This is a genomic window from Chitinophagaceae bacterium (genome assembly GCA_030053935.1).
Classification (GTDB): Bacteria; Bacteroidota; Bacteroidia; order Cytophagales; family JASGCU01; genus JASGCU01.
In genome coordinates this window covers 6294-47548 of sequence record JASGCU010000009.1, presented here as the reverse complement: position 1 = coordinate 47548, position 41255 = coordinate 6294, and the positions used below count along the sequence as shown (strand labels likewise).

Genomic DNA, 41255 nt, shown 5'->3' with positions numbered 1-41255 from the left:
CATGTATTGATGTTTAAATATATAAAAACTCCTTTAAAATATTTTGTAATTGGGTGAAAAGCACTTAATGAAAGCATGTTTCAAAGTGCTTTTTATTTATCAATACTAGTATATTTGAGAGCAGATACTGAATTTTGTATATCTATTGTATTTTTTTGAAACAAATTATTTCCTTCTTTCTCTATTCTTGTTTTGGCAAGCAAGCAATACTCCTCAGAATTATCTATAAGTATACAATTTCTCATCAAGGATACTGCGGCAACGCCTGTAGTGCCGCTTCCCGAAAAAGGATCTAAGACAGTATTTCCTCTATAAGAGTAAAATTTTATCAATCTTCTCGGCAGTTCCAAAGGAAAAGGTGCGGGATGTCCTATTTTTGTCTTACTTTCTGTTCCCATAGTCCATACGCTTCGGGTAAATTCCATAAATTCTTTTCCGTCTTCTTGCAGGTCACAATTTTTTTTATCTCCTTCTAATTTATAATCTCCTTTTGAAAAGATAATAATATATTCATGCCTCGGCACCAGATGAGGATTAGAGCAACTATTCCAACTGCCCCATGCAGTATGATTTGCAGCACTGTTTTTATTCCATATAATAGTTCCTCTGTAAAGCATATCTCTATCTACACACTGTTGAATAAAAGCAGAATAAGTGGGACAGGTAATATTTTGTCTCTTATTCTCTCCAATATTAATGCATAATCTTCCTCCTTTTACTAACACTTCTTTACATTCTTTCCAAATGTTGCCCATCCATTCTAAATACTGATTATAGGGCATTTCATCATTATGATTATTATAGGCAATATTAAGATTATAGGGTGGGGAGGTTATTATAAGGTGAACAGATTCTTTTGGGAGCTTTTGTAATGTTTCCAAAGCATCCCCACAGTATATTGTATTTTTATGTTCTTTTAATTCCATCTTTAGTATTGTTTTTGTAAAAAATGAATCCATTTATTTGCTGTATCAATGTTATATTCTATTAATAAAGGTTTTCTTTCATTAATGGAATAATGTTTACATCTTTCTATTGCTTCATTTCTTATTCTTTTTCCAATAAGTATTGGTTGAATAATTTCCATATCTCCGTTGCTAATATTTTCATAAGCCCACTTTATATAGGTCTCTAATTCTTTCACAGCATCTATGTTAATATCTCCTTTTTTCAATTCTATAATGGATATCTTATACCGTATTTCTTTATTTTGTATTTTCTTTTTATGATATACTAATATGTCTATATTTCCACCTGCAATATTTATAGGGACATAATTTGCAAAGCATTCTATATCTTGTATATCCCCTAAAAAGACGCTGGTATTTGCTTTCAAATCATCTATATTCTGAACAATCCATCCTTCTAATATCTTTTCATACCTCACCTCCCCTTGTTCATTGGGTTCAATATTAAAAAATATCCTCTGTGATTGTTTTGCTTGGTAAGGATTTATAATAAGCTCTTTTACTCCGTTATTAGCTTTAAATAAAAGTTCTGTTAATAATTTTTCTTCTTCAGGAAAAAGATGTGTATTTGCTTTACCTCTTCCTAATACTTTTTTATAAAAGATAGAACGAAGGTCTGTAGCAGAATTTTTTAACCCAAATGCTCTGCTTTCTTTTAATGGTATAGGTAAATAATATTTAGGTCTTATAAGTGCTTTATAAGGATATATTTCATCCGTATTATCTACAAAAGGTAAACTATGAACTTCATAAATTCCATGAAACCCTACCTGAATCTCATAAAAAAACACAGAATCACCCACTCTTAGACAAGATATATCTGCTAAAATATCCGCTTGTGTTTTTTCCCATAATGGCTTTTCTCTTTCCTCTTTTGGTATTGCTACAAAACCACTATCTCTGCAGAGTGGAAATGTATCAGTGTTTACTATAAATGTATGTGCTCCCATGTTTCTTTACATTACTTTTTGAAATAAAAAAATGTATTCGTGTTTAAATATATAAAAACCTCCTTTTAATGCTCTGTATCTCCACAAAGCTTCTTGTTGTATCTTTCCTCTATTACCCGACATGTTCTTTATGATAGTTGCTTTGAGTATGAGTTCTTTTCTTTTGAGTATTTCTTGCATTGCATAAAAACCTAAAGGAACCCATTGACTTTCTGCATATTTGTCTGCAATAACTAAAGCTATATGACTATTTTTTTCCATCAGCGGAAGGTAATTATCTACTATGTTTCCTAATAAAGAGTTAAAAATATCCAAACTTTTGGCATTGCTCAAATCATTCGCATCCTCACTAAATTTAATAATATCAAAATAGGGAGGGTGTAAAAGAAGAAGTTTTATTTTTTTATTCCATTCTTGTAATTGTTCCCCAACGGTTTTCTTCATTTCCAAAGAAGTAGAGTCCCCACAAAGTATTTTGAGATTCAAAGCTTCTAACTCTTCTCTCTTTTTATCAAAAAAACCATTATTATTTCCTAATATGATATTACCTGCCATCTCGGCTACTTTCTCTTGAAGTTCTATGCCTATTCCGTATCGTTTTTTTTCTCTGCATTCTATGAGAGTAGTTCCGCTTCCTAAAAAAGCATCTAATACCACATCTCCCTCTTCTGTAAATCTTTCTATAAATTGTCGGGGAATCTGTGGAATAAAATTGCCATGATATACATTACTGTGTCCAAATTGCTTATCCCTTTCCCCTAATACCCAAAGAGAATCGGTTAATATATTTTCATCAAATGTTTTCATATGTTGTATGTATGTTTAAGAGTTCAGTAATTTCCATATAGTATCTTTCAGGGTATTGATTCCTTGTTGGGTAATACTGGAAATAAATACATGCTCTATTTCTTGAGGCAGTTGTTGTTTGATGCTGTTCAAAAACTCTTCATCTACCATATCGCATTTGCTTATGGCTAAAAGTCGTTTTTTATCTAAGAGATGAGAGTTATACTTCACTAATTCGTGCAGTAAAATTCTATATTCATTTTGAATATCTGTGGAATCTATGGGAATTATAAAAAGCAGTAGGGTATTTCTTTCTATATGTCGGATAAATTGCAGTCCTAATCCCTTTCCTTCGGCAGCCCCTTCTATAATACCGGGTATATCGGCGGCAATAAAAGATCTGTGTTCTTTATATTTCACTACGCCTATATTGGGTTGTATAGTAGTAAATGGATAAGGAGCTATATGAGGTTTTGCGGCGGAGATGACAGATAAAAGAGTAGATTTGCCTGCATTAGGAAATCCAACAAATCCCACATCTGCCAATATCTTGAGTTCAAACTGTATCCATTTTTCTTGTCCAGGAATTCCTGGTTGGGCATATTGAGGGGCTTGATTGGTAGCAGTTTTAAAATAATCGTTTCCGTATCCTCCTTTTCCTCCTTCTAAGAGGATGAGTTCTTGTTTATCTTCCATTATTTCTAACAGAATTTCTCCTGTTTCGCTGTCTTTTGCTATCGTTCCGAGGGGGACTTCTATAATAATATCCTCTCCTTGGGCTCCGGATGCTCTATTTTTTTCTCCTCCATATCCATTTTCTGCGTTTATATGCTTTCTATATCTCAAGTGCAGGAGAGTCCACATTTGTGAGTTTCCTTTTACGATAATATGTCCACCACGTCCTCCATTTCCTCCATCGGGTCCTCCATTTGGTTTAAACTTCTCTCGCAGAAAATGTCTTGAACCCGCTCCTCCGTTACCTGATTTACAATAGATTTTTATAGAATCTATAAAATTATTTTCTGCCATTGAATGTTCTGTTGTTAATATTTTTTTACCAAGAAAAAATGGGATATTGTTTCATCCAATTGTTTACTTCTGTTTTTACAGAATGTATTTGAGAAGGATTATCTCTCTGTTTGAAAACATTGTCTATAATATCTACTATTCTCAGCATATCGTCTTCTTTGAGTCCTCGTGTGGTGACAGCGGGTGTTCCGATTCTTATACCCGATGTTATAAAAGGTGACTTGTCATCAAAAGGAATCATATTTTTATTGAGAGTTATATCCGCTTTGATAAGAAGATTTTCAGCATCTTTGCCTGATATATTTTTGGAATGAAGGTCTATAAGTAGTAGATGATTATCAGTTCCATCGGAAACAATGGTATATTTTCTGCGTTTGAATTCTTCTGCCATAGCACGAGCATTTTTTTGCACTTGGATGATATATTGTTTATAATTCTCTGTTTGTGCTTCTCGAAAAGCTATCGCTTTTCCTGCTATCACGTGTTGCAGAGGACCTCCCTGCGTTCCAGGGAATACAGCACTATCCAAAAGATTGCTCATCATTTTCACTTCTCCTTTGGGGGTCTGCATTCCAAAAGGGTTGGGAAAGTCCCTTCGCATCATAATAACACCTCCCCTCGTTCCTCGCAATGTCTTATGAGTAGTAGAGGTTACAATATGGCAAAAATCAAAAGGGTCATTCAGTAAATTATGGGCAATTAAGCCCGCAGGATGGGATATATCTGCCAATAAAAGAGCTCCTACTTCGTCTGCCACATGTCTAAATCTTTTATAATCCCAATCTCTACTATAAGCCGATGCACCGCAAATAATCAACTTCGGTTTTTCTTTTTTGGCTACTGCTTCTAATGAATTATAATCTATAATACCGCTTTCTTTTTTTACTTCGTAAAAAACAGCTCTGTATAATTTCCCTGAAGAATTTACAGGCGACCCGTGAGTCAAATGCCCGCCGTGCATAAGGTTAAAACCTAAAATAGTATCTCCCGCATTCAAAAATGATAATAGAACTGCCGCATTTGCCTGCGCTCCGCTATGTGGCTGAACATTTGCCCATTCTAAACGAAACAAACTTTTCAACCTATCAATTGCCAGCTGCTCTATTTCATCCACTACCTCACATCCTCCGTAATATCGCTTCTTGGGAAGTCCTTCCGCATATTTATTTGTCAGAATACTTCCCACTGCTTCTAAAACATTCTCTGAAACATAGTTCTCAGAAGCAATAAGTTCAAGCCCACCTTCTTGTCTCTCTCTTTCTTTTTGTATGAGAGTAAAAATTTCTCTATCTGGTAGCATTTTTAATGTATTATTATGTGTTGTTAATTATTAAGAATCTTTTCAAGTAAAATTACAAAAATGTCTTATAAAGTCCCCTTATATAAAAAAATATAGATACTTATGGTCTTTTGTTTCATAAAAACAAGTATATTAAACTATGGATTCGAATAAATACAAAAAAATGTAATTTTGCAATGCAAATGTTTGAGAAATATATCATAAAATCTCTTTAAATAAATAAAAAGCAAGAATATAAAAGCGAAATATGTAGATCTTTTTACGGACTTCGGGTTTAAAAAAATATTTGGTGAATAAGCAAATAAACCAATGTTAATGGGCTTTTTGAATACTTTATTGCCCAAAAAAGACACAATAGTTAATTTGACTTTCAAGAATAATGAACATCTTGGGCAGGGATTTGTTGACAGAAAAGCAATTTACGATATTTACTGCGAAAATGAGAAGAGCGAGAAATTTATTGTAGAAATACAAAAGCAAAGAAAGATTATTTCAAAGAAAGAACTATTTATTATTTTTCCCATAAGAGAGCAAGCAGAAAAAGGAGAATGGGATTTTCAATTCAAAGCGGTATACTGTATAGGTATCTTGGACTTTACTTTTAACGATTACAAAATAGAATCAGAAAAAAACGAAGTAATGCATACTATTCAATTAAAAAACCAACATGGTAATGCTTTTTATGAGAAGCTTACTTTCATATACTTGGAAGTACTCAATTTCAAAAAGACAGAAGCAGAACTTACAATCCGTTTGGATAAATGGTTATATTTTATTAAATGAAATAGAACGTTTGTAAAAAAGGCAGGGAAAAATCCTTACCTTTTTTCGTGTAATAGTATTGATAATGAGCAATTACTCAATAGGTCGCACTACAAGTGCCACAAAAGTGACTTTTTCAATCAGGTTCATTTTTGTAAAGTTCTTGAATGCAAAGAAAGGCATTCTTCTATTGTTTTACAATCAAAAACGAAACCCATACTCTCTATTTTTTGAGAAGAAGCCCTATTTCCACCCGTAATAATCTGTGCCATCTCTCCATAAATAAGTTTTAATACAAAAGAAGGAACAGCAGGCAAGTATATTTTTTTGTGAAAACACCTTGCAAGAGCGTAGGTGAAGTATTTATTACTTACAGGATTTGGTGAAACTGCATTAAAAATTCCATTCCATTTCTTTTCTTGACTGGCTTGATACAATAACCGCACCAAGTCCTCTCTGTCAATCCAACTTATATATTGATTTCCATTCCCTATAACGGAAATCATACCTTTCTGTAGCAAAAAAAGCATTTTCTGGAGAAATCCGCCGTCCTTGCCCAACACAACTCCCAGACGTAAAATCACCGTTCTTATTCCCAAAAGAGATATTTTTTGTACCTCCGCTTCCCATTCAAAAACCACCTTTGCCAAAAAATCATCTCCACTTTTTGTATTCTCTTCAAGCCAAGTATCTCCTGTATTAGCACCATAATAACCAATAGCAGAAACAGCTATCAAGCACTCGGGAAGTAGTGACTTTTGATTTTTGAGAGTATCATAAAGCATTCGAGTAGTGAGAACCCTGCTCTCCCATATTTCTTTTTTTCTATCCGCTGTCCAATATCTTTCAGCAATTCCCGCACCAGGTAGATGAATCACTATATCTTTATTTTCAGTGGAATGGGTATCTATATAATTTTCTTTTACATTCCAATAAAACAGAGGTTCTGTAGTTTCTCTTTCAATATTTGTAGTTAGAAAAGAAAGAGCATGCCCATTACCCCTGCATAAGTCCGCAATGCGCCTTCCTATAAAACCACTCCCTCCCGTTATTAAAATATTTTTAGATGATGTAGTATGTTCCATACAGTGTAGTGTTCATTATAATTATTATTATTTTATATATACATTTACCCACATAGATACAGAGAAAAAAATATGTTTCTATGCAGTTATCAAAATTTAGGAAATATTGTAAATATATTCTATATACATATTCTTAATTAAGCAAACACCAAGTGTATATGGAGAAACCCCTCTTGAATTATAAGCATAATTTTTTATAAACATTTTTTCCTTTCCATTTTCCATATAATTTATACTAAAAAAACTACTTGTTTATAATAGGTGTTAGATTTTATTTATTTTTACAGGGGTCTGTCCAAGACAAGATAAATACAATTTATTTTTTTCATTATATAATCATATCGTTTTACAATGGTTAAGATATTCGTTCTCTCTTTCTATCTCATTTCTTTTTGTGGAAGGGCTGAAGTGGTAATAGATTCTGTTCAGAGTAATTCTACACACAATACAAAAGGTAAGGTAATTTTTCTATCTGCTGCATCGGGGGTATTTTTGGTGGAATTAGCTGCTGTTGAGTATATTTGGTATAAAAACACAAAATTAACTTCGGGTTTTCATTTTTATAATGATAATAATGCTTATTTGCAAATGGATAAATTTGCCCATGCCTTCGGTGGTTACCTGGGAGGATACATAGGATATGCAGGTTTAAGAAGTGTAGGGGTGAGCAGAAAAAAATCTCTGATATATGGGACTCCATTAGGATTTTTATATCTCTTGCCCGTGGAAATATTTGATGGTGCGTATAAAAAATTCGGAGGGTTTTCTTGGGGAGATATTATAGCAAATGGTTCGGGGACTCTTTTTTTTATACTTCAAGAGTATATTTGGCAAGAACAAAAAATTATACCCAAGCTTTCTTATTATGAATCGGAGTATGCCAATATGGTAAACGGGGCTTTGGGTAAAAATTCTTTTCAGAAGTTTTTTTTTGACTATAATGCTCAAACATATTGGATTTCTGCTCCTTTTAATATTTTTTCTCCAAAGATAAAACCTGCTTGGATAAACTTTGCAATAGGATATAGTGCAAATGGAATGGTTGGAGAGTATGAAAATTATACCAGATATGGTGGGCAAAAACTTCCTGAATTTCAAAGGTATAGGCAATTCTTATTTTCTTTGGATATAAATTGGATAAAAATTCCCACTCGTTCCCGCTTTCTCAAAAAATTATTTCAGGTGATGGTTTTTGTAAAACTTCCCTTCCCTACCTTAGAGTATAATTCTTTGGGGAATTTCAGGTTCTATTGGTTGTATTATTGAGTTATGTATAGGATGTAGCTCTCTATGTGTGATGATACATTTTCGTCCTTGTATGGTTTGTTTATCCATTGTGTCACATTTTGGGTTGTTAGCCTATGTTTTTTTTTATTTTTTATTCTTGAGAAGTAACTATTTAATATCCTATGAAAAAAATTGTTCTAATTATTTAGATAAATAGTTACAAAAAATGAAACTATTTTAATACTTTTCGTCCTCATAAAAATAAAAAAAATAAAAATATTAAAATCTTTTTTAATATAATAAACATTAATTGGATGAGTATTTATTGTGATTTGGAACAATTGTAACTTAAAAGTATAATATGGGTGTTTTTATTTCCGTTGTTAGTCCAGTATATAGGGCAGAAAAAATTTTAGAAAAACTTGTTCTGGAAATACAAAAAGTTATGAAAAAAATGGATGTAACTTTTGAAATTGTATTAGTTGATGATAGAAGTCCTGATAACTCATGGCATGTTATGAAAGAATTAAAAGAAAAATATTCATTTTTAAAAATTTATAGATTCAGTAGAAATTTTGGACAACATCCTGCGATTATGGCAGGATTAACTAAAACAAATGCAGAATGGATTGTAGTAATGGATTGTGATTTGCAAGACCAACCAAAAGAAATAGAAAAATTACTTGCCAAAGCAACAGAAGGATACGATATTGTGCAAGCGAGAAGAGTCAATAGAAAAGATAGTTTCTTCAAAAAATTAGGTTCAAGATTATTTTCTATTTTTTTTAATTACTTATCGGATATTAAAGTAAATCATGAAATTGCAAATTTTGGAATTTATCATAAAAAAGTAATTAAAGAAGTAGTTAATATGGGTGATTATATAAAGTCATTTCCACTTTTTGTATATTTTGTAGGTTTTAATAGTTATGCCTTAGAAATTGAACATGCAGAGCGAGATAGCGGAAAGTCAAACTATACATTATCAAAGTTATTAGATTTGGCATTTACATCCATTATCGCTTATTCAAACAAGCCACTTAAATTATTCGTCAAGTTAGGAGTAATAATATCTCTCATCTCATTTATTATCGGAGGGTATTATATAACCCAAGCAATAAGTGGTGGAGTAGTTGTTCCTGGTTACGCATCTTTGATAGTATCTTTATTTTTTCTTTCGGGGATTATTATTTGTGCTATTGGCATAGTTGGAGTATATTTGGGGCGAGTTTTTGAGCAAATAAAAAACAGACCATCTTTTATTATTGAAGAAGAATTTAATTAAATATAAATATGACTATTGAGAAGTATAATATAAAATTAATACGATTGTCTGAAAAATATATTGAGGATATGAGAAAATGGAGAAATTCTGATTATGTAAGAAGTCAGATGCTTTATGAAGATTATATCACATCAAATATGCAATTAAATTGGTATAATAATTTAGATAAAACTAAAAATTTTTATTTTATAGGGTTTAAAAATGATGCACCTCTTGGTGTCATTCATCTCAAAAATATAGAAAATAACCGTGGTGAAGGAGGTATTTTTTTAATAGGTCCAGAATTTGAAAACACAGATATTGTTGCTAAAATGGTTATATGTTTTAACGATTATATATTTTATGATTTAAAAATAGAATGTATTTATTCGCATGTAAAAGCAACAAATAAAAAGGCAATATCTTCCAGTATTTCTCAAGGTTGTGTAAAAAATGAATCTAAAAGCACTGAAGAAATAGTATACTTTGAACTATTTCCTAATAATTATGAAAAAAAAACACATAAAATAAAAAAAATATTACAAAATGGATAAAGAAAATTTTTTAAAAAAATTTAGATTTCAATTTGACGAAACGGAACCAGAATTAATAAATTATGAAACTGTTTATAAAGATTTAAATGAATGGAGTTCTATGATGGCATTAATTATTATTGCTTTTATTGATGATGAGTATAGTATAAGTGTAAGCGGAGATGATTTTCGCTCATCAAATACAGTTGAAGATTTATATAATATAGTAAAATCTAAACAATAAGAGATGGGTTTTTACCAATTCAAAAATATTACTATTAAAGGAGTAGCAACGTGTGTGCCAGAAAAAACAGAAAAAATTTCTGATATTTTTAGTCCTAATGAATCTGATAATTTTACTAAAAATACAGGAATTGTACAAAGACATATTGCAGATTCATCAATTTGTGCATCTGATCTGTGTTTAAAGGCTGCAAGTGATATAATAACTAAATTACATTGGAATAAAGATGAAATTGATGTTTTAATTTTTGTATCCCAGACTCCAGATTACATATTGCCTGCAACTTCTAATATTTTACAAGAAAAATTACGTTTATCAAAGAATTGCTTTTGTTTAGATATAAGTTTAGGGTGTTCGGGATATATTTACGGAATGAGTTTATTATCTAGTCTTTTACAAAATATTGCTTTTAGAAAAGGTCTTTTACTAGTTGGTGATACAATCACCAAGTTTACATCCGTTCATGACAAAAGTATTTATCCCCTCTTTGGAGATGCGGGAACAGCTACTGCATTAGAATATGACGATGCAATAAATACTAATATGAGTTTTGTAACAGGGTCAGATGGTAAGGGTGAAGATGCAATTAAAATTAGTCATGGAGGAGCAAGAAATTTATTTGATGAAAATTGCTTAACCTATGAAAATTATGGTTCAAATAATACCAATAAAAGAAAAAAAATAGATTTATCCTTAAATGGTATTGAAATTTTTAATTTTGCCATTAAAACTGTTCCAGAAACAATCAATACATTATTACAAAAAATAAATTTAACTATTGATGAGGTTGATTTTTTTATACTCCATCAAGCCAATTTTTTCATGAATGAAACTATAAAAAAGAAACTCAAAATAAATCCAGAAAAATTTATTTATTCTATAAAAGATTTTGGAAATACCAATGGGGCATCCATTCCATTAACATTCTGTTATAATTATCATAATAAAAGTATGAAAGATAATTTTGTAATGTGTGGATTTGGAGTGGGGTTATCTTGGGGTGCATTACATTATAAAAATGAAAATAAAGATGAAATAATTTGTAGTTTTTCTTATTTATAATTATGTCAAATAAAAATTTAATTTATTCAAAATATTACTGTAATCCAGAATTAGCAGAACTTGAGTTTAATAATATTTTTTCAAAAGAATGGTTTTTTGCTGCAATGGACGATGAATTAGATGAGAATAATAAATTTATTACTGTAAATATTTTTAATTACCCTATTGTTTTACAAAATTTTAAAGGCGATGTTAGGGCATTTAAAAATATATGCCCTCATAGATTTAATTTGATTCAAAAAGAAAAATCAGGTAAAAGACCATTTGTTTGTGAATATCATAGTTGGTCTTTTGATATTGATGGTAAGCCAATAACAAGAAGCTTAATACCACTATTCAACACAGAAGAAGAAAGTTTTAAAAAAGCATGTGTTAAAAGACTCAATTTAGAAAAGGTAGGTAAATTTTATTTTGTAAATCTATCAGAAAATCCAACTATTATAAAAGAATATTTAGGTGGATTTTATGATAAATTAATTGAAATAAGTAATGCAATTACAACAAAACATTATTTTGAAGAAGATTCACAAAATATAAATTGGAAAATAATTATTGAGAATGTAATTGAAGCATATCATTGCCCTTCAATACACAAAAATACGCTTATGAATATGGGGTTTTGTAGAGTCCCTGAGAAGAATCAAGAATATTATAATGGTCATTCAGTAGCAGATTATCCCAAAAACGAAGATTATCAAACCAACAAAATGTTACAGTACCTAGATAAAAGAACGTACAAACATGATACTTTTAAACACTTTTTCATTTTTCCAAATTTATTAATTTCATCTACAGAGGGTACTAGTATATATATTGGAAATATTTTACCAATTTCATCAGAAAAATCAATTTTAAGAAAGAGATTTTACGATGTAAAATTTCAAGAGGGTTTCGAACCAAAAATCTCAATTCATAATGCTTTTTTAGAGATGGTAAGAACTTCCATAAATTCAATACTATTAGAAGATAAAGTAATTTTAGAACAAATTCAAAAAAACATGAAATTTGTAAAAGAAAAATATATCCTTGGAAACCAAGAACAAAGAATTGTAAATTTTCATAATCATTATTTAAATCTTATTAAATGAACAATTTTATAGATTTATCAGGTAAAACAATTTTAGTAACGGGTGCTACCTCTGGAATTGGTTTGGAAATATGTAAAAATATAGATCACTATAACGGTTCAATAATTGCAATAAGTAGAGATAGTCTAAAACTAAAAGAATTATCATCCTCACTCATCAATAAAAATAATTTTAAATCAGTACTTTTTGATTTGGAAAACATTGATGGATATCCATCATTACATAAAGAATTAGACAGACCTTTAAATGGTATTGTTCATGCTGCGGGTATTGTAAAACTGCTTCCGATAAAATTTTATAATCAGCAACTTCAAGATAAGATAAGAAAAGTGAATTATGATTCAATAGCAAATATTATTTCTATTTTACTGAAAGAAAAAAAAATAAAAAATCAAGCTTCAATTATTTTTATAAGTTCTATTGCTGGAAGTTTTGGAATGAAAGGAAATTTAATGTATTCAACGACTAAGTCTTCATTAGATATTTTTGCTAAAGTTCTTGCATCAGAAGTATCTAATTTAAAAATAAGAGTAAATACAATTTGTCCTGGACAGGTAGAAACCCCGTTAACTGAATCAATACAAAGCACTATCACTAACGAGGCTCTTGAAATTGATAAGAAAAAATATCCTTTAGGGTACGGAATCCCATCAGATGTAGCTAATTTAACTTTATTTTTACTTTCAGACAAAAGTAGATGGGTAACAGGAACTAATATACCTATTGATGGCGGTAGAACCTCAATTTTATAAAAATATGAATTCATATATTAAAGCAATTTCTTATTATCTTCCTGAATACGAACTAGATAATGTTAGAATAGAACAAGAATTTCCCGAATGGAGTATAGATAAAATTGCTTCTAAAACAGGCATTCATTGCAGAAATTTATCTGCAATGAATGAAACTTCTGTAGATATGGCTGTTAAAGCATCAGAAAAATTATTTATAGAGCATCAAATTGATAAAAATGATATCGATTTTATAATTCTATGTACTCAAAGTCCTGATTATTTTTTACCTACTTCTGCATGTATTGTCCAGGAAAAATTAGGTTTACCTACATCTGTGGGAGCGTTTGATTTTAATTTAGGTTGTTCAGGTTTTGTGTATGGTTTAGGAATTTCTAAAGGACTAATTGCTTCTGGTCAAGCGAAAAATGTATTATTGATAACTTCTGAAACGTATTCAAAATTTATTCATCCAAAAGATAAAAGCAATAGAACTATTTTTGGAGATGCTGCAGCTGTTACTTTAGTATCAACAGATGGTTTTGCAGAGATTCTCAATTTTGAATACGGAACTGATGGAAAAGGAGCAAAGAATCTTATTGTAAAAAACGGCGGATTGAGAAATTACCATTTTAAATCAGAGGAAAATATTGACGAATTTGGAAACGTTCATTCAGACGATCATTTATATATGAATGGAGCAGAAATTTTCACTTTTACCCTTTCATCTGTTCCTAAACTCACTTATAATACTTTATTAAAAAATCATTTAGAAAGTTCCGAAATTGATTTATATATTTTTCACCAAGCAAATAAATTTATGCTTGATAGTTTAAGAAAAAAAATCAAAATAGATGAGAATAAATTTTATTTACACTTAGAAAATTGTGGCAATACTGTATCTTCAACTATTCCTATAGCATTATACCATGCCAAAAAAGAATCAAAACTCATTAAAAATAATAACATCTTACTTGCAGGTTTTGGGGTCGGCTATTCATGGGGAGGTACAATATTAAAAATAAAATAAAAATAATTAATAGTATATTTGACCACTATTTTGGGAATTAAAATTCAACTATGAATAATACAGATTATAAATATGAGTTAATAGACGGTATTAAATGTTATGCGCCTGAACTTTCTAAATTAAATTCTGATTATCCTAAAGAAGCATTCAGTATTTTGTATGAATATGAACCTAAAAACTTTTGGTTTGTTTCGCGTAATAAAGTTATACAATTTTTGTTCGGTAAATTTCTTGGCAACAAAAAAATGAAAGTATTAGAAATTGGCTGTGGAACTGGCTTTGTATTAAAAGGATTAAGTGAAAAATTTGAACAATATGATCTTTATGGATCGGAGATTCATCTTGAAGGTATTAAATTTGCAAAAAAAAGATTGCCCCATGTAGAGTTTATTCAATTAGATGCAACTCATATGCCTTTTATTAATAAATATGATAGTATTTGTGCTTTTGATGTAATTGAACATATAGATGAAGACATAAAAGTTATTCAACAAGTAAATAAAGCTTTAATACAAGGAGGTTATTTTTTTATTACTGTTCCCCAATACCAATGGATGTGGAGCATCAATGATGATTTAGCTTACCACAAAAGAAGATATTCTAAATCTGAACTTAACAACAAATTGGAAAATAATAACTTTCAAGTAGAATATTTAGGGTCTTTTGTTTTTACACTTTTTCCTTTTATGGTGATTTCTAGATTTTTAAAAAGGAAAAAAGCAGCTGATATTACAGGAGATATTAATGAACTAAAATTAAATCCATTCATTAATACGATTTTTCTGTTTTTAATGAAAATGGATGAAATTTTAATATCGTCTGGTTTTAAACTCCCATTTGGAGGATCTTTAATTGTAGTAGCTAAAAAAAAATAATCAATCATGACACCTTTCAACAAGCCCTATCTTACAGGTAAAGAAACACATTATATTTACGATGCTGTACATTCCGGTAAAATATCTGGCAATGGCAAATATACTAAATTATGCCATGAATATTTTGAAACAAAATATAAATTCAAAAAATGTCTGTTAACCACATCCTGTACTGATGCTTTGGAAATGTCTGCGATTCTCCTGAATATCCAAGAGGGTGATGAAATAATATTACCTTCATTTACATTTGTGTCAACAGCAAATGCATTTGTGCTTCGTAGTGCAAAATTGGTTTTTGTAGATTCTAATATGAGAAACCCAAATATAGATGCAAACTTGATCGAGTCCCTCATAACCACTAAAACAAAAGCAATTGTAGTAGTTCATTACGCAGGGATTGCCTGTGATATGGATGCAATAATGGACATTGCTGACCGCCACAATCTTTTTGTAGTAGAAGATGCCGCCCAAGCTATAGATAGTTTTTATAAGGGAAAACCATTAGGAAGTATAGGTCATTTGGCAGCATTTTCTTTTCATGAAACAAAAAACATTATTAGTGGTGAAGGAGGTATGCTTATTATTAATGATGAACAGTTTATTAGACGTGCTGAAATCATTTGGGAAAAAGGTACTAACCGCTCTGCATTTTTTAGAGGTGAAATTGATAAATATGGATGGGTAGATATTGGTTCTTCATTTCTTCCATCAGAAGTGGTTTCTGCATTTTTATATGCACAATTAGAAAATCTTGATGATATCCAAAATAAGCGTAAAAAATTATGGGAAGCATATAACCATGCTTTTACTTCTTCTCAAAACAGAGATTTTGATATTCCACATATACCTGATTTCGCTACTAATAATGCTCACATGTTTTATTTAGTATGCAAAACCCTTGAAAAAAGAAATTTATTGATTCAATCCCTAAAAGAAAATAGTATATGGGCAGTATTTCATTATATCTCATTACATTCTAGCCCTTTCTATATAAACAAACATGACGGAAGGGTGCTTTCAAACTGTGATCGTTATTCTGATTGCTTAGTGCGACTTCCTTTGTTTTATGAATTGACCGAACTTGAGCAAAACAAAATTATTCAGTTAATTAATATATCATCAGTTAATTAATATATCATAAAATTAATTTTTTTTACAAATAAACATGTTATTTTTTATTTGGTGAAGATGCACATATTTTAATGATGAACCATTACCAGCACAAAATAAAAATCAATTTTTACAAATTACTTACAGTTTTATAACATACACAATATAATATGCTCCTTTATATAAAGAATATTTTAAATGCTGCCAATAAAAATGGTTTATGGGTTGGTATAGGTATTTTTACTTTCTTTTTTTTATTTACTCGTTTACCCTACTATATTTACATAAACATCCCGTATCTTTTCGATGACGGACCTGATTATGTGGCTGTGATGAAGCAGATGGTGGAAGGAAATCCTCAATTTTATAAACGTCCTCCGGGATATATATTATTTTTAGGATTGGTATATATGGTAAGTTCTGATGTAGTAGTTGTTACTTACATACAAAGCATTATAGGTTTTTTAACAGGTATATTTTTCATTTTTGCAATTCACAAAACATACCCCCAACTTACTGTATGGTGCAGTTTAGCAATTACTGTTTTCAGCTCCTCAGTTATATTTTTACATTTTGAAACAACAGTACTCACCGAGGGCTTATTTACGAACTTTATGATACTCTACTTCGGTTCATTAGTGCTGGCATTAAAAACAGAAAAATGGTATTACTGGATGCTGAGTTCTTGTATTATGATGCTCATCATTTATATAAGAGCGGCGGGACAAGTGTTGTATCCTATTTTTATTCTGTTATTAGCATATATGTTTTTTAAGAAAATGCCTCATAAAACAAAGATACTCTATGCTTTTCCCGTATTATTTTTTTACTTATCACTCAATATTTTTAACTATCTCACCATAGATACCTTTGGTTATTCTCCACAAGGAAAGGCAGATATAATAGGAAATGTTTTAACATTTATTGAGAAAGACCCACAATATTCAGAGAGAATGAATGCTCTCATAGACCATTGTGTTTTAAAGAATACAGATCCAAGAGAAATAGAGTTTGTCAATACCTCATGGGATATTACTTCCATAAATAGCATTTATTTAAAATATCAAAACTATATAGTTTGCCTTCAAGATTCTCTCTTGGTAGGGAGAAAAAAATCATCTCCCGAATTTTATAAAGACTGTTATGACGTAGCATTGAGTACCATACAGAAATATCCATTCAAATACTTAAAATTCCTGATAGCCCAGTATATATATTATTATTTGAGCTTTGACCACAAAGAAGTATCTGCCTATCCATTTTTAAAAGATTATGAAACAAACTTTACAAACGGAAGGATTTATGCGTATTTCTATGATGCTATAAATAAAAATGGACAGTACGGGTTATTTATTCCTCCAAAACTATCGGAACAAGTAGCTATTACGAAGCTTTCGTATTTCAAAACGAAACCTCTTATGAGATGGAATCAAAAACTCTCTGAATGGCATAATAGTATATTTAGAAATCTTATTTGGGTAGCTTTCTATTGTATTGCTTTTGTATATAGTGGTGTTATTGCATACAAGAGTAAATTTCAAAATATAGATTCCATTATCTTATTTACACTCTGCTTGATAAATTTTCTCAGCACATTCCTCATAAGCGTAGTAACTATGAATATGATTCGTTATAACTACCCGCTCCATTTTGCATACTATTTAGCCCCCATTTTTTGTTGGATTCTCTGGAAAAATAACCGTCCTATACAACAATCCGTTAAGAATGATAAACCAAATAACTCTATACAAAACACAAAAGGAATAAGTAAACCCATATCTCATAAAAAAACAAACTTTAAAAAAAATAAAAATACTCAATAAAAAATCAATTATTAGTAAAAAAATAATATATGACTTAACTATACCCATTTATGCGTACTCCTATACTTTTTTTCGTGTTTTCTCTTTGTTTTTCTTCCCTTTTATTTTCTCAGGGGACACACAATATTTCTATTCCCCATGATTTATCTATTGAGCAGTATCAAAATTGGGCAGTAGAATGTCTCAACCAAACAAAATTAGAAACAGCAGAGGCAATTTGTCTTCAAATACTATCAAAAGATGCTCAAAATCCTAATGCTTTTTATTATCTTTCTATTATATACATCCAATTTAAAAAATGGGAAAAAGCAGAATACTATATTCATAAATTTTTGAATCTCTATCCCGACCATGCAGAAGGATATAACATGCTCTATACTATATATTCTTCACAAAATCTTTTTGAAAAAGCACATACAAATATAGAAAAAGCAATCCAAAAAAACCCACAAAATAATGCTTATAAAAATACACTTTCCGAATCGCAGACAAATATCCAAAACCGAAAAACATCTCTTTTTTGCTCTATCCTTTTCATTATTGTACTGAGTATACTCAGTTTTTTTTCTTATAACCAAGAAAATCAAGAATTTACAAAAGAGAAAAAACTCAGCATAATGAACATCATCTGGATTTCTCTTTCTACCTCTTATCTCTTTTATTCTTTATTTTTTTTGCTGTCCCCTACCATAAGATCTATGAATGAAGCATTTCTTCTCCATGAATATATCGGTTATTTTACACATTATGTTTTAGAGCGAGATGGGATGGAAAGTTACTCTCTTTATGTGTTTTCTTTGAGTATTATTCTTTTTTCTTTCCTTTTTTGTCTTGCCTTTCAAAAAATAAAAAAAACTTCTTTTTTTACAAGTATTCTTTTCATTCTTATTATAATCGGAAGTTTCTATATCTTTAATATTTCTTTTTTTCCACCTTCATCAAGTCCTACCAATAAAATACCAACTCTTTTATTTCTTGTTGTAGGTATCTCTTCCCTTCTTTTCATAATTAAAAAAAAAGAATGGATATTGGCAATAGTATTAGTTCCCATCTCTTTCTTTTCTCCCCAAAATTGGTCTATAGGAGATTATCAATATCAACTCTATCCCGCAATGCGTCTGCTCAATGGCATTCCTTGGTCAGATATAAACTTTGCATACGATTTTTTATTATCTGCTATTTGTTTACCATGGCTTGTCTTTGATTGGGATATCAATACGATTCCTCTATTAGGACAATTTTCTACTTATATATTTTTTATAGGATTATTTTTATTCAGCAAACGAATATTTTTAAACAAGCACCTCGCAATATTTTTCATATTTACCGTAGTTATAATCCGATTATATGGAAATCTGGACTATATATCTACTTTCTTTGCAGGAACCCCTTGGCGTTTAGATATGTGGATTATAGTACTTTGGCTCGTGTTTTGGAAAGGACCTTATCATTGGTCTGTTGCTGGATTCTTAGCTTTTCTCCTCTTATTTCATAGAAATTTTGGAGTTATCTACACAGTAAGCTATATTGCATACATAGGAACTCTTTTTTTATATGATATTTTTAGTACTCAGAAACAGTACTTTATAGAAAATATCAAACAACAAATACATAAATATCTCTTGCTTACCTATCAGAATATACTCATACTCTGTATTTCTTTGGTGGCTGTATTTGTTATTTTCGGAAGTATAATGCCAAAAGCAGCTCTTATTATGACAAAACATGGTATAGGGATGATTGCTATATCAGAAATTTCTTTTTATTGGTACGTTCCCCCCATGCTTTCCGTTCTTTTTATTGTTTTACTGAGAATAAAAGAAAAAATATCCGATGCTTATTTTAAAACAGGAATTTTTATTATTGTTTTAGCAATAGGGCATTCTCTCTACTTCTTTGGCAGAAGCCACGAAAATAATATCATAAATGTATCCACTATTTTGTTACTGTCTTTCTTTGTTTTAATAGATATTATCTCTTTGATAGTTCCCCTGCCTACAAAAACAAATACCACTGTATCTTCCTCACATAAAAAAATAGAAAAACAAAAAATAAAAACAAATTCTTCTCAAAAATTCTTTTTACAGAAAGAACATATCATTCCCTATTTTTATAAACTCATTCCTTATTGTTTTCTTCTATTGGTCTGTTATTTTTATAGTGAAAGGATTACTACAAAAATTTCTATACAAATAAAAAATATGCTCCAATTTGATTGGAAACAAGATTTTACCTATTATGGTGCTTTGCACTGCTTGAATAAACCTTGTCAAGAAAGCTACTATATAGATATTCGTAGCATCACCCATAACAGCCCGAAAGTACTATTTGTGGAATATAATTATTTTGGAGAAGGTTTTTTATTAACACATTTGGGAAAATATAAACCAACAACTTTTTACAGCCCTATGGGAACTGCTCTGACAAAAAAAGACCTTGCTCTTAATCTACAACCCTTTTTAGATAGCGGATATTACATGGTATCCAGTAAATCCAACGCTATCGCATGGAACGAAGTTTTACCCCTGTTAGATTATAATGCTTACTCAGAAAAAGGATATTTTACCACAGTATACAAAAATAATACTCCTACTTTGCTATTAGAAGAACCTAAAAAAATCAATTCTTTACAATTTATAAATTCTCAAACACAAAGAACAGACCCTTTCTTACCTCCATTTATAACAGATACTTCTTTCACCATTCAATGTATTGTGAAACCCGATACCGAGCAAAAAAATGAACAAGCCACCATCTTTTCAAATATAAGAAGCACCATTTGGGCAGAAGGATTCACCCTTCAAAGTATAGGAAAAACAAATCAATATATTTTTGGATATGGAAATAAACAAACATTTGTCAATGTAGCATCCATAGAACTTACCCCTCAAGAAATCAACTATATTGTCATAAGATTTGCAAATAAAAAAATAGATATCATTCTCAATGGAAATAATATCCATTCCTCACCTTATAATACCGACCATTACAACAGCGAATCCTTATTTCATATAGGAAATAATTCTCAAAAAAACGCTGCCTTCAGCGGAAGTATTTATGAAATACAAGTTTCTAACAATGCCATAACAGAAGCCAATATCCAACAAAATAAAGAAACTATAAACAATAAAATACAATGATAAAGCGTACTACTACCTGTAAAAAAACCTTTTGTTACATTTTTTGCTCCCCATAACTAAAAAAAGTATCTAAAAATATTACAATACAATTAAAAAACAGCAAGGGATACATGAAAATATCTTTATTATTATATATTGAGAAAAATAGTTATTACACATGTAAAAAAAACAGAGAATCTGGCATTTTTAAAATTATAAAACAATTTTTTAATCTCATCTAAAAAATAATAAAAATGATAACTCAAAAGAAAAATGTTTCTGAATTTGATTCCGATGTTCAATCAAATGACGGATATAAATACACCTCAAATGCCCCTTTTTCATCCATAGTAGCAAATAAGAGAATTACAAAAGAAATTATTAAATTTATCCCAAAGCAAACAAAGAACATAATTGATATAGGATGTGGTGATGGAACATATACAAATGACCTAAAAAATGTACTACCTGCAATACATTTTTCTGCTTTTGACCCCGCCTCAAATGCCATTGATTTAGCTAAAACAAAGTTTCATAATATTGAGTTTTTTACTGCAGACCTATTAGATAGTAAAACACTTCCTCAAAAAAAATATGACGTTGGTATCATAAGAGGAGTTTTGCACCACCTTCCAAGTGGTTTTGAAGGAATAGTGAATGCAAGCAAAATAAGTGATACATTAATCATTATGGAACCTAATGGTAATAATCCAATTTTAAAGTATATTGAAAAACATTCTCAATACCATATTGAGCATGAAGAACAATCTTTTAGTAGCACAACATTAACTAAATGGTTTACTGATGCAAACTTCGAAGTAATAAAATTAAGCTATATTGGTTTTGTCCCATTTTTTTTCCCAACATTTTTAGCAAAAATAATTTATTTCTTTCAGCCATTGCTGGAAAAAATATATCTACTTAAAAAATATTTTGGTGCTCAAATAATTATGTATTGTAAAAAAAAGTAACTAAAGAATGCTTGAAATAACAGAAAAAAAAATAAATAAACCCGATTGGCTCCGAGTAAAACTTCCCATAGGGGAGCAGTACTTGAAAGTGCGAAAACTAGTAGATGACTATAAACTACACACTATTTGTCAAAGTGGTAATTGTCCGAATATGGGAGAATGCTGGGGGGCAGGAACAGCTACATTTATGATTTTAGGAAATATATGTACCAGAAGCTGTACTTTCTGTGCCGTAGCAACAGGTCGCCCTACTGAGTATGATATAGACGAACCCAGACGCGTGGCAGAAGCCATAAAACTCATGAAAGTGAAACACGCAGTTATTACATCTGTTAATAGAGATGAACTCAAAGATAGAGGAGCAGAGATATGGTTTCAAACAGTACAACTCATAAAAGAACTTTCTCCCCTTACTACCATAGAAACACTTATCCCCGACACAAAAGGAAATTGGGATGCACTCTATAAAATGATATCAGCAGGACAAGAAGTGGTCTCTCACAACATGGAGACAGTAGAGCGACTCTATAAAATAGTCCGTCCCCAAGCCAAATACGAAAGAAGTTTAGAACAAATAAAACGCACAAAACAACAAAAAAAAAGAACAAAGTCAGGTATAATGCTCGGATTAGGCGAAAAAGAAACAGAAATATATAAAACAATGGATGATTTGGTAGAAAACGGACTAGATATACTTACCCTCGGGCAATATCTCCAACCCACAAAACATCATATAGAAGTAGCAGAATTTATACGTCCTGAAACATTTGCATATTACAAAGAAGAAGGACTGAGACGAGGCCTCAAATATGTAGAATCTGGTCCACTCGTCAGATCAAGCTACCATGCAGAAAAACACGTGAACGTACCTGTATAAACTAAAAAAAATGTTTCAATTTTTAGGAATGAATGGATTTGTAGAAGCAATAAAAAATTACATAGAAATAAAAGTAGAGCTCGTAAAACTTACCATAACAGAATATTTTGCTGCAATACTGAGTAAAGTAATAGGAATAGTAATAGTATTTGTCTTATTTCTTTTTTTTCTCTTATTTTTCAGCATATTTTTAGCAGTATCTATTAACCTTGCATTGGAAAATACAATAATTGGATGGCTGATTGTTTCTCTCATATACCTTCTCTTCTTTATAATTTCTCTTAGATTTTTTGCTTCAGGGAGATTGAGCGAGATGATAGAAAAAAGATCTTTAGAAACCACTAAAATAGATGAAAAAATAGAAACCCTTTCTCAAAAAATACAAAAGAAAAATAATGATGAGAAATCCCACACTCCATAATAAAAAAAATATATTATTAGCATTAGAAAAAAAAGCAAAAGTATCCGTCAACAAAGAATCTAAAGCATTCGCATTTACTTTTTTCAAAATAATACTTACCGTTTTATGCATATCTTTTGTAGCATATAGTATCAATTCATTTTTCAAAAAAAAAAAAGAGTATCCCCCATTCTCTCCCCCTCCCATTGTGAATGGAATTATAGAAAAGGTACTGAACAGATTTTTTTCTTTGATTCTGAATATAGCAGTAGATATAGTATTGGCAAAAATTCAAAATTACCTCAAAAATAGAAATGAAAAATAACATATACTCTCCATAACAATATTTTGATATATTATTTTTCTACAATATACCCATAATTTTAAATAAAAAAACACTTTATAGAAACAAAAAGAATAGAAAAAAGAAAAAAATAGTAAATTGGTTCAATATTTTTATTTATTAGCATATCTCAAATAAATTAAATCATAATGCATTATATTCCTAAAAAATTATGAACACACACACACAAAAATCTAGAAGAGAATTTTTAAAAAACACAAGTATCGCATTGGCTGGTATAACCATAGTACCGCGTTTTGTATTAGGAAAAGGTTATGTAGCTCCGAGTGATACATTATACATAGGAGGGATAGGAGTCGGAGGGAAAGGAAGAGGTGATATAGCAGAATTTTCCAAAAGCCCAAATGCGAAAATAGTCGCACTTTGTGATGTAGACGATAATTCTGCTTACGAATCCCGAAAGAACTTTCCTCAAGCAACCTATTATAAAGATTGGCGGGTTATGTTAGAAAAAGAAAAATTAGATGCTGTTTCTGTATCAACCCCGGATCACAGCCACACCCACCCAACACTTACCGCAATGTCAATGGGAAAGCATGTTTATGTGCAAAAACCACTCACACATAATATCTACGAAGCAAGAATATTAACAGAAGCATCAAAAAAATATAAAGTAGTTACACAAATGGGTAACCAAGGTGCTTCCGGAAACGATGTAAGAAAAATGAAAGAGTGGATAGAAGCAGGTTTAATAGGTGACGTTACTTCTGTCATCTCATGGACAAATAGACCTGTTTGGCCCCAAGGTATAAAAACCCCAACTGGAAAATACCCTATTCCGAATACACTAGAATGGGATTTATGGATTGGATGCACAGAATATATAGATTATAACCCCGCATACCATCCATTTAATTGGCGAGGATGGTGGAACTATGGAACAGGAGCTTTAGGAGATATGGGTTGTCATATTTTAGATCCTTTTTTTAGAATACTACCCGTAAAATACGCTAATGAAGTAGAATGTAGTGCAACTACAGTATGGGAAGATTTTTTTAAGGAAGCGGACTATAAAGATAGTTGCCCCTCTTCTTCTGTTATATATTTTAATTTTCCACGTACAGACGGCAAAGGGAACATAAAACTTACATGGATGGATGGAGGACTATTACCACAAAGACCCGTAGAACTTTTGCCTAATGAAAATATGGGAAGCAAAGACGGAGGCATAATAATGGAAGGAACAAAAGGAAAAATAATAGCAGAAATGTGGGCTGAAAAACCTATATTACTACCTTCTTATAGGATGCAAAACGAAACATTCCCCTCCGAAACACTACCAAGAGTTCCCGAAGGACATTATGTGCAATGGGTAAATGCTTGTATAAAAGGATATGGAAATTCCAAAACAAGTTCAGATTTTGATTTCAGCGGACCTTTTACAGAAGCTATATTATTAGGAAACGTAGCCCTCAGAACATATCAAATAAAACGTGATAATACTTATCCCGGAAGGAAAAAACTATTATGGGATGCATCAAAATTACAAATAACAAATTTTGAAGAAGCCAATCAATTCGTGAAAAGAAAGTATAGAAATGGATGGGAACTACAAGGTATTTAATATAAACGTAACTATATGTATTTAGAAGAATATAAAACTAAAATATTAGAAATAAAACAAAGTTTATTAGAGCTTGGGAAACCCGATATTATAAATAGATATTACCAAGATAAAAAATATGTAAAACAAGTAGGGCATGACGGCTATGTAACTATCTTACGTGGGTTAGATACATTTTTTGCAATGAGAGGTGTTCAAAAAAAAGGTAAAAAAAGAGTAGAATGGTACGAAAGAGAACTCTATGTTGTTAATAAAAAACTATCCGAAGCATTTGCCGTAGCTTACGATACATTTCACATGTCTATGCATTGTGATGGTAATCAAGATATGGATGTAGCAATTGTTGCTTTTAAAAAAGCAGAAGAAATTCTAGATGGACTAGAAAAAATAATGGATGATGAAATACTAAACAAACAAACAGATGAATAGGAAAATACGAATGGGTATGATAGGCGGTGGAAGAGGCGCTTTTATAGGTGCAATTCACAGATATGCTATAAGGTTAGATAATCAAATAGATATCTGTGCAGGAGCTTTTCACTTGGATCCAGAAATATCTATGCTTTCGGGACAAGATTTATTTATAGAAAGAGATAGAATATATCCAAACTACTACGAATTTTTTGAGAAAGAAAGTAAAATGCCCGTAGATAAAAAAATAGATTTTGTAACTATTGTTACTCCTAATCACGTTCACTTTGAACCATCAAAACTTGCATTAGAACATGGATTCCATGTAGTATGTGAAAAACCCCTTTCTTTTAGTGTATCAGAAGCAATAGAATTAGAAAAATTAGTGCAAAAAACAGATTTATTATTTGCCGTTACACATACTTATACCGGGTACCCAATGGTAAAACAAGCAAAAGAAATGATAGCATCTAATATATTTGGAAATATAAGGAAAATAGTAGTAGAATATCCTCAGGGATGGCTCTCTACGGCGATAGAAACTACGGGAAACCAACAAGCATCATGGAGAACTGACCCAAAAAAATCAGGCAAAGCAGGATCTATCGGCGATATAGGAACACATGCAGCAAATCTTGCTGAATACATTACGGGCTTACAAATAACAGAACTTTGTGCTGATATTACAACTTTTGTTTCGGGACGGCTTTTAGACGATGACGGAAATATTCTCATACGTTTTAACAATGGTGCAAAAGGAGTTCTCCACTGTAGTCAAATTAGTGCAGGTGAAGAAAATGCTCTCAATATAAGGGTCTACGGAGAAAAAGGAGGAATCCAATGGGCTCAAATGGAACCAAATACTCTCATAGTAAAATGGTTAGATAAACCTACTGAAATTTACAGAACAGGTATGGGATATTTAGGAAGTAGTGCAAAAATGAACACAAGGACTCCAGCAGGTCACCCCGAAGGATACTTAGAAGCATTCGGAAATATTTATAAAAACGTAGCAACCGCTCTCTCTTATAGATTAGAAAATAAACAAATCCCCAATCAATATTTAGATTTTCCCAACATTCACGATGGAGTCAGAGGAATGAAATTTATAGACGCTGTTATTCAATCCTCACAAAGTCAACAAAAATGGATACAATATTAATTAAACAATTCAATGATATAAATGGAAAATTTTAATTGGCTCAGCTTACTTCAACCACAATTTTATATAGAAAATGGTGGATTATGGCTCATCATTTTTATAGTATTTGCGGAAACAGGTCTATTTGCTGGATTTTTCTTACCCGGTGATAGCTTATTATTTGTAACGGGAATTTATGCAATAGATATTATTAAAGTATATTTCCCTATAGAAAATCCCTTACTGTGCTTACTTTTTTTAATAAGCATGGTATCTTTTGCAGGTATTTTAGGAAATAGTATAGGATATTGGACAGGACATAAAGTAGGAAAACGAATGTACCAATGGAAAGATAATCTGTTTTTTAAACAAGCGTACCTTATACAAGCAAGTGAATTCTATGAAAAACATGGGAAAGTAGCAATATTTGCAGCAAGATTTTTACCTTTTATAAGAACTTTTGCACCCATTGTAGCGGGAATAGTAAATATGGATAAAAAACAATTCTCTTTTTTTAACATAATAGGTTCTATTACTTGGGTAAGTTCTATGATTTTAGGTGGCTTCTTTTTACAAAAAATTTTCCTTAAACAATTTGGATTTGATCTTACACAGCACTTAGAAATTATTGTTATTGGAATAGTTGCTGTTACTACTTTTCCTGTTCTTTTTAAGTTTTTTACATCTAAAAAACAAGAAAAATAAGTTTATAAAAACAGGTCAGTCATAAGATTTTTAGCAGGATTTATAGCATACGGAGTAAAATCTGTTATGCTATTCTCTTTTAGAATCTCTTCATCTATACAAAAGTTACCTGTAAAAAGAGAAGAATTTTTTTGCAGAATAAAAAAAGCAGCGTCTGCTACTATGTCAGAATTTCTTGCATGCTGCATTATCTTTTCCCCTCCTAATAAATTATTTACTGCTGAAGTTGCGATAAGTGTCCTAGGCCATAAAGCATTTACTGCTATATTAGATGCACGGAGTTCTTCTGACATTCCTAAAACACACATACTCATACCATATTTTGCTATTGTATATGCTACATGATTTTTAAACCACTTGGGATCCATACTCAATGGCGGAGAAATGTTAAGTATATGGGCATTTTTTGATTTTGTAAGATAGGGAATACAATACTTGGATACCAAAAAAGTTCCTCTCGTATTAATTTGATGCATTAAATCAAATTTTTTCATATCTGTATTAATTGTGTCCGTAAGGGAAATAGCACTTGCGTTATTTATTAAAATATCAACTCCACCGAAGGTTTCTACGGTCTTCTCTATTGCTATTTTTACCGTTTCCTCGTCTCGTATATCTACTTTATAAGGAAATGCCTTTCCGCCTGCCCTTTCTATCTCTTCGGCAGCTATATATATGGTACCTGGTAATTTGGGATGTGCAGAATCTGTTTTTGCAAAAATAGCAATATTTGCTCCTTCCCTCGCTAATCGTACCCCTATAGAAAGTCCTATTCCTCTACTTGCTCCTGTGATGATAACTGTTTTATTTTTATAGTATGACATATTGTTGTAAAGTATTATAAATAGAAAAATAACTGTAATTGCAAATTATACTATTTTTGTAATTTTCTCTTTTATGAAATTAATGATATACAAAAACACAAAATCTCCCTTTATTTTGATTCTTTTTGCAGTATTTCATGCCCTAATTTATCTCTTTTGGTGGTAAGGTATTGTATATTATGGATATTAGCAGGTATCTCTAAAGGAACATTTTCTACTATTTCTATTCCATAGCCTCTCATCCCCGCTCTTTTTTTAGGATTATTTGTGATAAGTCGTACTTTTGATATATTCAAATTTTTTATTATCTGTGCCCCAATGCCATAGTCCCTTTCATCGGGTTTAAATCCCATGTGAATATTGGCATCTACCGTATCCATGCCCTCTTCTTGAAGTTTGTACGCTTTTAATTTATTTTCAATACCTATCCCTCTCCCCTCTTGGTTCATATACAGAATCAGTCCTTTTTTTTCTTTTTCTACTAATTTCATTGCATTTTTCAGTTGTAATCCACAATCACATCGCATAGAACCAAATATATCTCCTGTCATACAAGACGAATGAACCCGCACCAAAACAGGCTCATCATGCGAAAAAGTTCCCTTTACGAGGGCAAAATGCTTTTCTTGAGTGGTAGTTTGGGTATAGATAACGAGGTCAAACATACCGTATTCCGTAGGAAGTTTGATAGTGACTCCTCTTTGAATGCAGGATTCTGTTTTTAATCGGTATTCTATCAAGTTTTTTATGGATACAATGCAGATGTTATACTTTTTGGCAATATCTAAAAGCTCGGGAACCCTTGCCATAGTACCATCTTCACTCATAATTTCCACTAAAACACCAGAAGGATATAATCCCGATATTCTTGCAAAATCCATAGATGCTTCGGTATGTCCCGTTCTTTTCAAAACACCTTCTTTTTGGGCTTTGAGAGGGAATATATGTCCGGGTTTAGCAAGGTCTTCTTTTTTGGTAGCGGTATTTACTAATGCTTGTATGGTCTTACATCTGTCCGATGCAGAAATTCCCGTAGTTACACCACTTCCTATCAAATCTACGGGAATAGTAAATGGAGTTTTGTGGAGAGCTGTATTTTTTTCTATCATTAATTCCAATCCTAATTCTTCACATCTATCTGCTAACAAAGAAACACAGATGAGGCCCCGCCCATGCTTACTCATAAAATTGATTATTTCAGGGGTCACTTTCTCGGAAGCACATATAAAGTCCCCTTCGTTTTCCCTGTCTTCATCATCTACTACAATAATAATGTTTCCCGCTCTTATACTTTCCATTGCCTCGGCGATAGTGTTCATATCTTTCTTTTATACTATACATTTTGAATTATGAATTATTTTATTCTTTTTCACAATGATAATACAAAGCAATATATTTTCTCATTTTATACATTTCTTTTTCATTTTTAGACATTTTTTTGAGAAATAATAGAGGTATCAAACAATCAATATGTATTTGAGAGTAATATATTTTCCTCGTAGACAATGAGTTCTTTCGTGGGTTATTCTTTTATTATGAATTAAATGAGGGGTTAATGGAAGTTTGAATGGTACGACCGTTCGGGGCGAATAATACCACTATTCGGTAGAGGGAGAAAGCCCTTTTTTCTACCGATTTTTTATATACTCATTCTATTAAAAAATTAGAAAATAATTTGAAAAATAAAAAAATATACTAAATGAGTATTGATAGGATCTAAAAGTTCACTTTTTAGACGAGCATACATAAAAATTATCAGATAAATAATAAGAATTTAGATAACTATTTATAATAGACAATCAGTTTTTAGAACTCTTCTAAAAACAAATAAAAATAAAATGAACCTCAAGACCATAATATTCGTGAAATAAAATATTCGTTTTTTACGTTTTTAATTCGCAACGGTCTCAAGATATGTGTGCTTAGTCAGTAAAAGAGTATAAAAAAAGATGAATCCAAACTATTTTTTTAGAAAAATTAGAAAAAATGTAAACTAATAAGAATGAAATATGTACTTTTGTTTTGACTTTTTAAATATATAAATGTGTTCTTATATTTTTAAAGATTAAAACCTAAAAAAAAATTTAAAACCCACCATAAGTCAAAGTTCCATTTTTTAGAACACATCTTTCACCACCAATAGCAAAAAACTTCTTTTGAGATGAACATCTTGAGAGAAGTTTTTTTTGTTGCTCTTATTAGGAAGGTTGCACTATGTGGATAGAGAATAAAAGGAGAACTAAGGTATAATAAAACTTTGGCAATGTTAATCCATTTATAATGTATTCTCGATTGATTTCTAAAATAAGTCATAATAAAGCTATTTATAATTATAAGGTATATAAGCCCCTCTTTTTAAGGATGTTTGATTTTAATAAGAGTTCTTCTGTTTTCTGAATAATTTTGAAAAAGAGAATGGATTTTGATTTATTTTTCACAAATAAAAGAGAAATTATTTGTGAAAGATTTATTTTATATATTTTGTGAAATATTAAAATTTTATTACATACGTACAAAAACAAGGTAAGGTATATTATCTTGAAAAAACAAATATTTAACCCATCTCAAATAGATTATAATTTATGAATAAACCACTTCCAAAACGAAGCGAAGATTACTCCCTGTGGTATAATGAATTGGTAAAAAGGGCAGATTTAGCAGAAAATTCTTCTGTTCGGGGATGTATGGTCATAAAACCCTACGGATATGCAATATGGGAAAAGATGCAACAGCAATTAGATACTATGTTTAAGGAAACAGGGCATGTAAATGCATATTTTCCCCTCTTTATTCCAAAGTCATATTTGAGCAAAGAAGCATCTCACATAGAAGGGTTTGCCAAAGAATGTGCTGTGGTGACGCATTATAGATTAAAAAGTAACGAAAAAGGTGAAGTTATTGTAGACCCCGATGCAAAATTAGAGGAAGAACTGATAGTTCGTCCTACTTCAGAGACGGTTATTTGGAATAGTTACAAAAATTGGATACAATCGTATAGGGATTTACCGATACTTATCAATCAATGGGCGAACGTGGTTCGTTGGGAAATGAGAACTCGGCTTTTTTTAAGAACATCGGAGTTTTTATGGCAGGAAGGACACACCGCCCACGCCACAGAAGAGGAAGCAAGAAAAGAAACTATTCAAATGCTCAATGTATATTATGAATTTGTGAATAATTTTTTAGCAATTCCTGCTCTGAAAGGAGTAAAATCTGAAGCCGAAAAATTTGCGGGAGCAGTGGAAACGTATTGTTTAGAAGCACTGATGCAAGATGGGAAAGCATTACAAGTAGGGACTTCTCATTTTTTGGGGCAAAACTTTGCTAAAGCATTTGATGTGACCTTTCAATCAACCGAAGGAAAGTTAGAACATGTTTGGGGAACCTCATGGGGCGTAAGTACGAGAATGATGGGAGCACTTATTATGGCTCATTCTGACGATAATGGACTTGTTTTACCACCGAATCTCGCTCCTATACAAGTAGTAATAATACCTATATTTAAAACTCAGGAAGAATTTCAAAAAATATCTGAGGTAGTTACTCGGATAAGCACTCATTTAAAAAAAATACACATATCTGTCAAATATGATAGCACTGATAACCAAAAACCAGGATGGAAGTTTGCCGAATACGAACTCAAGGGAGTTCCCATTCGCATAGCGATAGGACCAAAAGATATACAAAATAATACAGTAGAAGTAGCCCGCAGAGATACTCTTACCAAAACGACTATTCCATTAGACAATAATTTTGAAAAGTATATTCAAAATGTATTAACAGAAATGCAAAGTTCTATATATACAAAGGCACTTCATTTTAGAAACGCAAATACTTATAAAGTAGATACCTATACAGAATTTAAGGAAGTATTAGAAGAAAAAGGGGGATTTTTACTTGCTCATTGGGATGGGGAGGCAAGCACAGAAGAGAAAATTAAAGAGGAAACAAAAGCAACTATACGATGTATTCCTTTGGGAGCCGAAAAAGAAGAAGGGAAATGCATTATATCCGGAAAAAAATCTGAAAGAAGAGTTATTTTTGCAAGAGCGTATTAACATATTATCTAATTTATTAACATAATTATATAACAGTGAAGCAGTTACCATTTAAAATAGAAATAAAAGCAAATGCAAAGACAGTTTGGTTTGCTTTGTGGGATGACGATAATTATAAAAAATGGACTATTGCATTTTGTGAAGGATCTTATGCGGTATCAAATTGGAACAAGGGAAGTAAAATACATTTTTTAGACCCAAATGGTAATGGGATGTATAGCATTATTGATGAAAAAATAGAGGATCAAGAAATGTCTTTCAAACACTTAGGTGAATTAAAAAATTACCAAGAGCAACCTTTGGATAAAAATACAGAATTGTGGAGTGGATGTATTGAAAAATATACACTTCAAGAAAAGAATGGAATTACTACCCTTTATGTTTTTATAGATACCATTGATGAATTTACTTCTTTTTTTGAAAAAACTATTCCCCAAGCACTCGTAAACATAAAGCAGTTATCTGAAAACATGAAAATTACTGTTTCTATTTCTACGTTTGTAAATATAGAAAATGTTTGGAATCTATTCACAGGAGCAGAACATATAATGCATTGGAATAATGCAAGTGAAGATTGGCATACTCCTAAAGTTATGAATAATCTCGAGGTAAAAGGAACATTTCGTTATAGAATGGAAGCAAAAGATGGAAGTTTTGGCTTTGATTTTGAGGGAATTTATACAGAAGTGAAAAAGCATCAAACCATTGCTTACACAATGCCCGATAAAAGAAATGTAATAATACATTTTTCTGTAAAAGAGAATACCACATGGGTAACCGAAATATTTGACCCTGAAACCACAAATTCTTTAGAATTACAAAAAAATGGATGGCAATCCATTCTCAATAATTTTAAAAAATATGTAGAATCTTATAAGTTTTAAGGGTATTTTAGAATATAAAAATTACAAACAATCCTCATTTTATATATGGTTTATGTAAGCAGAAAAGAGCATTTTAATGCTGCCCACATGCTCTTTAACCCCGATTGGACAGAAGAAAAGAATGATGAAGTGTTTGGATTATGTGCTAATAAAAATTGGCATGGGCATAACTTTGAATTAGTAGTGACAGTATGCGGAGAACCCGACATACATACGGGATTTGTGGTAGATATGAAACGACTTGGGAATCTTATACAGCAACATATAATTCAAGAAGTGGATCATAAAAACCTAAACATAGATGTGGGGTTTTTAAAAGGAAAGATGCCAACTTGTGAAATAGTAATACAAGAATTTTGGAAAATATTATATCCACTTATTCCCACTCTCAGTAGAGGAGCTATTCTCTATAAAATTATTCTTTATGAAACACCTAAAAATTATGTAGAATATATGGGATAGTAAGCATTCTATTTCATACAGGGTCACTAAAAAGATATTTATTTTTTTAGGTATTTTATTTTTTAAAAAGTTCTTTCAGTTGTACTAACCTTTTATTAATATTCAGTTCTATAAAAGGGTATTTTAAAAATCTTTTTTCAAGTATTTCTAATAATCCGGGGGGATGTGTAGTGGATGTTCCATCTATTATACTAACACATCTAAAATGTGTCCACAAAAGTGTTTTGAGTTGTGTTTTTGCTTCGTTAAACATAAGATATTCTATAATAAGGTTCTTCGAATCAAATTGTATTGTATTGGAAGTAATTATGACAGATTCTTTCATTTTTGCAGGTTTCAAATAATGGATTTGTTGATTATAAACCACCCATGCTTTTTTATCTTCTACGAAAAAATTGAGAATACTTCTATTATAGAGAGTTTCTAATTCTTCTTCTCTTGCATTGAAGAAATAATCAAAGTAATTGGAGTTTTTTAGGTGTTGGAGAATATCGCAGTCCGTAAGGCGTATAATGACCTTTGTTACAGTTTCTTGTTGTTGAAAAAATTCAGAGATGGATTGGTATTGTATCATAATTTATTTTTGTGAGATAAAAATTTTTCTGCGTCTAATGCTCCCATGCATCCACTTCCCGCTGCGGTTACAGCTTGTTTATATATTCTATCTTGAACATCACCTACGGCAAACACTCCTGGTATATTGGTTTTAGAAGTTCCTGGTTTTGTTATAATATAGCCATCGGTATCTAATTCTAGTTGATCTTTAAATATGTCTGTATTGGGGTAATGCCCTATAGCTACAAAAACCGCACTCAGTTGAATAGATGTGGTTTCGTTGTTTGTATTATTTTTGAGTAAAATTCCTGTAACACTTGTTTCCCCGAGTATGTCTAATGTTTCTTGATTATAAAGAATATGGATATTTTGAATGGATTCTACTTGTTTTTGCATAAAAAGGGATGCTTTGAGTTTATTTTTTCTGACAATAAGAAATACTTTGGAGCAGATGTGAGAGAGATAGGTAGCTTCTTCACAAGCAGTATCCCCTCCTCCAATAACTGCTATATCTTGTTTTTTAAAAAAGAAACCGTCACAGACAGCACAGCTGGATACTCCTTTTCCTTGTAATTTTGTTTCTTGTGGGATTCCGAGCCATTTAGCACTGGCTCCTGTTGCTATAATTATTGCTTCTGTTTCTATATCTATTTGATTGTCTATCGTTAATGTGTGATATGAGGAAGCATCTTTTTTGAAAAAATTTACTTTTGTTATGTGTGAGTAGCGTATTTGTGTGCCAAATCGTTCTGCTTGTTTCTGAAAAATACTCATCATTTCTGGGCCTAAAATACCGTTGGGGAATCCGGGATAGTTTTCTACATCACTTGTGAATATGAGTTGTCCTCCTATTTGATTTCCGGTAAAAAGAACGGGGTTAAGCCCTGCCCTTGCTGCATAAATAGCAGCAGTATACCCTGCTGGTCCGGATCCTATAATAGCTATTTTTATTTTTTCCATTACTAAATTATGAGCATAGAATCACCAAGTGTGAGGAATCTGTATTTTTCTTCTAATGCTATTTCGTATGCTTTTTTGATAAGAGCACTTCCTCCGAAGGCAGCTGTTGCAAGGTATGATGGGGATTGAGAACTGTGGAAATTTGTAATGAGAGCGTTTGCTGTTTTAAATTCGTATGAAGGATAAAAAAATTTATTTGTCCATCCTTCATTTGGTTTTATTTTTCCGCTTACCGAGACGGAGCTTTCTAATGCTCTGAGAGTAGATAATCCAGCGGCAATAACTTTTTTTTTATTACTTATAGAATTATTTATGGCATCTACAGTATTTTCTGTTACATAAAATGGTTCTGAATCTATTTTGTGTTTAAGAATATCTTCTACTGCTATATCTCTTACAGTTCCCAATCCTAAGTGGAGAGTTGCATATTCCACTTGAGTGTTTTTTAGCTGTATTTTTTTGATAAGATGTTTTGTAAAATTGAGGCATCCACTTGGTGGGGAAAAAGAACCTATTTTTTCTGCAAATACTGTTTGAAAATTTTCTTTATCATTTTCGTCTGGTTCTCGCTCTATAAAAGAAGGAATTTGTGTTTCTCCTATTTCATCTATCAGTTGATAAAAATTATTTGTTTTTTCTTTCATCAAAAAACGTATCGTTCTTCCGCAAGAAGTAGTATTGTCCATTACTTCTGCTACGAGATTATTTTTAAAACATATTTTATTTCCCACTCGTAGTTTTCTAGCGGGATTTACTAATACGTCACATAAATAATCTATATGATTTAATACCCTTAAAATAATTATTTCTATGAGTATGTCTGTTCTTTCTTTATATCCCAAAAGTTTTGATTGTAATACTTTTGTATTGTTGAGTATAAGGCTATCACCTTCCTCTACATAATCAGTAATATCTTTAAATAATCTATGTTCTATTGTATTTGTTTTTTTGTTTACTACCATTAATCGTGATTCATCTCTATTAGGTAGTGGATATTGAGCAATTTGCTCTTTTGGGATGTTGAGTATAAAATCTGATAATCGCATATTGTATTTTTTTATAATATTAAGTATTTTATTTTCGATATATAAATAAATATAAATAAATACTAAAAAATGTATTTTATGCAATATAATTTTTTTCTTTTTATTTGATAACCTTATATAAAAAATGTATTTTTTGTTATAAAAAAAACACAAAAAAGATGTTATTGATCGGTTTTTAGTTTTTTTTGTATTTTTGATATTTGCGACATGGGTAACAATACATATAATTTGGTATTATGTTATTGTTTTTATTATAAAAAAGTGGGGTAGAGAGATTTAAAATCCTAATTCTTGGTAGATAATTTTATGAATAGTGGGTCTCACGTTCATATCTGAAATAAGGGAATTATTTCGTGTTGGGTGTACTCTATTGGATAAAAAGATGTAGAGAAGTTTATTTTCGGGGTCTGCCCAAACAAATGTTCCCGTATATCCGGAATGTCCGTAGCTACTGTGTGGGGTTTGACGGGCGACAAAATTTTTACAGTCACAGGAATCAAAAACTATGGGAGGTTTATCAAACCCTATTCCTCTTCTATTTCCGAGTTCGCAAAATTGGCAGGTAGAGAATTTTTGAATGGTTTGAGGGTTTATATATTTTTTTCCTCCGTATTTTCCTCCATTGAGGTACATTTGCCATACAACTGCTAAATCAGTAGCTTTAGCAAATAATCCTGCATGCGAAGAGATTCCGTTGAGTAAAGCTGCTCCTTCGTCATGGACTATTCCGTGGAGTGTTTGCATTCTAAAAAATGTATCTACTTCGGTAGGGATAATTCTCTGTATTGGGAATTTTTCTCCTGCATTGTAAGTCATTGTTTTTACTCCTAATGGGGTATAAAAGTTTTTAGAAAGGTATTGTTCAAAATTTTCTCCTGTTATTTTTTTTATAATATCGGGGTATAAATAGAAGCTGAGGTCGGAGTAAAGGTATTTTTTTTCTTTATTAAGTGGTGAGTTTTTTATTAATTTGAGGAGTTGTGGTTTATAATTTTTATAAAGGTAGAGGGAATCTGTTATTTTATAGGGGTAATTTTTGGAAATTTTAGTGGATAGGGTTTTGGCTTTAAAAGAGCCGTCTTTATTTTTTGCTTCTGTATGGAATGGTATCCATCCTTTTAATCCTGCTTGATGTGTAAGCATATTTAAGAGGGAGATATTTTTTTTATTGGAGTTTTTGAAATATGGGTAGTATGTTTTTAGTTTGCCGTTGAGGTCTATTTTTCTTTCGTCGTACAGTTTCATAATACTTGGTATTCCGGCGGTTACTTTTGTTATAGATGCGAGGTCGTAAATATCCGTAGGGGTTATTTTTTGAATACTATCGTATCTATGAAATCCATATACTTTATGAAAAAATATTTTTTGATCCTGAGCAAGTAGGACTTGTCCGCCAGGAAATGCTTTTTTTTGAATAGCGTTTTGCATAACACTATCTATTCTTGATTCTAATCTTTTGCTGTTTATTCCTATTTCTTCGGGTATTGTAAATTTGAATCTTACGTTTCCTTTTGTTTTTATACCCAATCCGTTTACATATTTTTTATGAAAGGTAACGGGGAGTTTTCCTGATGTGCTTATTCCTCCGAAGATTGCTTGTGCTGCCATATCTTGTGCTAGTATATGGTCTTGGTAGGTGGTTATTAAAACAGATGCTTTTTCAAAATTAGGTATATTAGGTATAAGATATGGGTTTCTGAGGGCGACGAGTATTGTTTTTTTAGAAGATATTATGTCTTGGGCAAAATCTAAAACTTCTTTGGAGAGTTGTTCTTTTGTATTGGCAATTCTTGCGCCTTGGTGTATTGCAAGGATTACACAATTTGTTTTTTGTGGGATTTGATTTTTTATATTTGTTATTTCTTGAATAGTTGCATTTTTTTTTAAAAAAAACTGAGGCATTTCCGTGTAGTCATTGAGTCGTTGTTGGAAAAAAGAGAATGTGTCTACCCCTAATGAGATAGATATAAGATTAAGATTCTCTAAATCATTGAGGGGGATACAATTTTTTTCGTTTTTGAGAGTAGTAATAGATTTTTCAAAAAGCATTCTGTTTAAGAGTTGAAAATCAGGGGTGTTTATTTCTTCACATACATTTTTTTCTGGTAGGGGGATCCATTTTGTTTTTTGAGAAAAATATTTTGCATATAAGATTTTACGACAGCTGGAGTCAATTTGTAGGATAGATATTTTTTTATTTTTTACTGCTTGAATGATAGTTTCAATAGAAGATTCTGTGTTTTCTACGAGTTCTAAAAAGTCATTTCCTGCTTTGAGTGCTTTGAGTGCTACTTCTTCGGGGGATATATATTTTGTAATGGCTTTCATATTCAGTGCGTCTGTGTAGATTATGCCTTTAAATTGCAGGGATTGTTTTAAAATATCTGTTATAATGAGTGGGGATGCTGAGGAAGGAATATTGATACTATCTATAAAGGGAAGTTTGAGATGTGCTATCATTACTCCTGTAATGCCTTCGTCAATGAGCTGTTTAAAGGGGAATAGTTCCATGGTATCTAATCGGGTAGAATTGTGGGGAATTTGTGGGATATCGTAGTGCGAATCTATATTAGTATCCCCATGTCCTGGGAAGTGTTTTGCTGTGGCTTGAGTTCCTATTTCTTCCATTCCTTTCATGTATGCTATGCAGCGTTTTGTAACTTCTTCTTTATTTTCTCCAAAAGATCTGTAGCTGATAACAGGATTATTAGGATTATTATTTATATCTGCGACGGGGGCAAAATTTACGTCTACTCCGGTTTTTTTTAATTGTTGGGCAATAGCATTTCCCATTTTTTTGATGAAAGAGATGTCTTCTATAGCGCCAAGTGTCATCTGAAAGGGGTAAGAAATACTGCTGTCTAAACGCATTCCTACTCCCCATTCTGCGTCCATGCAAATGAGGAGAGGAATCTTAGATATCTTTTGAAGTCTATTGAGCATCTTTACTTGTCTAGCTGGTCCTCCTTGAAAAACAACTAATCCGCCTATATTATATTTCTGAATAAGGTTTTGTAATTCTTTTTCATGAGAAGAATCTCTATTAGAGTAGGCGGCTATCAAAAAAAGTTGACCTACTTTTTCAGAGAGGGTCATCTTTTCAAGAACAGAATCCACCCATTTATTTGCATTATCAAAGTATATTTTTTGAGAAAAGTATCCCGCTTTATCCTGTGCATAAGTACGAATAGTTAAGAATATAAACAGGCACATTAAAAATTTTGTTTTCATAGTAATATTTTTTTAAGTTTTTAAAATTGATTATGATAATAAAGTAGAAAGTATCGGTATTTTTTTTGTTTAAATACTAAAATTTTGATAAGGCACCCCTGTTCCACTTTTGGGTAGGTGCTGTTGAGTGGGGTTATTCTTTTGTTACTACAAGCTTTAAATAATCCAACAAGCTTGTAGGAGTTTCTGCGTATGCTTCAAAAATGTTTAAAGCTTGTAGCTGCCCAAGATTACTTCCATCTCCAAATGAAAAATCTATTTTAGATGAAACTACTCTTTTTTCTGACCTTGAATCTTTTAGTATTTCACGAAGCATTTTAATTAAAAATTCCAATTCGTATTTTCCACGGAACATTTTATCCATTGTCTTACCTTTAAAGAGTTCCATTTTCTTTTCAACCAAAGAGTAATCTACTACTATAGCATTTGGGAAAGTTTCTTTTATCTTTTGAAAATCATACGAAGCATTTACTTTATCAAGACTGATGGTAACGAAATTATTTGGCAACTTATCGTCAAGCGTTACGCCTGTTTTAATATTTTCATTTTCCTGTCTCTCGATTAAGCAAGAGTACCAACTATTAAAAAGTAATACTGAATCGTGAAATTCCTTTTGCCTTTGCTCATATAGTTTCACTAACTTTTCAAAGTTAGAATCTGAGACTTCGGATAAATGAAATTCATTTGTCAAAATCTCTTTGAAAACACTTATTGAAACATATAAGTTTTCTACTGAGTAACATGGTGTTTCAAATATTGGAGGATTTTTGTCTCCTATAGTTGAGTTAAAATCTCTATCAATGAAGAAACCCAACTTATATTTTCGATATTCCTCTTTGCCTGTAATTAACGTATAAACGTCAAGAACCGATTGTTTGCCACCACATTTTACTGGGTAATAGTTTTCTGTAAATCTTTTGACTCTAGAAACGTAGTAGGCATTATCTTTACCTTCAAAAAAGCAAAACAAATGCTCTGGATTCTTTCTTGTAGCATTAGCAAATTCAGTAAATGCGACTTGAGGCTTATTCCTACTTTGTCTTAATTCTTCTGCATACGTCATTATTTCCCATTTACTTTTGAAGGTTTAACGTATTCATTCATTCCAACTGCAAATGAATCTAATTCATTATCAAAAATAAAAGGTGAATGTGTGACAGCTAAAAGAAAATCACATTTTTTTGAATTTAGAATATCAGGTAGTAGTTGTTTTTGCCACATCATACTTAAAGAGAGCTCTGGTTCATCAAACAAAATCAAAAATCTTTTATCCGTTTCAGACAAATAAACATTTGATAGCATAGAAACTATCTGTTTTTCTCCTGATGACAGATGCTTTAAGTCAATCTTGTCATCCGTGCGTGTAGATTTAATGTAAATTTTAATAGCACTTTCATCATAAAAAACGCTTTTATTTATTAGGTATTTGTTACAAGCATCTCTAAACGCTTTTACAGAATTATCCAATTCTTTCTGATTTTCATATAACTCAACCAGTTTTTGGAGAATTAAACCCGAAAGTGGGTCATTAAATTCTTTTTTTGCAACACTTTCTAAAACCGCATCTTTAATTTCTTTATCTAGATTTTTAGCCCTAGCAAAAATAATTGCCAAATCTTCATCGTTAATTCTATCGAAAATATTTCGATCAATCTCACTATTCTTACTCATAACTATTTTTAGAACATCCTTTAGAAAATTTGAAAGTCCTTCCTTTAATAGTGTTTCTATCTTGTTTTCGATTCTACTAAATGTTTTCTGTACATCACCCATTCCAAACTGAATAAGATTATTATCCTGATCAATTTTTAATTCA

At 31.2% G+C, this 41255-nt stretch carries 38 protein-coding genes; 24 read left to right on the top strand and 14 right to left on the bottom strand.

The features are described 5' to 3' along the window. Positions 1–92: 92 nt before the first annotated feature. The 5 genes from QM536_02290 to glyA are packed head-to-tail and all read right to left on the bottom strand — an operon-like array spanning position 93 to position 5033. Positions 93–926 carry a site-specific DNA-methyltransferase gene (locus QM536_02290; protein MDI9355840.1) on the bottom strand — a complete coding sequence of 278 codons (834 nt, stop codon included), beginning with the start codon at positions 924–926 and terminating at the stop codon, positions 93–95. 2 nt (positions 927–928) lie between these two features. After that, positions 929–1918, bottom strand: coding sequence for a hypothetical protein (locus tag QM536_02285; GenBank protein MDI9355839.1), 990 nt, complete (start codon positions 1916–1918; stop codon positions 929–931). A 6-nt stretch (positions 1919–1924) separates the two neighbouring features. Then, positions 1925–2725 (bottom strand): DNA methyltransferase, encoded by an 801-nt coding sequence (locus QM536_02280; GenBank protein ID MDI9355838.1) that lies wholly within the window; start codon positions 2723–2725, stop codon positions 1925–1927. Between the two features lie 15 nt (positions 2726–2740). Then, positions 2741–3733, bottom strand: coding sequence for a GTPase ObgE (gene obgE, locus QM536_02275; GenBank protein MDI9355837.1), 993 nt, complete (start codon positions 3731–3733; stop codon positions 2741–2743). Positions 3734–3758: 25 nt separating this feature from the next. Then, positions 3759–5033 carry a serine hydroxymethyltransferase gene (glyA, locus tag QM536_02270; GenBank protein ID MDI9355836.1) on the bottom strand — a complete coding sequence of 425 codons (1275 nt, stop codon included), beginning with the start codon at positions 5031–5033 and terminating at the stop codon, positions 3759–3761. 309 nt (positions 5034–5342) lie between these two features. Between glyA and QM536_02265 the strand changes: the two genes are divergently transcribed. After that, a complete protein-coding gene (locus QM536_02265) occupies positions 5343–5816 on the top strand; it encodes a PD-(D/E)XK nuclease family transposase (protein MDI9355835.1) in 474 nt (157 codons plus the stop codon). A 125-nt stretch (positions 5817–5941) separates the two neighbouring features. On the opposite strand, the gene QM536_02260 is transcribed toward QM536_02265, so the two are convergent. Beyond that, the gene (locus tag QM536_02260; protein MDI9355834.1) at positions 5942–6880 is read right to left on the bottom strand and encodes a TIGR01777 family oxidoreductase; all 939 of its coding nucleotides are present in this window, start codon (positions 6878–6880) and stop codon (positions 5942–5944) included. Between the two features lie 351 nt (positions 6881–7231). Here QM536_02260 and QM536_02255 point away from each other — a divergent pair, with 351 nt between their 5' ends. The 20 genes from QM536_02255 to QM536_02160 all read left to right on the top strand — a co-directional run bounded on the left by QM536_02255 (position 7232) and on the right by QM536_02160 (position 27419). Beyond that, entirely contained in the window at positions 7232–8146 is a 915-nt protein-coding gene (locus tag QM536_02255) for a DUF2279 domain-containing protein (GenBank protein MDI9355833.1), read from the top strand. A 322-nt stretch (positions 8147–8468) separates the two neighbouring features. Further along, positions 8469–9392, top strand: a complete 924-nt coding sequence (locus tag QM536_02250; GenBank protein MDI9355832.1) for a glycosyltransferase family 2 protein — start codon at positions 8469–8471, stop codon at positions 9390–9392. A gap of 8 nt (positions 9393–9400) precedes the next feature. Then, positions 9401–9925, top strand: coding sequence for a GNAT family N-acetyltransferase (locus QM536_02245; GenBank protein MDI9355831.1), 525 nt, complete (start codon positions 9401–9403; stop codon positions 9923–9925). Continuing rightward, complete coding sequence (locus tag QM536_02240) at positions 9918–10148, top strand: acyl carrier protein (GenBank protein MDI9355830.1); 231 nt, start codon at positions 9918–9920, stop codon at positions 10146–10148. Before QM536_02245 ends, QM536_02240 begins: the two co-directional genes overlap by 8 nt. Positions 10149–10151: 3 nt before the next feature. Then, positions 10152–11210, top strand: coding sequence for a ketoacyl-ACP synthase III (locus tag QM536_02235; GenBank protein MDI9355829.1), 1059 nt, complete (start codon positions 10152–10154; stop codon positions 11208–11210). Positions 11211–11212: 2 nt separating this feature from the next. Further along, positions 11213–12298, top strand: a complete 1086-nt coding sequence (locus QM536_02230; protein ID MDI9355828.1) for an aromatic ring-hydroxylating dioxygenase subunit alpha — start codon at positions 11213–11215, stop codon at positions 12296–12298. Further along, entirely contained in the window at positions 12295–13050 is a 756-nt protein-coding gene (locus tag QM536_02225; GenBank protein ID MDI9355827.1) for an SDR family oxidoreductase, read from the top strand. The genes QM536_02230 and QM536_02225 overlap by 4 nt, the downstream gene beginning before the upstream one ends. Before the next feature lie 4 nt (positions 13051–13054). Continuing rightward, on the top strand, positions 13055–14059 hold the full coding sequence (locus tag QM536_02220) for a ketoacyl-ACP synthase III (protein ID MDI9355826.1): 1005 nt from the start codon (positions 13055–13057) through the stop codon (positions 14057–14059). A gap of 50 nt (positions 14060–14109) precedes the next feature. After that, positions 14110–14934: a class I SAM-dependent methyltransferase gene (locus QM536_02215; GenBank protein MDI9355825.1), complete on the top strand. Its 825-nt coding sequence runs from the start codon at positions 14110–14112 to the stop codon at positions 14932–14934. A 6-nt stretch (positions 14935–14940) separates the two neighbouring features. After that, positions 14941–16065 (top strand): dTDP-4-amino-4,6-dideoxygalactose transaminase, encoded by a 1125-nt coding sequence (gene rffA / locus QM536_02210; protein MDI9355824.1) that lies wholly within the window; start codon positions 14941–14943, stop codon positions 16063–16065. Between the two features lie 149 nt (positions 16066–16214). Continuing rightward, positions 16215–17867 carry a hypothetical protein gene (locus QM536_02205; GenBank protein MDI9355823.1) on the top strand — a complete coding sequence of 551 codons (1653 nt, stop codon included), beginning with the start codon at positions 16215–16217 and terminating at the stop codon, positions 17865–17867. Between the two features lie 50 nt (positions 17868–17917). Beyond that, positions 17918–21007 carry a hypothetical protein gene (locus QM536_02200; GenBank protein MDI9355822.1) on the top strand — a complete coding sequence of 1030 codons (3090 nt, stop codon included), beginning with the start codon at positions 17918–17920 and terminating at the stop codon, positions 21005–21007. Between the two features lie 233 nt (positions 21008–21240). Next, positions 21241–21957: a class I SAM-dependent methyltransferase gene (locus QM536_02195; GenBank protein ID MDI9355821.1), complete on the top strand. Its 717-nt coding sequence runs from the start codon at positions 21241–21243 to the stop codon at positions 21955–21957. A gap of 7 nt (positions 21958–21964) precedes the next feature. Next, positions 21965–22834 (top strand): lipoyl synthase, encoded by an 870-nt coding sequence (gene lipA, locus QM536_02190; protein ID MDI9355820.1) that lies wholly within the window; start codon positions 21965–21967, stop codon positions 22832–22834. Between the two features lie 10 nt (positions 22835–22844). Beyond that, entirely contained in the window at positions 22845–23255 is a 411-nt protein-coding gene (locus QM536_02185) for a hypothetical protein (GenBank protein ID MDI9355819.1), read from the top strand. Then, positions 23233–23559 (top strand): hypothetical protein, encoded by a 327-nt coding sequence (locus tag QM536_02180; GenBank protein MDI9355818.1) that lies wholly within the window; start codon positions 23233–23235, stop codon positions 23557–23559. The genes QM536_02185 and QM536_02180 overlap by 23 nt, the downstream gene beginning before the upstream one ends. A gap of 190 nt (positions 23560–23749) precedes the next feature. After that, on the top strand, positions 23750–25162 hold the full coding sequence (locus QM536_02175) for a Gfo/Idh/MocA family oxidoreductase (protein ID MDI9355817.1): 1413 nt from the start codon (positions 23750–23752) through the stop codon (positions 25160–25162). Between the two features lie 15 nt (positions 25163–25177). Further along, entirely contained in the window at positions 25178–25591 is a 414-nt protein-coding gene (locus tag QM536_02170) for a DUF5618 family protein (protein ID MDI9355816.1), read from the top strand. Continuing rightward, positions 25584–26735, top strand: coding sequence for a Gfo/Idh/MocA family oxidoreductase (locus tag QM536_02165; protein ID MDI9355815.1), 1152 nt, complete (start codon positions 25584–25586; stop codon positions 26733–26735). The genes QM536_02170 and QM536_02165 overlap by 8 nt, the downstream gene beginning before the upstream one ends. 21 nt (positions 26736–26756) lie before the next feature. Then, entirely contained in the window at positions 26757–27419 is a 663-nt protein-coding gene (locus QM536_02160; protein MDI9355814.1) for a VTT domain-containing protein, read from the top strand. Positions 27420–27421: 2 nt separating this feature from the next. Here QM536_02160 and QM536_02155 read toward each other — a convergent pair whose 3' ends face one another. Next, a complete protein-coding gene (locus QM536_02155) occupies positions 27422–28243 on the bottom strand; it encodes an NAD(P)-dependent oxidoreductase (protein MDI9355813.1) in 822 nt (273 codons plus the stop codon). Positions 28244–28353: 110 nt separating this feature from the next. Then, positions 28354–29562, bottom strand: a complete 1209-nt coding sequence (locus QM536_02150; GenBank protein ID MDI9355812.1) for a bifunctional 3,4-dihydroxy-2-butanone-4-phosphate synthase/GTP cyclohydrolase II — start codon at positions 29560–29562, stop codon at positions 28354–28356. Between the two features lie 1263 nt (positions 29563–30825). Between QM536_02150 and proS the strand changes: the two genes are divergently transcribed. From proS to QM536_02135, 3 genes are read left to right on the top strand one after another with little or no spacing between them, the layout of a single operon-like run. Then, complete coding sequence (proS, locus tag QM536_02145; GenBank protein ID MDI9355811.1) at positions 30826–32301, top strand: proline--tRNA ligase; 1476 nt, start codon at positions 30826–30828, stop codon at positions 32299–32301. Between the two features lie 35 nt (positions 32302–32336). Next, a complete protein-coding gene (locus QM536_02140; protein ID MDI9355810.1) occupies positions 32337–33185 on the top strand; it encodes an SRPBCC domain-containing protein in 849 nt (282 codons plus the stop codon). A 45-nt stretch (positions 33186–33230) separates the two neighbouring features. Continuing rightward, positions 33231–33647 (top strand): 6-carboxytetrahydropterin synthase, encoded by a 417-nt coding sequence (locus QM536_02135; GenBank protein MDI9355809.1) that lies wholly within the window; start codon positions 33231–33233, stop codon positions 33645–33647. Positions 33648–33702: 55 nt separating this feature from the next. On the opposite strand, the gene QM536_02130 is transcribed toward QM536_02135, so the two are convergent. The 6 genes from QM536_02130 to QM536_02105 all read right to left on the bottom strand — a co-directional run. After that, positions 33703–34221, bottom strand: coding sequence for an acyl-CoA thioesterase (locus tag QM536_02130; protein ID MDI9355808.1), 519 nt, complete (start codon positions 34219–34221; stop codon positions 33703–33705). Beyond that, a complete protein-coding gene (trxB, locus tag QM536_02125; GenBank protein MDI9355807.1) occupies positions 34218–35162 on the bottom strand; it encodes a thioredoxin-disulfide reductase in 945 nt (314 codons plus the stop codon). The genes QM536_02130 and trxB overlap by 4 nt, the downstream gene beginning before the upstream one ends. A gap of 2 nt (positions 35163–35164) precedes the next feature. After that, positions 35165–36208, bottom strand: a complete 1044-nt coding sequence (gene queA, locus QM536_02120; GenBank protein MDI9355806.1) for a tRNA preQ1(34) S-adenosylmethionine ribosyltransferase-isomerase QueA — start codon at positions 36206–36208, stop codon at positions 35165–35167. A gap of 276 nt (positions 36209–36484) precedes the next feature. Beyond that, positions 36485–39439 (bottom strand): glycoside hydrolase family 3 N-terminal domain-containing protein, encoded by a 2955-nt coding sequence (locus QM536_02115; protein MDI9355805.1) that lies wholly within the window; start codon positions 39437–39439, stop codon positions 36485–36487. A 133-nt stretch (positions 39440–39572) separates the two neighbouring features. Then, complete coding sequence (locus QM536_02110; GenBank protein MDI9355804.1) at positions 39573–40502, bottom strand: DUF4435 domain-containing protein; 930 nt, start codon at positions 40500–40502, stop codon at positions 39573–39575. After that, positions 40502–41255: AAA family ATPase (locus QM536_02105; protein MDI9355803.1), on the bottom strand; the 754-nt coding region annotated here is incomplete at its 5' end. The genes QM536_02110 and QM536_02105, both read right to left, overlap by 1 nt.

Excerpts from the sequence above, each read along its gene's own strand:
- QM536_02250 (MDI9355832.1), top strand. The coding sequence starts at position 8,469 with ATGGGTGTTTTTATTTCCGTTGTTAGTCCAGTATATAGGGCAGAAAAA.
- QM536_02260 (MDI9355834.1), bottom strand. The coding sequence starts at position 6,880 with ATGGAACATACTACATCATCTAAAAATATTTTAATAACGGGAGGGAGT.
- obgE (MDI9355837.1), bottom strand. The coding sequence starts at position 3,733 with ATGGCAGAAAATAATTTTATAGATTCTATAAAAATCTATTGTAAATCA.
- QM536_02215 (MDI9355825.1), top strand. The coding sequence starts at position 14,110 with ATGAATAATACAGATTATAAATATGAGTTAATAGACGGTATTAAATGT.
- QM536_02170 (MDI9355816.1), top strand. The coding sequence starts at position 25,178 with ATGTATTTAGAAGAATATAAAACTAAAATATTAGAAATAAAACAAAGT.
- QM536_02135 (MDI9355809.1), top strand. The coding sequence starts at position 33,231 with ATGGTTTATGTAAGCAGAAAAGAGCATTTTAATGCTGCCCACATGCTC.
- QM536_02175 (MDI9355817.1), top strand. The coding sequence starts at position 23,750 with ATGAACACACACACACAAAAATCTAGAAGAGAATTTTTAAAAAACACA.
- trxB (MDI9355807.1), bottom strand. The coding sequence starts at position 35,162 with ATGGAAAAAATAAAAATAGCTATTATAGGATCCGGACCAGCAGGGTAT.
- QM536_02130 (MDI9355808.1), bottom strand. The coding sequence starts at position 34,221 with ATGATACAATACCAATCCATCTCTGAATTTTTTCAACAACAAGAAACT.
- QM536_02160 (MDI9355814.1), top strand. The coding sequence starts at position 26,757 with ATGGAAAATTTTAATTGGCTCAGCTTACTTCAACCACAATTTTATATA.
- QM536_02230 (MDI9355828.1), top strand. The coding sequence starts at position 11,213 with ATGTCAAATAAAAATTTAATTTATTCAAAATATTACTGTAATCCAGAA.
- queA (MDI9355806.1), bottom strand. The coding sequence starts at position 36,208 with ATGCGATTATCAGATTTTATACTCAACATCCCAAAAGAGCAAATTGCT.
- QM536_02205 (MDI9355823.1), top strand. The coding sequence starts at position 16,215 with ATGCTCCTTTATATAAAGAATATTTTAAATGCTGCCAATAAAAATGGT.
- QM536_02225 (MDI9355827.1), top strand. The coding sequence starts at position 12,295 with ATGAACAATTTTATAGATTTATCAGGTAAAACAATTTTAGTAACGGGT.
- QM536_02235 (MDI9355829.1), top strand. The coding sequence starts at position 10,152 with ATGGGTTTTTACCAATTCAAAAATATTACTATTAAAGGAGTAGCAACG.
- QM536_02165 (MDI9355815.1), top strand. The coding sequence starts at position 25,584 with ATGAATAGGAAAATACGAATGGGTATGATAGGCGGTGGAAGAGGCGCT.
- QM536_02285 (MDI9355839.1), bottom strand. The coding sequence starts at position 1,918 with ATGGGAGCACATACATTTATAGTAAACACTGATACATTTCCACTCTGC.
- QM536_02200 (MDI9355822.1), top strand. The coding sequence starts at position 17,918 with ATGCGTACTCCTATACTTTTTTTCGTGTTTTCTCTTTGTTTTTCTTCC.
- QM536_02245 (MDI9355831.1), top strand. The coding sequence starts at position 9,401 with ATGACTATTGAGAAGTATAATATAAAATTAATACGATTGTCTGAAAAA.
- lipA (MDI9355820.1), top strand. The coding sequence starts at position 21,965 with ATGCTTGAAATAACAGAAAAAAAAATAAATAAACCCGATTGGCTCCGA.
- QM536_02195 (MDI9355821.1), top strand. The coding sequence starts at position 21,241 with ATGATAACTCAAAAGAAAAATGTTTCTGAATTTGATTCCGATGTTCAA.
- QM536_02280 (MDI9355838.1), bottom strand. The coding sequence starts at position 2,725 with ATGAAAACATTTGATGAAAATATATTAACCGATTCTCTTTGGGTATTA.
- QM536_02110 (MDI9355804.1), bottom strand. The coding sequence starts at position 40,502 with ATGACGTATGCAGAAGAATTAAGACAAAGTAGGAATAAGCCTCAAGTC.
- QM536_02155 (MDI9355813.1), bottom strand. The coding sequence starts at position 28,243 with ATGTCATACTATAAAAATAAAACAGTTATCATCACAGGAGCAAGTAGA.
- rffA (MDI9355824.1), top strand. The coding sequence starts at position 14,941 with ATGACACCTTTCAACAAGCCCTATCTTACAGGTAAAGAAACACATTAT.
- QM536_02115 (MDI9355805.1), bottom strand. The coding sequence starts at position 39,439 with ATGAAAACAAAATTTTTAATGTGCCTGTTTATATTCTTAACTATTCGT.
- QM536_02185 (MDI9355819.1), top strand. The coding sequence starts at position 22,845 with ATGTTTCAATTTTTAGGAATGAATGGATTTGTAGAAGCAATAAAAAAT.
- glyA (MDI9355836.1), bottom strand. The coding sequence starts at position 5,033 with ATGCTACCAGATAGAGAAATTTTTACTCTCATACAAAAAGAAAGAGAG.
- QM536_02255 (MDI9355833.1), top strand. The coding sequence starts at position 7,232 with ATGGTTAAGATATTCGTTCTCTCTTTCTATCTCATTTCTTTTTGTGGA.
- proS (MDI9355811.1), top strand. The coding sequence starts at position 30,826 with ATGAATAAACCACTTCCAAAACGAAGCGAAGATTACTCCCTGTGGTAT.
- QM536_02220 (MDI9355826.1), top strand. The coding sequence starts at position 13,055 with ATGAATTCATATATTAAAGCAATTTCTTATTATCTTCCTGAATACGAA.
- QM536_02240 (MDI9355830.1), top strand. The coding sequence starts at position 9,918 with ATGGATAAAGAAAATTTTTTAAAAAAATTTAGATTTCAATTTGACGAA.
- QM536_02150 (MDI9355812.1), bottom strand. The coding sequence starts at position 29,562 with ATGAACACTATCGCCGAGGCAATGGAAAGTATAAGAGCGGGAAACATT.
- QM536_02265 (MDI9355835.1), top strand. The coding sequence starts at position 5,343 with ATGTTAATGGGCTTTTTGAATACTTTATTGCCCAAAAAAGACACAATA.
- QM536_02290 (MDI9355840.1), bottom strand. The coding sequence starts at position 926 with ATGGAATTAAAAGAACATAAAAATACAATATACTGTGGGGATGCTTTG.
- QM536_02180 (MDI9355818.1), top strand. The coding sequence starts at position 23,233 with ATGAGAAATCCCACACTCCATAATAAAAAAAATATATTATTAGCATTA.